Genomic DNA, 56017 nt, shown 5'->3' on the forward strand with positions numbered 1-56017 from the left:
ACAACACCGTCGGCTTCAACGACGACACCCGCGCCTTCTGCTCGATCCCGGCCCGCCACGACGTGGCGCGGCGCATCGACTGTGCCTTCCTGGCCCGTCTGGTCGCCGAGCACCGCCTGGACGAGGACGAGGCCGCGGAGCTCGCGGTCGACCTCGCCTACACCCTGGCCAAGAAGGCGTACAAGCTGTGACCCGCCTGCATCCCGAGGGACTGTCCACCCTGCCCGCCGACGTCGCCCGCCCCGGCTACGACCGCGCGGCTCTGACCACCGGCATCGTCCACCTGGGCATCGGCGCCTTCCACCGCGCGCACCAGGCGGTCTACACCGAGAACGCGCTGACCCGAAGTTTCGGCCCCTGGGGCATCTGCGGCGTCAGCCTGCGCAGCCCCGACACCCGCGACGCGCTGGCGCCGCAGGGCGGGCTCTACACCGTCGCGGTGCGCGACGCCGGGGGCGCCCACCTGCGCGTCGTCGGCGCGATCACCGAGGCGCTGGTGGCGCCCGAGGATCCCGAGGCGGTGCTGGAGCGGCTGACCCGCCCCGCCGTCCGCGTCGTCACGCTGACCGTCACCGAGAAGGGCTACTGCCACGACCCGGCGACCGGCGCCCTCAACGAGGACCACCCGGGCATCCGCCACGACCTGGAGACTCCACAGCGGCCGGAGACCGCGGCGGGCTTCCTGGTGGAGGCGCTGGACCGCCGCCGCAAGGCCGGCGTGCCTCCCTTCACCGTGCTGTCCTGCGACAACCTGCCGAGCAACGGCGACACCCTGGCCGGCATCCTGCGCCGCTTCGCCGCGCTGCGCGACCCGGAGTTCGGGCGGTGGGTGGCCGATAATGTCGCCTGCCCGAACAGCATGGTCGACCGCATCGTCCCGGCCACCACCGAGGACGACCGTGCCGCCGTCACCCGCGCCCTCGGCTGCGAGGACGCGTGGCCGGTGATGACCGAGCCCTTCTCGCAATGGGTCATCGAGGACCGTTTCCCCGCCGGCCGGCCGGCGTGGGAGCTGGAGGGCGCCGAGCTGGTCGCCGACGTCCACCCCTACGAGACGATGAAGCTGCGCCTGCTGAACGGCAGCCACTCGACGCTGGCCTACCTCGGCTACCTCGCCGGCTACCAGACGGTGTCCGACGCCATCGCCGACCCGGCCTACGCCCGCCTGATCCGCGGCCTGATGGACGAGGAGGTGACGCCGACCCTCAAGGTCCCGCCCGGCGCCGACCTCGGGCGCTACAAGGCGGCGCTGCTGGAGCGCTTCGCCAACCCGGCGCTGAAGCACCGCACCTGGCAGATCGCCATGGACGGCTCGCAGAAGCTGCCGCCGCGCCTGCTCGCCCCGATCCGCGAGCGTCTGGCCATCGGCGCCCCCATCGACCGCATGGCGCTGAGCGTCGCCGCCTGGATGCGCTACGTCGCCGGCCGCGACGAGCAGGACCAGCCCATCGACGTCCGCGACCCGCTGGCCGGGCGCCTCGCCGCCGTCACCGCGCCGGCGGGGATGGACGCGGAATCGCTCGCCCCCGCCCTGCTGTCGGTGCGCGAGGTGTTCGGCGACGACCTGCCGCAGAACGAAATCTTCCGCGCCGCCGTCACCGCCGCCCTGGGCCGCCTGTTGAAGGACGGTGCCCGCCGCACCGTGGAGGCCCTATCGGGAGCAAAATCATGAGCACCGTCGCCGCCCTCTCCCCGGTCATCCGCCTCAACCCCGCCGACAACGTGGTGATCGCCCGCGCCGAGCTGCCGGCCGGCACCGCCCTGCCCGGCGAGGGCATCACCACCCGCGACGCCATCCCGGCCGGCCACAAGGTGTCCACCGCGGCAATCCGCGCCAGCGAGCCGGTGCGCCGCTACAACCAGATCATCGGCTTCGCCACCGAGGACATCGGCCCGGGCGAGCACGTGCACGTCCAGAACCTCGGCCTGCACGCGTTCGAGCGCGACTACGCCTTCGGCGCCGACGCCCACCCGACCCCCTTTGTGCCGGAGGAGGGGCGCGCCACCTTCCGGGGTTTCGTCCGCCCCGACGGGCGGGTCGGCACGCGCAACTTCATCGGCGTGCTGACCAGCGTGAACTGCTCGGCCACCGTCGCCCGCATGATCGCCCAGACGGCGGAGCGCGAGCTGTTGCCGCACTTCCCCAACGTCGACGGCGTGGTGGCGCTGACGCACGGCACCGGCTGCGGCATGGCCGGCAGCGGCGAAGGCTACGACATCCTGCAGCGCACGCTGTGGGGCTATGCCCGCAACCCGAACTTCGCCGGCGTGCTGATGGTCGGCCTCGGCTGCGAGGTCAACCAGATCGACTTCCTGCTCGACGCCTACGGCATCACGCCGGGGCCGCTGTTCCAGGTGATGAAGATCCAGGACAGCGGCGGCACCCGCACCACCGCCCAGGCCGGCGTCGCGATGGTCCGCGAGATGCTGCCGCACGCCGACAAGGCGCGCCGCACCACGGTGCCGGCCAGCGGCTTGGTGGTCGGGCTGCAGTGCGGCGGCTCCGACGGCTATTCCGGCGTCACCGCCAACCCGGCGCTGGGCGCCGCGGCCGACCTACTGGTGTGCAACGGCGGCACCGCCATCCTGTCCGAGACGCCGGAGGTCTACGGCGCCGAGCACCTGCTGACCCGCCGCGCCGTCAGCCGCGCCGTCGGCGAGAAGCTGGTCGACCGCATCCGCTGGTGGGAGGAGTACACCGAGCGCCAGGGCGGCGAGATGAACAACAACCCCTCGCCCGGCAACAAGAAGGGCGGCCTGACCACCATCCTGGAGAAGTCGCTGGGCGCCGTCGCCAAGGGCGGCACGACGAACCTCGTCGATGTCTACAAGTATGCCGAACCGGTGACCGCCAAGGGCTTCGTGTTCATGGACACGCCGGGCTACGACCCGGTGTCGGCGACCGGGCAGATCGCCGGCGGGGCGAACCTGGTGTGCTTCACCACCGGCCGCGGCTCGGTCTCCGGCTTCAAGCCGGCGCCGTGCCTGAAGCTGTCCACCAACACCGAGATGTACCGCCGCCTCAGCGAGGACATGGACATCGACTGCGGCCCGATCATCACCGGCGAGGCGGACATCGAGACGATGGGCCGGCGCATCTTCCAGCTGATGCTCGACACCGCGTCGGGCAAGCAGACCAAGAGCGAGGCGCTGGGCTTCGGCGACAACGAGTTCGTGCCCTGGCAGCTCGGCGCGGTGATGTAGGGCTTATGCCCCCACCCGCACCCGCCTCTGCTCCCGGTACACGATGTACACCCCGCTGGCGACGATCATCAGCGCGCCGGCGATGGTCGTCGCGGCGGGCACCTCGCCGAACAGGACGACGGCGCACAGCGCCGCCCACACCAGCGTCGTGTAGTTGAACGGCGCCACCGTCGCCGCGGGTGCTGCGGTGAAGGCGCGGATCATGCAGAAGTGGCTGAACGCCCCGAGGCTGCCCAGCAGCGCCATCAGCGCCGCCGACACGAGGTCCGGCGTCACCCACACGAACGGCAGCGCGGCCGAGCACACCAGCGTGCCGACCGAGCTGGTGTAGAAGAAGGTCGTCATCGTCGGGTCGCTGGCCTGCAGCTGGCGCGTGACGATCTGATAGAAGGCGTAGGCCGTCGCCGAGGCCAGCGGCAGCAGCACCGCCCATTGGAACATGCCGCTCGCCGGCCCGACGATCAGCATGGCGCCGGCGAACCCCGCCGCCACCGCCATGCCGCGCCGCCAGCCCACCTTCTCGCCCAGCATGGGGATGGAGAGCAGCGTCACCAGAACCGGCGTGACGTTGACGATGGCCGCCAGATCGACGAAGGGCAGGATGCCCAGCGCCGTCGTCGACAGCAGCGTGACCGACAGCAGCAGGCCCGACCGCACGAGCTGCAAGCCCGGCCGTGCCGACACCATCAGCCGCGGCGAGCGCAGGCCGAGCAGCACCGCCGCGATGGCGAAGTGCACGGCGAAGCGCGCCCACGCCACCTCGGCCACCGGGAAGCTCTTCACCAGGACGCGGGCCACCGCGTCCTGGGTGACGAACAGCAGGGTGGCGAACACCATCCAGGCGATGCCGGCCCGCGCCGACCGCCGCGCCTCCGCGGCCGCGACGGCCGAAGGCATCACTCGTTCCAGGGAGTCCATTGTACCGATGTTCCGCGGCGTGCGCCGTCCGATATATCAGTTGGACAGCGTACCGGGTGATTCGCCCACCCAACAACCCCCGGCATCGGGACGCTGCATCGCGGAACGGTCATGGCCCCGTCCGGAGTCAGGGATCTCGGAGTCAGGGCTCGTCGATGCGCCACTCCACCAGGGCGGCGATGGCGGCCAGCCGCCGCTCGGCCAGCCAGACCGCCGACAGCAGGTCGGCGGCCACCACGCAGAACGCCAGGATGGTGACCGACCCGGTCAGCAGCGGCACCGTCACCCCGGCGATGGCGATCACCAGCGCGACGACGATGGCGTCCGCCGCGGCGCCGTGCGCGAAGGTGGCGACGGCCACCGCCGACGGCCGCCAGGAGCGCGGGCGCAGCGTGAAGGGAAAGCCCTGCGCGGCGCGCATCAGCTCGCCCAGGAACTCCACCGCCTCGGCGGCGCGCACCGAGACGCGGCCCTGCCGCTGCGTGCGCCGGCGCAAATCGTTGTTGATGGCGTCGGCGACAGGCTGGAGCCGCCCGCCGATCTCCCGCCGTGCGGCGGCCAGCGCGCGGTCCGGCGCGTTGGCGCGGCTGCGCGGCCACAGCCGGTAGGCGATGTGCCAGAACAGCTTGAGCCCCAGCGACAGCCCGATCGGGAACCACAGCCAGTCCACCGGCACCACCGCCTCGAACGCGACGGCGAGGCCGATCATCAGGAAGACCAGCCACGTCGCCGCCATGCCGAGATACGCGGTGCGGCGCTGCTGGCGCGCCAGCCGCTCGCGCAGCTGGCGCTGGCCGCTGGTCGCCGCCGCGTGGCGGACGTCGTCCCATGGACCCGCATGGGTGCCGGCCGGACCCTGCATCGCACCGCCTCGGCGCCGTTGGTGACCCGCCCATGAAACGCCCGCCGCGGGCGCGAGGTCCATGGCAACTCGGGGCCACCCCGTTCGGCGGGGTAGGCGTCACTCCATCAATTCACGCGTCAGCAGCGCGTGCAGTTCGCCCTTCGCCTCGAAGCCGATGCCCGGCACGTCCGGCAGGCGGACCCAGCTGTCCTCCACCGCGATGCCGTCGGCGAAGCCGCCGAACGGCTTGAAGACGTCGGGGTAGGACTCGTTGCCGCCCAGGTGCAGGCCGGCGGCGATGTTCAGCGACATCTGGTGGCCGCCGTGCGGCACCACGCGCCGGCTCGACCAGCCGTTCTCCTCCAGCACCTTGAGCGTGCGCATGTACTCGACCAGCCCATAGCTCAGCGCGCAGTCGAACTGCATGAAGTCCTGGTCCTGCCGCATGCCGCCGTAGCGCACGAGGTTGCGCGCGTCCTGGTGCGAGAACAGGTTCTCGCCGGTGGCCAACGGGTTGCCGTAGGCCTCGGCCAGCTCGTTCTGGATGACGTAGTCCAGGGGATCGCCCGCCTCCTCGTACCAGAACAGGTCGTAGCGCTCCATCGCCTCGGCGTAGTCCAGCGCGGTGTTCAGGTCGAAACGGCCGTTGGCGTCGACGCACAGGTTGCGCCCCTCGCCGACCACGTCGATGACCGCCTCGATACGCTCCAGGTCCTCGGCCAGCGAGGCGCCGCCGATCTTGATCTTGACCACCTTGTAGCCGCGGTCGCGGTAGCTCTTCATCTCGTCCTTGAGCTTGTCCACGCCCTTGCCCGGGTAGTAGTAGCCGCCCGCCGCGTAGACCCACACCTTGTCGTCGGCCTGCCCGCCGCGGTAGCGGTCGGCGAGCAGGCGGTAGAGCGGCTTGCCCTCGATCTTCGCCACCGCGTCCCACACCGCCATGTCGATGGTGCCGACGGCGACCGAGCGCTCGCCGTGTCCGCCCGGCTTCTCGTTGATCATCATGCGGTCCCAGATCCTGAAGGGATCCAGGGTGCCGTTGGCCTCGTCGATCAGGCTGTCGGGCCTGGCCTCCATCAGGCGCGGGATGAAGCGCTCGCGCATCAGGCTGCCCTGGCCGTAGCGGCCGTTGGAGTTGAAGCCGTAGCCGACCACCGGCCTGCCGTCGCGGATCACGTCGGTGACCACGGCCACCACCGAGCAGGTCATCTTGGAGAAGTCGATGTAGGCGTTGGCGATGTCCGAGGCGATGGACACGGTCTTCTCACGGATCTCGACGATGCGCATGGGGGCTTCCTCCCGTTGGTGCGCGCAATGGGGAGATGGAGTGTGGCGGTGGACGGACAACCGCGCGAATGCCAAGTTGGCATCGCTCAATGCGGGAACGGCATCACTTCCGTGGACATCACCTGGCTCGACGATTTCCTGGCGCTGGCCGAGTGCGGCAGCTTCTCGCGCGCCGCCGAGGCGCGGCACCTGACGCAGCCGGCCTTCAGCCGCCGCATCCGCGCGCTGGAGGACTGGGTCGGCGCGCCGCTGTTCGACCGCGCCGTCCAGCCGGTGGCGCTCACGCAAGCCGGCGTCCGCTTCCGCCCCGCCGCCGACGAGACGCTGCGCCGCCTGCACCAGGGCCGCGACGAAGCCCGCCACGCCATGGACGCCGCGGCGACGACGCTGCGCTTCGCCGCCACGCACTCGCTGTCGCTGACCTTCTTCCCGGAATGGCTGCGCGCGCTGGAGGCGCAGGCGCGGGTCGGCGCGGTCCGGCTGGATTCCGACACCACGGCGGCGTGCGAGCAGCTCCTGCTGTCCGGGCAGAGCCAGTTCATGCTCTGCCACCAGCACCCGGCGGCGCCCGGCCGGCTGGACGCCCGGCAGTTCCGCTCGGTCCGCGTCGGCGAGGATGTGCTGGTGCCGGTGACGGCGCCGGACGCCGGCTTCCGCCTGCCCGGCCGGCCCGGGGCGCCGCTGCCCTACCTCGCCTACGCCGAGGGCTCGGCGCTTGGCCGCGCCGTGGACGTGGCGCTGGCGGCGCGCGCGGCGTGGCTGACCCCGGTGTTCATGGCCCGCCAGGCGGTCCTGCTGCGCGGCATGGCGCAGGAGGGCCGCGGCGTGGCGTGGCTGCCGCGCACGCTGGTCCGCGACGACCTGGAGCGCGGAACCCTGGCCGCGGCCGGCGGCGAGGAGTGGACCGTCGCCATCGAGGTCCACCTGTTCCGCCCCCGCAGCCGCATGAGCCCGGCCGCCGAGGCGTTCTGGAAACTCGTGGCATGATGGGCTTCGGGTGGCCGCTGATCGCCTGGGCGCTGGCGGTGTTCACGCTGGCCGGCGTGGTCAAGGGGGCGGCCGGCTTCGGCTTCCCGATGGTGTCGGTGCCGCTGCTGGCGCAGGTGATGCCGGTGCCGCAGGCCATCGCCTGGGCGCTGGTGCCGACCTTCGCCGCCAATCTCGTGCAGATGGTCGAGACGCGGGCGCACGCCGCGGTCGTCCGCTCCATCTGGCCGCTGCTGGCGGCGCTCTACCCGGTGATGCTGGCCACCGTGCGGCTGATGCCGTCCATGGACCCGAAGGCGCTCTACCTGATGGTCGGCGTGATGATCGAGGTGGTGGCGCTGATGCAGCTGACGGGCCGCATCCCGCGGGTCGAGGGCCGCATGCGGCTGCCGCTGCTGCTGGCCGCCGGGGCGATAACCGGCGTGCTGGGCGGCATGACCTCGTTCTACGGCTTCCCGGCGCTGCAGGCCTTCCTGGCCATCGGGCTGGGCGCGCACGCCTTCGTCTTCGCCGCCAGCGTGATGTTCCTCGTCGGCACGCTGGTGCTGGGGGCGGGGCTGTCGACGCTGGGCATCCTCGGGCTCGACGACCTGCTGGTCTCGGCGCTCGGCCTGCCGGCCGTGGCGCTGGGCCTCGCCATCGGACAGCGCATCCGCCACCGCGCCTCGCCCGCGCTGTTCCGCAACCTCGTGCTGGCGACGCTGTTCGTCATGGGGATCAGCATGATCGCCAAGGGGCTTGCCTGAGCGAACGCCGGTAAAATTGGTCAGGCCACTTGGCCCCTTGACAGGATTATGTTTGGCACACTAACATTCCCGCAACGAAATCATGGGGAGGACGGCCATGCTCACGGGCAAGGGACGGCGTATGGTGTTGGCGGGTCTGATGTCGGCGGGCGTGCTGGCGGCGATGCCGGCGGGTGCGCAGGTTCCCGCCTTTCCCAAGGACCCGGTGACGATCAACGTCATCGACGTCGCCGGCAATCTGGCGCTGACGCAGAAGGCCATCGAGAACTACCGCAAGGCCAACCCGAACCGGGTCGCCCGCTTCACCTTCACCAAGGCACCGGCGCCCGAGCTGGCCGGCAAGGTCAAGGCGCAGCAGAACGCCGGCCGGGTCGACATCGACCTCGTGCTGACCGGCACCGACGGGCTGGCGGCGGGCATCGAGCAGGGGCTGTGGCAGCCGCTGCTGCCGGCCTACGCCGGGAAGTTCCCGAACCTGGAGGCCGGCTACCTGCCGGCGGCGGCGAAGATGCAGACGCTGGCGTCCAACCAGGGCATCGTCGTCACCTACTACCCCTCCGGCCCGCTGCTGGAGTACGCGCCGGAGCGCGTCAAGAATCCGCCCAAGTCCGCCGACGAGCTGCTGGCGTACTGCAAGGCCAACCCCGGCAAGTTCATGTACGCCCGCCCGGCCAATTCCGGCCCCGGCCGCACCTTCCTGATGGGCCTGCCCTACCTGCTGGGCGACAAGGACCCGAAGGACCCGGTGCAGGGGTGGGAGAAGACCTGGGCCTACCTGAAGGAGCTGAACTCCTGCATCGAGTACTACCCGTCCGGCACCACCGCGACCATGAAGGAGCTGGGCGAGGGCTCGCGCGACATCGTCGCTTCGACCACCGGCTGGGACATCAACCCGCGCGTGCTCGGCACCGTGCCGAAGTCGGCGCAGGTGACGACGCTGAAGGGGTTCCATTGGGTGGCCGACGCCCACTACATGGTGGTGCCGAAGGGGCTGGCGCCGGAGCGGCTGGCGGTCGTGCTCGACCTCATGGCGTTCCTGCTGAAGCCCGAGCAGCAGGCCTACGCCTACGACGAGGGCTACTTCTACCCCGGCCCGGCGGTGAAGGACGTGACGCTCGCCATGGCCCCGGCCGAGAGTCAGGCCGCCATCAAGGAGTACGGCCGGCCCGAGTACGAGCAGCTGATCGCCGACAACCCGATCGAGCTGCCGCTCGACGCCAAGGGGCTGGTCGACGCCTTCCGCCTCTGGGACGAGCGCGTCGGCGCGGCGAAGACGAAGTAGGCGGCCAATAAGCCCCTCTCCCTTGACGGGAGAGGGGTTGGGGAGAGGGTGGCGCCGCGCAGCGGCCAAGTCACCCCCTCTCCCCAAACCCCTCCCCCGCGAGGGGGGAGGGGCTTAGACGGGAGACCCACATGGCAAAGGCCGACCACACGTTCGGCGAGATCCGGCTGGACCGCGTCAGCCGCGGGTTCGACGGCGTCATGGCGCTGCAGGACCTCACCCTGACGATCCGGCGCGGCGAGTTCATCGCGCTGCTCGGCCCGTCGGGCTGCGGCAAGTCGACGGCGCTCAACTGCCTCGCCGGGCTGCTGCCGCTGACCGGCGGCAGCATCTGGCTGGACGACCGCCGCATCGACGAGCTGCCGCCGGAGCGGCGCGGCTTCGGCATGGTGTTCCAGAACTACGCGCTGTTCCCGCACATGACCGTGCGCCGGAACATCGGCTTCGGCCTCGCCATGCGCGGCGTGCCCAGGCACGAGGCCGACCCGCGCATCGACGACGCGGTCCGCATGGTGCAGCTGGAGGCGCACGTCGGCAAGCTGCCCGGCCAGCTCTCCGGCGGCCAGCAGCAGCGCGTCGCCATCGCCCGCGCCATCGTCGTGCAGCCGCCGCTGGTGCTGATGGACGAGCCGCTGTCCAACCTGGACGCCCGGCTGCGCCTCGACATGCGGCACGAGATCCGCCGCATCCACAACGAGCTGGGCCGCTCCACCGTCTACGTCACCCACGACCAGGACGAGGCGCTGTCGCTGGCCGACCGCATCGTCGTGCTGCGCGACGGCCGGGTGCGCCAGATCGGCACGCCGGAGGAGCTGTACGCCCGCCCCGCCGTGCTCGACGTCGCCCGCTTCATGGGCTACCGCAACGTCTTCGAGGGGCGCGTCGAGGACGGCGGCGCCGAGCGCGCCATCGTCGTGCGCGACGGCATCCGGCTGGCCGGCACGCCGCGCGGCGCGCTCGGCTCCGGCCGGGCGTCCGTCGCCATCCGGCCGGAGGAGCTGATCCCCGGCGAGGACGGCCCCGGTGCCATCCCCGGCGTGGTCGAGAGCGTCGAGTTCGTCGGCCGCGAATACGCCGCCACCGCGCTGACCGCCGACGGGCTGCTGCTGCACTTCCGCTCGCACCAGCGCCTCTCCCTCGACGAGCCGGTGCACCTGCGGGCATCTCCCGAGCGCGTGCTGCTGTTCGCCGCCGAGGAGGGCGCATGACCAGCCAGACCGCCCTCTCGGGCTCCGCCGCCGACCGGCCCAACCTGCGCCGCCGCCTCGCCGCGGCGGGGTGGGACCGCATCACCCTGCTGGTGCTGCCGGCCGCGGCCTTCGTCGTGCTGCTGTTCATCTACCCGTTCGCCTACGGGCTGGTGCTGTCGTTCCAGCCGGCGGCGGGCGGACTGTTCGCCAACTACGCCAAGTTCTTCAGCGACCCGTACCTGTACGACACCATCGGCACCACCATGTGGCTGGGCCTGCCGGCGACGCTGATCAACATGGCGCTGGCGCTGCCCATCGCCTTCCAGGTCCGGCACTTCCGCTGGCAGCGGATCCTCACCACCATCCTGGTGATCCCGATCACGCTGGGCACCGTGCTGGTCGCCGAGGGGCTGCTGACCTACCTGGGGCCGCAGGGCTGGCTGAACCGCACGCTGATCGAGCTGGGCGTCATCGGCTCGCCGGTGCGCCTCATCCACAACTACTGGGGCGTCTTCCTGTCGCTGGTGATCACCGGCTTCCCGTTCGTCTTCCTGCTGACGCTGTCCTACGTCACCGGCATCGACCCGGCGCTGCCGCAGGCGGCGGCGACGCTGGGCGCCGGGCCGGCCTCGCGCTTCCGCCACATCTTCCTGCCGCTGCTGGTCCCCGGGTTGGCCGTCGCGTTCTGCCTCGCCTTCGTGCAGGCGTTCTCGGTGTTCCCGTCGGCGGTGCTGCTGGGCGCGCCCGCCGGCCCGACCCGCGTCATCTCCATCGCCGCCTACCAGGCCGCGTTCGAGCAGTACGACCACTCCATGGCCTCGGCCATCGCCATGATCATGGGCGCGGTGCAGCTGGTCGTCGTCGTGGCGGTGCTCGGCGCCCGCACCCTCTTCTACCGCGGCCCGATGGGCAGCGGGAAAGGCTGATCCCATGCGCAGCGTCGACAGTCTGCCCGCGAAGCTGTGGAACAGCCTGATCTGGCTGGTCATCGGCTTCTTCCTGCTGAACCTCTTCGGCCTGATCTCGGCGGTGGGGGTGAACTCCTTCGCCACGCGCTGGCTCGGCACATGGTTCCCGGCCGGCTACACCACGCGCTGGTACTTCTCGGCGTGGGACGAGTTCCAGCTCTGGGACGTGCTGCTGGTCACCATGGAGGTGGTGCTGGCGGTGGTCGTGCTCTCCCTGCTGCTCGGCGTGCCGGCCGCCTACGCGCTGGCCCGGCGCGAATTCAGCGGCAAGAAGCTGCTGACCCTGCTGTTCGTGCTGCCGCTGCTGGTGCCGCCGATCACCTACGGCATCCCGCTGGCCACCGTGCTCTACCAGGTGCACCTCGCCGGCACCATGACCGGCGTGATCCTGGCCAACCTCGTGCCCACCGTGCCCTTCGTCATCCTGGTGATGACCCCATTCATCGAGCAGATCGACCCCAGGCTGGAATCGGCGGCCCGCGTCTTCGGCGCCAACACCTTCAAGGTGTTCGCCTACGTGCTGGTGCCGCTGCTGGCGCCGGGCATGCTGGCGGCCGGCCTCCTGGTGCTGGTGCGCACGGTGGCCATGTTCGAGCTGACCTTCCTGACCGCCGGCCCCAGCAGCCAGACGCTGGTGGTGGCCTTGTACTACTCGGTGTTCGCCGCCGGCGTGCGCGCCGGGCAGTCGGTGGATGCCATGGCGATGATCTACATGGCGACGACGCTGATCTGGCTGTTCATCGCGCTGCGCTTCGTCGATCCGACGCAGCTCGTCACCCGCGTCAAGAAGACCTCCTGAGGGGAGCCGACCCATGCCCTTCCAGGCCATCGAGAGCCAACGCCTCTACCAGCAGATCGCCGGGCAGATCGGCGCCCTGATCCGCCGGGGCGAGTTCGCCCCCGGCGACCGCCTGCCGCCGGAACGCGACCTCGCCCGCAGCCTGGGCGTCAGCCGCCCGGTGCTGCGCGAGGCGATGGTGGCGCTGGAGATCGCCGGACTGGTCGAGGTGCGCACCGGCTCCGGCATCTACGTCCAGCCGCCGCAGGACTCCGAGGCGCCGCCCGACCCGACGCAGAACCCCCTCGACCTGATCCGCGCCCGCCGGATGATCGAGGGCGAGATCGCCGCCGCCGCCGCCGGGAACGCCACGGCGGAGGATCTGGCCGGCATCGCCGGGGCCATGGCGATGATCGAGGCGGCGGTGGCCGACGGGCGGGACACCCTGCAGTCCGACCGGTTGTTCCACGTGCGCATCGCCGCGGCGACCGGCAACCCGGTGCTGGTGTCGGTGATCGAGGAGCTGTGGGCGCGCATGATGGCCGCCCCGGTGTTCGTCACGCTGCGCCGCCGCACCGGCCTGACCGACTACGAACCCTCGATGGTCACCGACCACTCCCGCATCCTCGACGCCCTGCGCCGCCGCGACCCCGCCGCCGCCCGCGACGCCATGCACGCCCACCTCGCCCAGGTGGAGGAGGTGATGCTGTGCGGCGACAGCAGCGGCTGACCCTTCAAGGAGACTTGCCATCATGGAACAGACCTGGCGCTGGTTCGGCCCGAACGACGTGATCCAGCTCAACCACATCCGGCAGGCGGGCGCCACCGGCGTCGTCAACGCGCTGCACGAGATCCCCTACGGCGTCGTCTGGCCGGTGGCGGAGATCGAGAAGCGCAAGGCGATGATCGAGGGCGACAAGAGCCTCGACCTGCGCTGGAGCGTGGTGGAGAGCCTGCCGATCCACGAGGACATCAAGATCGGCGAAGGCGACCTGACGCCGCTGTTCGACAACTACCGCCAGTCGATGCGCAACCTCGCGCAGTGCGGCGTCACGATGATCTGCTACAACTTCATGCCGGTGCTGGACTGGACGCGCACCGACCTGCGCGCGCCCTTGCCCGGCGGCGGCACGGCGCTGCGCTTCAACGCCTTCGAGCACGCCGCCTTCGACGTCCACATGCTGGAGCGCCCGGGCGCCGAGGCCGACCACAAGCCCGAGGTGCTGGCCCGCGCCAGGGCGTGGTTCGACAAGGCCTCGGAAAGCGACAAGAAACAACTGCTGTCCAACATCATGTCCGGCCTGCCCGGCGCCTTCGACCGCTACGACATCCCCGGCCTGCGCCGGATGATCGCGCGCTTCAAGGGCATGGACGCCGCCGGCCTGCGCGAGCGCCTCGCCCGCTTCCTGCGCGAGGTGATCCCGACCGCCGAGGAGGTCGGCATCCGCATGGGCATCCACCCCGACGACCCGCCGCGCCCGCTGTTCGGCCTGCCGCGCGTGGTCAGCACCGAGGACGACCTTGCCCACCTGCTGGACGCCGTGAAATCGGAGGCCAACGGCCTGACCTTCTGCACCGGCTCGCTGGGCGCCGGGGTGAACAACGACGTGCCGGCGATGGCCAAGCGCTTCGCCGACCGCGTCCACTTCGTCCACCTGCGCAACGTGACGAAGGAGCCGGACGGCTCCTTCCAGGAGGCCGAGCACCTGGGCGGCGACGTCGACATGGTGTCGGTGGTCACGACGATGCTGGAGGAGCAGAAGCGCCGCAAGGACGCCGGCGACCCGCGCTGGCGCCTGCCCTTCCGCCCCGACCACGGCCACGAGCTGCTGGACGACGTCGGCAAGAAGACCCACCCCGGCTACCCTGCCATCGGCCGCCTGAAGGGCTTGGCGGAGATCCGCGGCGTGATGACCGCCGTGGCCAGCATAAAGGGGCTGCCGGTGTAAGGAAGGTTGCCGTGAGTCCCCTCCCCCTGCTCCGCAGGGGGCGTGGAGCCGGTGCCGAAGGCAACGAGCGCCGAAGGCGATCGTAGGCGGAGCGCGGTCGCCCGACTTGCGGACGACCTGTGGTTGGGTGGGGGCAACGGCCTCCCCGGCCAGCGGAAATCCTTGCTGGATTCGGCCAGCCATGCTAGGAATTAAGTCTGATACACCTTAAGGCCACCCCCCCACGAACTGAACACGCCCCGCACACTGTTCCATAGTGTTCCACGGTGTTCCATCCGCCACCGGGCGAAGCCGCTGCCCCCACCCTTCCCTCCCCCCGCGGAGCGGGGGGAGGGACCCCAGGTCCGCCCCCTTGATTTGTAGGGCTACGGACACCAGATAAGGGTCCTTCCCGACATCCCTTTTCCTTGACGACGGCTGGCCCCGAGCCACCCTCCGGTCCCGTGCTTCGCCCCTCTGGCCTGCAGCTGGCCATGGCGACCCGGACGGATTTTTGACGGGGCGTTTCGCAGATGTCGGATCAGGAGACGTGCATTGGCCGAAACGCTGGTATCCGCCGACCCTCTGAACCTCTATCTCAAGGACGCCCGCAAGTACGAGTACCTGACCCCGGCCCGCGAGCAGGAGCTTGCCATCCGCTGGCGGGACCATCAGGACGCGCGGGCGCTGGACGCCCTGGTGGGCAGCCACCTTCGCCTGGTGTTCAAGATGGCGAAGGGTTTCCAGGGCTACGGGCTGCCGCTGTCCGACCTCGTTGCCGAGGGCAATGTGGGGCTGATGACGGCCGCCCGCAAGTTCGACCCCGACAAGGGCTTCCGCTTCGCCACCTACGCCTCGTGGTGGGTGCGCGCGGCGATCCAGGAATACGTGCTGCACAACTGGTCGCTGGTGAAGATCGGCACCACCGCGGCGCAGAAGAAGCTGTTCTTCAGCCTGCGGCGCCTGCGCGCCCGCATGCAGGAGCTGGAGAGCGGCGACCTCTCGCCCGAGGCGGTGGCCGCCATCGCCACCGAGCTGGACGTCCCGGAGGCCGAGGTGGTCGAGATGAACCGCCGCCTGGGCAGCGACCGCTCGCTCAACGCCGCCCTGACCGAGGACGGCGACGGCGAGTGGCAGGACATGCTGGTCGATGAGCGCTCCAGCCAGGAGACGCTGCTGGCCGAGTCCGAGGAGCGCCAGCAGCGCGTGCGCTTCCTCAAGCTCGGCCTCGACGCGCTGAACGACCGCGAGCGGCAGATCCTCGTCGCCCGCCGCCTCAGCGACGAGCCGGTGACCCTGGAGGAGCTGAGCCAGCGCTTCCACGTGTCGCGCGAACGCGTCCGCCAGCTCGAGGTCCGCGCGTTCGAGAAGGTGCAGAAGGCGGTGATGGCGCAGCACCGCGCGCTGGTCACCGCCACGACGCAGCGGACGATGTAGAGCCGGGCCCTCGATCTGACCGGGGAGCGAATGCCGTGGTGCGGCGTTCTTCCGCTGAAGCAGCTGGAGACCGCCCGTGCCCAAGGCCGACACCATCGACATCGCCGGAGTCACCCTCAGCCACCCCGACAAGGTGCTGTGGCCGGAGCAGGGCGTCAGCAAGCGCGACCTCGCCGCGTACTACGTCTCGATGGCCGGGCGCATCCTGCCGCACGTGGCGAACCGGCCGCTGACGCTGGTGCGCTGCCCGTCCGGCCGCCAGGGCGCCTGCTTCGTGCAGAAGCACCCCTGGCCCGGCCTGCCCAAGGCGGTGCGCCGGCTGCGCTGCGGCGACGAGGAGTGGGTGGGGGTGGACGACCTCGCCGGCATCGTCGCGCTGGTGCAGGCCGGCGTGCTGGAGCTGCACCCCTGGGGCGCCACCGCCGACGACCTGGAGCGGCCGGACCGCGTCGTCCTCGACCTCGACCCGGCCGAGGGCGTGCCGTGGGCGCGCGTGGTGGAGGGCGCGCGGACGCTGCGCACGGGTCTGGAGGGCATGGGCCTGCGCGGCTTCGTCAAGACGACCGGCGGCAAGGGCCTGCACGTGGTGCTGCCCATCGAGCCCGCCGCGGACTGGGAAGCGGCGAAGGCCTTCGCGCACGACGTGGCGGCGCGGCTGGCCGGGCGGGAGCCGGACCGCTACACCACCAACCCGCTGAAGGAGGCCCGCAAGGGACTGATCTTCCTCGACCACCTGCGCAACAGCCGCGGCGCGACGGCGGTGGCGGCCTATTCGACGCGGGCACGGCCGGGCGCGCCGGTGGCCACGCCCCTGACGTGGGAGGAGCTGAGCGAGGATCCCCAGGTGAACCGGCGCACGCTGGCGGACCCGCCGCGGGGGGACGCGTGGGAGGGGTTCTTTTCGATGAAACAGCGGTTGCCGGGGTGACTCGTGCCCCCACCCCTGACCCCTCCCCCGCTTCGCAGGGGAGGGAGTCTGTCGCCGCGTTTCCCCTCCCCTGCGAAGCGGGGGAGGGGTCAGGGGTGGGGGCAAGCAGCCTCCGCTACGCCCGCGCCCGCCTCCGCCCGTGCTCCTCGACCCGTTCCATCAGGTCCGCCACGCCCAGCGCGTCGTCGAACTCCCCCTGCTGCAGCAGGGTCCGGCCGAAGACGGCGAGCGTGCCGAGCACCGCCTCCTCGTCGGTCACGCCGTGCGCCGGGCGCTCGTCGCGGTCCACTAACAGCACACCGAGCACCGCCAGCTCCTCGGCCACCGCGTTGATCGCCCGGTCGAGCGCCGCCTCGTCGCCCGGCGGCACGGTCAAAATCGGGTGCAGCAGCGCGTCGTAGCAGAGTTCGCCCCAAGGCTCGGCCGCGTTGGGGAAGAGGGAGCAGCCGGCCACCAGCATCATGGCCCGCTCCTGCGCGCCCGACAGCTCCGGGCAGCGCGCCATGCGGCGGCCGTTCACCAGCACGTCCCAGCCCTCGTCCGTGTCGCTGGCGACGAAGCGCAGCTCGACGCGGCGCCCGCGGCCTTCCAGGAACACCCGGCGCGGCGTCTCGAACCGCCACGTCATCGATGGTCGCATGTCGCCCTCCTCGGCGCGGCAGCGCGCCCGGTTCAAAACGCCGGTGACAGGAGTGGAAGCGGTCTCGGGCGGATGGAATCCGCAGCTCTGTCAAAGCCATATGGGCGCGGTTCGCGGCGCATCAAGCGAGGCCCGCCGTCTCATTCGGCTGGGGCGACGCTGCACAAGGGGGTGGCGACGCTCTCCAGCGGCCGGCGCTCGGCCCGCACGCCGATCCACAGCTCGATGCCCGCGGCGATCACCATCAGCGCCGCGGCGATGCCGTAGCCCATCATGATCTGCGCGCGGTCGCCGGTCTCGATCAGCCGCCCGAAGAACCACGGCGCCGCCACGCCGCCCAGCAGCGTGCCCAGCGCGTAGAACAGCGAGATCGCCGTCGCCCGCGCCTCCAGCGGGAAGCTCTCGCTGACCGTGAGGTAGGCGGAGCTGGCGGCGGCCGAGGCGACGAAGAAGATGACGCTCCAGGCGACGGTCTGCGTGGTGGCGGTCAGCAGCCCGTGCAGGAACAGCCAGCCGGTGCCGAACAGCAGCACGCCCGACAGCGCGTAGGTCGCCGCGATCATCGGCTTGCGTCCCCACGTGTCGAACAGCGGCCCGAGCAGCAGCGGCCCGGTGAAGTTGCCCAGCGCGAAGGGCAGCACGTACCAGCCGACGTCGCTGTTCGGCACGCCGTAGAACCTGGTCAGGATCAGCACGTTGGTGAAGAAGATGGCGTTGTAGAAGAACGCCTGCGCGATCATCAGCGACAGCCCCAGGAAGGACCGCCGCTTGTACCGGGTGAACAGCACCCGCGCGACGGCGGCCATCGAGGTGTCGCGCCGCAGGTCCAGCGTGATGCCCGGCCCCGCCACCGGCGCCAGCGCGCGCCCGTGGGCGGCGCGCACCCGGCCCTCGATGCCCTCGACGATGGCCTCCGCCTCGCCGATGCGGCCCTTGACCATCAGCCAGCGCGGGCTCTCCGGCAGGAAGCGGCGCAGGAAGATGATGAACAGCGCCAGCACCCCGCCGATGCCGAACGCCATCCGCCAGCCGACGTCCGGCCCGAGGAATCCCGGCGCCAGCAGCACCACGGCGCCCAAGGCACCCAGCGCCGCCCCCACCCAGAAGCTGCCGTTGATGGCGAGGTCGGTGCGGCCGCGGTAGCGGCACGGGATCAGTTCCTGGATGGCGGAGTTGATGGCCGCGTACTCGCCGCCGATGCCGGCGCCGGTGAGGAAGCGGAACGCCGCGAAGCTCCAGTAGTCCCAGGCGAAGGCGCTGGCCAGCGTGGAGACCGCGTAGACGGCCAGCGTGATGTAGAAGAGCTTCTTGCGCCCCCAGCGGTCGGTCAGCCAGCCGAACAGCAGGGCGCCGATCACCGCGCCGAGGATGTAGGCGCTGCCCATGTCGCCGATGTCGGCGTCGGTGAAGCGCAGGGTCGGGCTGTCCTTCAGCGCCCCGGCCAGCGAACCGGCCAGCGTGACCTCCAGCCCGTCGAGGATCCAGGTGATGCCCAGCGCCACCACCACCAGCCAGTGGAACCGGCTCCAGGGGAGCCGGTCCAGCCGGTGGGGGATGTCGGTGCTGTGGATCACCCGCTCCCCCGTCCTCCGTTTACGAGGCCGCCAGCGACTTGCCGGTGGCGCCCAGGTCGGCGAAGGCCTCGTCCAGGCGGGTGGCGATGCCCTTCTCGCCCTCGCGCAGCCAGACGCGCGGGTCGTAGAGCTTCTTGTAGGGCTTGCCGGTGTCCGGATCGATCTGGTGCTTGAACGCCTTCTCGTTGGTGAAGACGAAATTGCCGATGGTCGAGGCGAAGGCGAACTGCGTGTCGGTGTCGATGTTCATCTTGAACACGCCGTAACGCACCGCCTCCTCGATCTTCTCCTTCTCGGAGCCGGAACCGCCGTGGAACACCAGGGCGAGCGGCTTCTCGCCGCCGCCGTGCGTCTTCGCCACGAGGTCCTGCGAGTTCTTCAGGATCTCCGGGCGCAGCTTGACGTTGCCCGGCGCGTAGACGCCGTGCACGTTGCCGAACGACGCCGCCACCGAGAAGTGGCCGATGGAGGAGAGCACCTCATAGGCGCGCAGCACGTCCTCCGGCTGGGTGTAGAGGTGGGCGTTGTCGGCGCTCAGGTCCTCCGAGCCGACACCGTCCTCCTCGCCGCCGGTGACGCCCAGCTCGATCTCCAGGCTCATGCCCATGGGGGCGAGGCGCTTGAGGATGCGGGCGCACTCCGCCAGGTTCTCCTCCAGCGGCTCCTCCGACAGGTCCAGCATGTGCGAGCTGAACAGCGGCTTGCCGGTGCGGCGGAACTCCTCCTCCGAGTGGGCGATCATGCCCTCGACCCAGGGGACCAGCTTCTTGGCGGCGTGGTCGGTGTGCATGACGACGCACACGCCGTACTCCTTGGCCAGCAGGTCCACGTGGCGGGCGGCCGAGACGGCGCCCAGGACGCGCGCCTGCGCCGAATCCTTCATGCCCTGGCCGGCGTAGAACTGCGCGCCGCCGCTGGACAGCTGGATGATGACGTCGGACTTGTTGCGGGCCGCGGACTCCAGCACGGCGTTGATGGTGCTGGTGCCGATCACGTTGACCGCCGGCAGGGCGTAGCCGCCGTCGCGGCAGGCCGCCAGGAGGGTGCGGTAGTCCTCGCCGGTGACGACGCCGGGTTTCAGCGTGCTCCGGGTGGGGGCCGTGGTCGTGCTCATGCGTTTCCGCCTTTCACTTTTGTCGGTTGGGGTTCGGCCAAGGGCCAGCCGACGGCAAGCCCAACAGCGTTTGGGGCGGGACGTTGCCCCACCGCGCGCATTTCCGCAACCGAACCGATCGGGTGAGACGTTTCGTCCACCCGGATTGGGCCTCTCTCCCGTCCCGGAGCGCCTCGGAACGATGTCCCAATTCTGCCCCCGCCCGGCCACAGCCATCTCACACCTACCCCTTTCGATAGGGGTGCACCATGGGCGAAAGCACGTGAGGACCACGACCATGTGGCGAGACCTTCTCCGGCGCGCCGTCGCTCCCTTCCCGCTGCCGGCCGCGGCGCCGGCGGGCACCGCCGGGTCGGCCTGGGCGCTGGCCTGCGCCGCCGCCGGGAACGGCGGGGACGACGAGTCCGAGACCGCCGCGCTGCGCGCCCGCGTCGCCGCGCTGGAGGCCGAGCTGGGCCGCGCCGAGCTGCTGCTGCGCGAGACCAACCATCGCGCCAAGAACGCCTTCGCCACCATCGCCTCGCTGGTCGCCATCGAGCTGGCCGACATCCGCGACCCGAAGGCGCGCGAGGTCCTGCAGCTGACGCAGGAGCGGCTGTCGGCGGTGGCCCTGGTGCATCAGGCCCTGCAGGGGAGCAGCGAGGACGCGGTGCTCGACCTCGGCGCGCTGCTGAAGCGCCTGGGCGGCGCCGTCGCCTTCTCCATGGGCGCGGAGGAGCGCGGCATCGAGGTGCGCATCGCCACACAGCCGGTGCCGGTGGAGGCCGGGGCGGCGCTCACCCTCGCCCTCGTCGCCAACGAGTTGCTGACCAACGCCCTGAAGTACGCCTTCACCGGGCGCAGCGGGGGCTGCGTCGAGCTGACCCTGCGCCGCCGCGCCGGCCGGCTGCTGCTGCGGGTGAAGGACGACGGCATAGGCTCCGCGCCCGCACCCGGCCGCCGGGGCGCGGCCGGCACCGGGCTGACGCTGGTCCGCCGTCTGGCCGAGCAGCTCGGCGCGCGGGTGCGCTTCGGCGGGCGCGACGGCACCTCGGTCACCGTCTCCATCCCCTGCGGCGCGCTCTGAGGCGCCTCCTTCCTCGGTTTGTCCCTGCGCAATTCCGTTTGCATCGCGTAAAAGAGATCGGGATGCTGATGCCGCTGGATTGTCGGAAGGGATAGACATGCCCCGCACGGGAACGCCGCGCCTGCGGCTTGGTGTCGCCGCCCGGCTGACCGCCGGTCTGGTCGGGCTGACGGTCCTCACCATCCTGGCGGCCTCGGTGGCGCTGTACGGCACGCAGGCGTTCCGCGACGGCTTCGACCGCATCGCGCTGAGCCGCTTCGGCCAGCTGGTCGCCATGGCCCACCTGACGCAACAGAGCCACAGCGTCACCTCCGCCGGCCCGCGCATGGTCGGCGCCACCGACCGCCGCGACCTGGAACAGCAGGTCGCCAACACCCGCGACCTGTTCCGCCGGTTCGACGCGGCGGCCGGCAACCTGGTGGCGTCCGGTGCCGATCCCACGGTGGTGGCCGGTCTCACGGCCATGCGCACGCATCTGCAGGACAGCCTGAACCGGCTGGCGGCGCTGGTCGCCGACCGGCAGGACGCCGACGCCGCGCTCGCCCGCGCCATGGACGACCTCGACCGGCAGGCGCAGGATTCGCGCCGCGTGCAGAGCCGGCTCGCCGAAGTGATCACGGCGCTGACCGAGATCAACGCCAGCCAGGGCGACATCGTCGCCATCGAGGCGCAGGTGCGCAACGGCGACGTCATCCGCCGCATCACCGACGACATGGCGCGCGCCGTCAACGTCATGCTGCGCGTCCCCAGCGTCCGCTACCCCGGCCAGCTGGCGCCGATGCTGGACGAGGTGCGCCGCCTGATCGCCCGCGTCCGGCGGGATTCGCAGGAGCTGCCGGGCGCCTTCGCCGACGGCTACGTGGCGCTGGGCAACCAGCTGAACGCCCAGGCCGAGGGCCCCGCCAGCGTCTTCGCGCTGCGCCTGCGCCAGATCGAGGTGACCGAGCAGGTCATGGCCGTGCTGAACGCCAGCAAGGAGGACCTGGACCGCTTCATCGCCAGCGTCACCCGTCAGTACGAGGCGCTGGAAGCCGACATCGCCGAGGAGCGCGGCGACTTCACCGCCTTCATCGCCAACATCTTCAACGGCCTGTTCGCCATCGCCGCGGCGGCGGTGACCGGGGCCGCGGTGATCTTCCTGTTCCTGCGCCGCCGGGTGATCGGCCGCCTGACCGGGCTGCAGCACTGCATGGTGGCGAACGCCGAGGGGCAGGCGGTGCCGATCCCCGCCGACGGCCACGACGAGATCGCCGACATGGGCCGCGCCTTCGGCTATTTCGTCGGCGAGGTCGGCCGGCGCGAGACCGCGTTGCGCGCCGCCAAGGACGAGGCCGAGCGCGCCTACGCCCAGCTGGCCTCCGCCAACGCCTCGATCCGCGAGGGCATGCGCTACGCCCAGCGCATCCAGCAGTCGCTGCTGCCCGACGTGGACGCGCACGGTGGCCTGCTGGAGGATCTGGCGGTGGCGTGGCAGCCGCTCGACGCGGTGGGCGGCGACTATTACTGGATCGGCGCGCAGGACGGGCGCTGCATCATCGCGGTGATGGACTGCACCGGGCACGGCGTACCCGGCGCCTTCATGACCGCCATCGTCGCCTCGGCGCTGGCGCGCATCCTACAAGACCATGCCCAGGATCACGCGCACGACGACCCGGCCGGCATCCTGGCAACGCTCAACACGCTGGTGCGCGGCGCGCTGCGCCAGGATCGACCCGAGGCCACCTCGAACGACGGGCTGGACGCCGCCATCGTCGTCCTCGACCCCGCCGCCCGCCGCCTGTCCTTCGCCGGCGCCAACATGCCGCTGCTCCACGACGACGGGCAGGCGCTGCACCTGATCAAGGGCGACCGGCACAGCCTGGGCTATCGCGAGTCGCGCCCGGATTTCGAATTCCAGCGCCACGACCTCGATCTGACACAGGGCATGCGCTTTTATCTGATGACCGACGGCGTCACCGACCAGATCGGCGGCCCGACGCGCCGGCTGTTCGGCCGGCGCCGCGTGCAGGAGCTGCTGCGCGCCGGCGCGCACCTGCCGATGCAGGCGCAAGTGCGGCAATTGCTGGATGCGCTGGCCGAATACCGCGGCGAAGAGCCGCGGCGCGACGACCAGACCTTCATCGGCTTCGTGCCGTGCCTGGTCCCGGCCGACGGTTCGGCGGAAGCCCGGCCGGCCGACGCGGTGCCCGCCTGAGTTGCTGTATCACACAATCCAATGGCGCACACGGGAGGATGCTTCTAGTATCGTGTCACAGACGGTGACGTATCGGCGGGAGCACGGAAAGCATGGTGTCGGCGGTGATAGCCGTGGTGGAGGACGAGGCCTCGCTGCGCCGCGACATGGTGGAGTACCTGCGCGGCTGCGGCTTCGACGCCATGGGCGCCAAAACGGGCCGCGAGCTGAACGACATCCTGGCCGCCAAGCCGGTCTCCGTCGCCATCCTCGACGTCAACCTGCCGGGTGAGGACGGCTTCACCATCGCGGCACGGCTGCGCGAGACCCCGGGAATCGGCGTCATCATGGTGACGGCGCGCGGCACGACGGTGGACCGCGTGGTCGGGCTGGAGATCGGCGCCGACGCCTACATGGTGAAGCCGGTCGAGATGCGCGAGCTGGAGGCCCAGGTGAAGTCGCTGCTGCGCCGCCTGGAATCGGCGCCGGCGCACGCCCCGGCCGCCACCGCCCCGCCCGCCGCCGACGAGGAGCACTGGACGCTGCATTCCACCGACTGGTCGCTGACCAGCCCCGGCGGCGTGCGCGTGTCGCTGACCAGCACCGAGATGAAGCTGGCCTCCTTGCTCGCCGCCCAGGCCCGCCAGCCGGTGTCGCGCGACCAGATCTCGCTGGCGCTCTACAACCGCCGCTGGGACCCGCAGGACCGCACCATCGATACGGTGGTCCGCCGCCTGCGCAACAAGCTGGAAAAGGCCATCGGCGAGACCCCGCCGCTCAAGTCGGAGCACGGCGTGGGCTACGTGTTCTCGGCGCCGGTGCGGACCGTCTAGGGATTACCCCGGCGCGACCCTCGGGAACGTCAGCGCGAACGCCGCCCCCTGCCCCGGCGGGCTCTCCACCGTGATGGAGCCCTTCAGCGGCCCGACCGCCAGGTTGTGCACGATGTGCAGGCCCAGCCCGCTGCCGCCCTCGCCGCGCCGCGTGGTGAAGAACGGCTCGAAGACGTGCGGCAGGTTCCCGGGCGGGATGCCGGCGCCGTCGTCGGCGTAGGTCAGGCACACCGTCTCCGGGTCGGGCTGCGTCACCGCGATGCGCAGCCGCCCCGCCCGCCCGTCGCCGTAGCCGTGCGTCAGCGAGTTCATCACCAGGTTGGTGAGGATCTGCGACAGGGCGCCCGGATAGCCCTCGACCATCAGGCCCGGCGGACAGTCCACCGTCACCGTGTGGTTGCCGCGCTTCAGGTTGGGCTGCAGGCTGAGCAGCGTCTCCTGCACGTAGGCGCGCAGGTCGAAGCCGCGGCGCTCGGCGCTCGCCCGGTCGACCGCCACCTGCTTGAAGCTGTTGATGAGCTGCGCCGCGCGCTCGCAGTTGGCGAGGATCAACGCCGTGGTGTCGGTGGCGGTGGCGAGGTAGCGGTTGAAGTCGCCGCGCCCCAGCTCCCCCTTCTCCACCATCGCGGTGAGCCGCGCCGTGGCGTCGGACAGGTGCGAGGCGCAGGAGACGGCGATGCCGACCGGCGTGTTGATCTCGTGCGCCACCCCGGCCACCAGGGCACCCAGCGAGGCGAGCTTCTCCTGCTGCACCAGCACGTCCTGGGCCTCGCGCAGGCGCTCGAGCGCGTCCTCGGCCTCACGGCGGCGGCGTTCGGCCTCCTGGTTGGCGGTGGCGAGCTGCCCTTGCAGGCGGTCGCTCACCCGCACCAGCCGGCGCTGCTCGCGGTAGCTGCGCTTGAAGCCGTCCACCAGTTCGGCCAACTCCGCGCCGACCTCCGGCGCCAGCGCCGTCAGCCGGGCTTCCAGCGCCTGGGCCCGCTCGATGACCTGCTCCTCGGCATCGAACAGATTGAAGTTCATGAGTCGCGGTCCGCCGCCTCGCGCAGGCTGAAGGCCACGTGCTCGAGGTCCTCCGAGAAGTCCTCGCCGAACTCGCGCATGGTCTCGTCGTCGGGATCGCAGTACCAGTCGACGGTGACCGGACGGCCCTGGCGCGCCGCCGCCTCCAGCAGCTGGAAGATGGTCATCAGCACCTTGGCGCTGGAGCTGTTGAAGTAGACCAGCTCGATGGCGACGTGCAGCGGCGCGTCCGACGGCTCGGCCAGATGCTCGCGCAGCGCCGCGACCACCGGGCCGAACAGCGTCGCCACGTCGTCGGGATAGGATTCGCCGCGCAGCGCCAGCCGGCCGGAGGCAAAGTCGAAGTCGATCTCGGGCGTCCGCGGGGTCGCCGGGATGGTCAGCCGTTCCGTGGCCATGTCAGATGCGAACCTTGAGGCAGAAGAAGGTCTTGTCGGTGTCGGTGGCGGCGAAGTCGTACTCGATCGGCTCGCTGGCGCGCCGGGCGATCTCGATCAGGCCGATGGTGGCGCCGCGGCTGCCCTCGTCCGGCGCCTCGCGCAGCTGCTCGCGGTAGTGCGCCTTGATGCCGTCCTTGTCGAGGCCCTTCAGGAAGTCCAGCCGCTCGCGCAGGCGCGGCACGTCGCCGTTGCGCACGGTGTTGCCGCAGACGATGAAGAACTTCCCGCCCTCCATGCCGATGGTGACCATGCCGGCGCTCAGCTCGATGGTGCGGCCGTCGTTGGCGACGATCTTCTCTGCCGAGTAGCGGATGATGTTCTGCATCTGCTCGACGAACACCGAGAAGACGCGGCGCACCGTCGGGCCGTCCGCATCCTCCAGCGTCATCTTCTCACGTAAAGCCTCGCCGAGGGAGAACAGGATCCCCTCCGACAGATAGCCGCTGAACGAGAAGATGATGCCCTTGGAATCCAGCTCGCGCTTGAACGCGGCGTATTCCTGACCGAGCGTCGCTGCCATTTCCGACAACCTCTTGCCCCGACAACCCTTTGCGATGTGCGCCGACTATCTCACCATCACCGGCGGCCGTCCACCGGCGGCTCCAGCGGCAAAAGGATGCGGAAGGTGGAGCCCTCGCCCACCGCGCTCTCCACCGTGATGGCGCCGCCGTGCAGCTGCACGATCTGCTGCACCGTGTGCAGGCCGATGCCGGTGCCCGGATGCCCGCCGGCGTTGCTGCCGCGGAAGAAGCGGTCGAAGACGCGCCCGACCTCGTTGGCCGGGATGCCGCAGCCGCGGTCGCCCACCTCCAGCACCGCCAGCGGGCCGTCGCGCCGGCCGCGGATGGTCACCTGCGCCGTCCCGTCCGAATACTTGACCGCGTTGCCGATCAGGTTGGCCAGCACGAGGCCGAGCAGGTCCGCGTCCCCCGACACCGATCCCGGCAGGTCCGCCACGTCCAGCGCGATGGTGCTTTCCGGATGCGCGGCGCGGTGCATCTCCGCCGTGGTGCGCACCAGGGCGGCGAAATCCACCGGCCGGCGGTCCAGCGTCAGGTTGCCGGCCTGCAGCCGCTCGTCGGTCAGGTAGGAGTCGATCAGGCCGGTCAGCCGCTGCACGGCGGTGCGGATGACGCCCAGCCGCTCCAGCCGCGCCGCCTCCCCGCTCTCGACCCGCAACGCCAGCAGCTGCGCGGCGCTGTCGATCACCGCCAGCGGCGTGCGGAACTCGTGCGACACCATGGTGAGGAACTGGCGCTGCTGCGCCTTGGCCTCCAGCTCGCGTTCCAGCGCGCGCTCCACCCGCTCCTTGGCGGCGAGCAGCGCCTTCTGGTTGGCGGCCAGTTCGGCCGTCCGCTCGGTCACGCGCTGCTCCAGCGAGCGGTTCAGCGCCAGCAGGTCCTCGTAGAGGCAGACGTTGTCGAAGCCGATGGCGACGCGGGCACAGAACAGCTCCAGCAGCCGGTGGTCGTCCTTGCCGTAGGGCTCCGGCCGCTCCAGGACGAAGGCGGTGGCGCCGTGCTCCAGTGTACGGAACATCAGCACGCAACGCTCGGCCCCAAGGACGCTGCGCTCCGTCGCGAAGGCCTCGGCCACCGCGGCGGCGAGGTCCGGTGGCAGGGCGGCCTCGGCCGGCTGGCCGATTGCGGCGCCGTAACGGCCGCTGCCGGCGACCACGGTCAGTACCCGCGCTCCGTCGCCGCGCTCGGCCGGCCGGCAGGCGACCACCGAACCACCGGCGTTGTCGACCACCCGGCCCAGCTGCTCGACCAGCCGCTCGACCAGCGTGCGCATGGAGCGCGTCTCGAACAGCGGCGGCGTGGCGTTGACGATCCGCTCCAGGCCCTGGCGGTGCCGCTCGATGGTGACGATGTCGCGCCACGAGCGCAGCGCGCCGACCAGCGCGGTGAACAGCTTCTGCGCCGTCAACTCGCTCTTGGCCTTGTAGTCGTTGACGTCGTAGGCGATCACCACCTCGCGCTCCGGCGCCTGCCCGGGCTGGCCGGTGCGCAGGATGATGCGCATGCGGGCGTTGCCCAGCTCCTCACGGATGTGGCGCACCAGCTGCAACCCTGCATCGTCGGTCTCCATCACCACGTCGAGCAGCGCCACCGGGATGTCCGGCCGCCCGGCCAGCACGGCGCGGGCGTCGGCCGCCGACAGCGCCTTCACCATCTCGAACGGCCGCCCGTCGAACTCGAAGTCGCGCAGCAGGACCGAGGTCATCTGGTGCACCTGCGGGTCGTCGTCGACGACCAGCACCGGCCACGGCACCGCCGCCGGGCGCCCGGCCACCGTGAGGTCGGCCGCCTCGTCGTCGAAAAACAGGGGATCCTCGATCGCCATCCGCCGCCGCTCCGCGCACCACGTCCGTGACAGCAGGGAACCACTGCACACCGGCCCGGTCAAAGGCGATTTTTCGGAAATGCTTAGGTTTCGACACATGGTGACGCATACCGTCGCATTTGATCGGTGGAGCCTTGTGCGCCGCACTCCTACCCTGACTGTAGAAAAAAGGCGGGGGCCGGGCGCCATGGAGAACATCGAAAGCCTGATGGCCATGCGGGTCGAAACGGTGCGGGAATTGCTGCGCCACCTCGACCGCCCCACCGTCCTGCGCATCTTCGACCGCATGTCCAGGACGCCGCCGCGCAATGGCCAGCTGGCCTCCCGTCTGATGTCCGTGGTGCTGGAGCTGCTGAACGGCGGCCGGCGCGAGCACGCCCGCCGGCTGTGGACCTCGTGGCTGGAGCCGGTGCTGGTGCGCGACCACCTCGGCCCGGCCAGCGGCCGCCCGCTGCCCGGCACGGTGAACGCCGCCGACGCCGCGGCGTGGTGGGCGGTGCTGGCCCCGCACATGGCGGAATTGGTGGCCGACGTGCAGGAGCGCGTGGCCGAGCGCGCCCGCCACGTCCCGCTCGACCGCATCCTGGAGTCGGAGGAGGCGGAGCGCTGGGCGGAGACGCTGCGCCGCCGCTCGGTGATCGCGTTGCGCACGGCGCGCGACAACCCGCAGGTCCTGGACGCGATGCTGAACGCCGCCAACGCCGAGCGCTCGCGCCTCGCCGGCGTGCCGCTGGAGCGGCTGCGACCGCTTGACGTGCGCGACCTCGACACGCTGCTGGCGGTGCTGGAGGCGATGCCGGCGTGGTACGCCGCCGACTGGCGCGAGCGCGAGCACGACCACCTGCTCGTCTCGGTGCGCGGCGCCCTGCATGCGGAGCGTCAGGCGGGGACCGCATGAGCACCGAAGCCGGCTTCGCCGTCCTCCTGGTGCTGCTGGGAATCGGCGCGCTGGGCGGCATGGTGGTGATGGAGGTGTCGCGCCTGGGCCTGCTGTCGGCGCGCCGGGCGCTGGTGCAGAAGCGCATCGAGGCCCTGCGCTCGGAAACCGAGCGGGCGCGCGAACGGGCCGCCCAGCTCGACGCCGCCATCGAGCGCGGGCAGGCGCAGCTGGCGCATCTCGCCGCCGAGGTGCAGCGCCTGGCCTCCCTGCTGCGCACCGTCGAGGCCGACCGGGTGGAGCTGGTGCACGACCTCGGCGCGCCGGACGGACGGACGGCGCCGTTCCGCTGCGTGCTGCGCACGGTGCCGGATTTCGCCCGCCTCGATCAACGCCATGTCGTCTTTTCCCGCGACATCTGGCAGCGCAAGAACGTCGCCCACGTCTGGGCCGACGCGCCGGAGCTGGCGCACGCCCTGCTGCTGCGCGCCTTCCCCGCCCGCTCCGGCGTGCTGGCCGGCGCCATCGAACGGGTGGCCGAGCGGGTGGCCGAGCGCGCCGCGCCGCCCAGACCCGCGCCCGTCCCGGAGGCGCCGGACGACACCATCCCCGACGCCGCACTGGTGGCCGCATGAGCGTCTTTCTCGCCTACGCCGCCGTCGGGCTTCTGGTGATCAGCGTCATCCTGGGCCGAATGGCGCGCCGGCAGTTCGAGACGGCGCGCAAGGCGCTGGCCGCCGACGAGGCGGTGCTGGCCACCGCCGGCCAGGCGCTCCAGGAGGCGCTGCGCGTCCGCAACGACGCCGAGCAGCGCCACGCCGGCCTCGACGGCCGGCTGGAGCAGGCACAGGCCGAGGGGCGCGCCGCGCAACAGGCGCTGGAGACCGCGCGCGAGGCGCCGGTCGAGCGCTTCCACGTCTTCGACCGGCTGGAGCCGCGCCCCGGTTCGCTGTGGTCGGTGACGGTGGTGCGCCGCCCCGATGCCCCCGGCGGCCCGGCGCCCTGGACCGGCGAGCGCACGCTGATCGTTGCCGCCAGCGGCCAGAGCGAGGCGCTGGAGCGCGTCATGACGCGCTATCCCCGCAGTTCCGGCTTCGAGGTGCGCGACGCGACGCCGTGTCCGCTGTTCGATCAGAACGCCCTCCCCCGACCGGGTCGGGGACCCGCTCAGCGGGAGGGTGGGGGCAGCGGCCCAACCCGGAAGCCGTAGCCCCCACCCCGCCCACCGGTCGCCCGCAAGTCGGGCGACCGCGCTTCGCCTACGACCGCCTTTGGCGCTCGTTGCCTTCGGCACCGGCTCCACGCCCCCATCGGGGATGGGGGAGGGAGAAATACCCCTCACGCATGCCGGTAGTTCAGCCGCACCGCGCCCCAATGCCGGCCGCGGACGCGGATCGGCACGGCGACCTCCTTGATGGTGACGAACTGCCCGCCGCCCATGTCACGGCGGTAGGTCTGCAGCAGGAAGGGCTTCGTCGTGCGTGCCGAGGCCAGCCCGGTGCGGTCGTTGAACAGGCGCCGGTTGCGGCAGTTCGCGGTGTTCCAGGCCACATCGCCGGAACGCTGCGCCGCCGCGTACCTGGCGTTGTGCGTCGGCAGGTAGCCGTTGCGGTCCACCGGCACGCAGGACACGGTGCGCGGGTCGGCGGCGAAGGCCGGCTCGACGATCGGCGGCACCATGCGGTCGGTGAAGTCGGTGAAGCGGGTGCGGTGCTGCACCGGATCGGTGCCGGGGACCGGCCGGTAGTCCTCGTCGAACAGGTCGGCCTCGCTCAGCTCGCCGCGCTCCAGCGCCGCCTCGAAGGCGGAGGACAGGCGGACGGCGACGTCCTGCGCGCGGTGGACGAAGGGGGTGTCCGCCGTCTCGATGCCCATGGCGGCGGTCGCCTCGATCAGCCCCTCGCCGAGCGTCAGCAGCGACGCCGCCTGCCCCTTGGCGCGCGCGATGTCCTCGCTGGAGGAGGCGACGTCGGCGGCGATCTGCGCCAGCCGGCCCTCCATGTCACGGCAGTGGTCGTGGATGCCGGCGGCGTCCGCGTCGATGCGCCCGGCCTCGGCGTCGATCCGGGCCATGGCGCCGCCGACCGTGGCGAACACCCCGGCGATGCGGTCGGTGCCGTCGCGCACGCCGGCGGCGCGCCGGGCACCGACCGCGCCGTGGTCGAGCAGCGTGTTCACCCGGCTGTCGAGGACGCGCAACGTGCCCTCGATCTCGGTGGTCGCCTCAGCGGTCTTGCGCGACAGCGCCTTCACCTCGCCGGCCACCACGGCGAAGCCGCGCCCGGCCTCGCCCGCCCGCGCCGCCTCGATGGTGGCGTTGAGCGCCAGCAGGTTGGTCTGCTTGGCGATGGCGGCGATCTCCTTGGCCACCTTGCCGACCGCCTGCAGCGCCTCGCGCAGGTCGCCCAGGCCGTTCTCGATGTCGCCGACGGTGCCGACCAGCGCCTGGATCTCGCCGAGCGCCTGCGCCAGCGTGCCCTGCGAGCGGTCGACCTCGGCGCGGCCGTGGCGCACCTCCTGCACGGTCACGCGGGCCGAGCCGGCGATCCGCCCGCCGGCCGCCGCCATGGCGATGGAAGCCTCGTGCAGGTCGCCCAGCGTCGCGGCGCTGCGGTCCATGCGCGCGGAGATGTCCTCGATGCGGCCGGTGATCTCGGCGATCTCCACCGACACGCCGCCCGCGGCGTCGGCGATGCGGCCGACATGGTCGAAGGCGAGGCTCGACGATCCGTCCATGGGTGACTTCCTCCCTTTGCGTTCTTCGTTGCTTAGTTGAGAGAGCAAACCATGTGCCACGCTCGGGTATTCGTCTCAAACCCACGGAATCCCTGCGAGGCCGCCCGGCCGGCGCGGCACAGGGTGTCTGCGCCCGAGGACAGGTGTCGGGAAATCCGGCGCAGTCGAGGATGAGGGGAGTCCCCGAAAGCGCGGCCGGACGGGGGAAGGCCCGGCCGCGAAGTTCGGGAAGAAACGAAAGCCGATGCTCTCTGCCCGTTCATCAGCAATCGCTGTGCCAACACCGCCGGGCCGCAGAAAACCTGGAGTTTCACCGCACGCCGCCGCGCCGGTGTCGGATCCGCCGACAGCAACGTGTCAAGAAACGTTGACACCGCCACCTCCCACGCCAAGCTCTGGGACATGGCCGGCACACCCACCATCTGGACCATCGGGTACGAGAAGGCGTCGCAGGACTCGGTGATCGCCGCCCTGCGCGCGGCGGGAATCCGGACGCTGCTCGACGTGCGCGAGCTGCCGCTGTCGCGCCGCGCCGGCTTCTCCAAGAGCCCGCTGCGCGCCGGGCTGGCCGAGGCGGGGATCGGCTACGTGCACCTCAAGGGCCTGGGTACGCCGGCCGAGGGCCGCATGGCCGGGCGGATGCACGACCACGAGCGCTTCTGGGCCATCGTCGAGCGCCGCATGGAGACCCCGGAGGCCGAGGCCGACCTGCAGCGCGCCGCCGCGATCGCCCGCGAGGAGCCCGCCTGCCTGCTGTGCGTCGAGGCCGACCCGTGCGTCTGCCACCGCCTGCGCGTGGCGCAGCTGCTGGCCGAGCGCTTCGGCTTCGCGGTCGAGCACCTCCATCCGGTGCTCTCCGACGGAGCCCGCCGCTAACCCCGATCCCCCCGTGCCGGCCGCCGGCCGCCGGGGGATAGTGCGCGTCATGAAGATCGCGATCCTGTCGGACATCCACGCCAACGGCCCGGCGCTGCGCGCCGCGCTGGACGCGATCCGCGCGCGTGGCGCCGACCGCGTCGTCTGCCTGGGCGACATCGTCGGCTACAACACCGACGTGGCGGAGTGCATCACTCTGCTGCACGAGGCGGGCGCGCTGTGCGTCGCAGGCAACCACGACCGCGCGGTGACCGGGCAGATCCCGGTGGAGGGGTTCTGCAACACCGCCATCCGCGCCATCGCCTGGACCCGGCGGCGGATCGAGCCCGAGTCGCTGGCCTTCCTGCGCGCCCTGCCGCTCAAGGCGGCCGTCGGCGGCCACCTGGTGGCGGTGCACGGCGCCCTGCATGTGGACGAGGGCTGCGAACTGCTGCGCCTCAACACGCCGGAGCGGCGGCGGCTGAGCGCCGACGCGCTGGCGGCGCACCCCTCCGGCGCGCGGGTCTGCGCCTTCGGGCACACGCACCGGTTGGGCGTCTACGAGATCGGCGCGGACGGCGCGGAGCGCGAACTGACCCGCGAGGCCGACGAGGTCCCGCTGCGCGACGGCTGCCGCTACCTCGTCAACCCCGGCACCATCGGCGAGCCGCGCACCGAGGAGACCCGCGCCACCTTCCTGCTGCTCGACACCGGGCGGCGCGTCATCGAGGTGGGCCGCGCTGCCTACGACGGGGCGGCGGTCGCGGCGCGGACGCGCGGCGCCGGGTTGGGGCGGCGCCTCGATTTCCTGCCGAGGACAGTGCGCACCACGCTGTGGCGCGGGGTCCAGCGGATGCGGCTGGCGGGGCTGGTGCGCCGTCTCAACGGCGTAGGCCCCGGGTCCGGGTGGTAGGAGACACCCGTTCTTTCGGATATCCCCAGAAAGTGTGGATAAGCTTGTGGGCGAATCTGAGGGCAACGCCACGCCACCCCGGAGATGACAGGCTCGTAACACCATTGCCCACGAATTAGGCATCCCCATCCGACCCCGGAGACCTTGATTTCCCTATGGCTGCCCATTCCAGGGGCAGTCCGGTCGCGGTTGCCGGGGCCGGCGGGAAGAGTCAAGCGAACGTCCTGGCAACCTGTGCACATCCCCTGCGGCGCCCCGCCGCAGAAACTAGGCCAAGGTCATAGAACGCCCGCTTGAGATCCTCACTTGGCGGCGATCACCTGGATCTCAACGAGGTATTCCGGGGCCGCCAGCTTGGCCTCGACGGTGGCGCGGGCCGGGGTGTTGCCGAGCTCGACCCAGGCTTCCCAGGCCTTGTTCATAGCGCCGAAGGTGGCGATATCGACCAGGTAGATGGTGGCCGAGAGGATCTTGCTCTTGGAGGTGCCGGCCTCGGCCAGCAGGGCGTCGATCTGGCCCAGGATCTCGCGGGTCTGCGCCTCGACATCGGGGCTCGGGGTGTTGGCGACCTGGCCGGCGAGATAGACGGTGTCGTTGTGGACGACCATCTGGCTCATGCGCGGGCCGCCGTGAAAGCGCTGGATCGACATGGGAATCTCCTGAAAAGGCTGGTGTGAAGGACCGGGGCTTGGTAGTCGGCGGGCACGAGTCCGCGCAAGGGTTTCTTCTTGCGCCGCTTCGCGCCACACTGCGGCCCGCTCCATCCCGAGAAGACACCATGAACGACGACACCAAACGCCGGCCCCTGGAAACCCCGTTCAAGCGCGGCGACCGCGTCACCATCCACACCGGCGAGAAGGGCCCGCAGAGCCTCACCCGCGTCGAGGGCTTCAAGAGCGAGGGCCGCTGCATGGAGCTGTCCGACGGCTCGCTGTGGCGCGCCGACGGCAAGCGGCAGTGGCACTTCAAGGGCGGCTTCTACAAGGGCCCCTGGGTCGAGCGGGAAGCCCCCGGCGACGCCGACCACATCGCCAAGCGCCGCACCATCGGGCACCTGCGCAAGTGGGCGCACGACCTGAGCATGGACAGCCCGCTCGGCGGCCCGGCGCTGCGGCGGATCCTGGATCTGGTGGAGAAGGAGACCGCGGCGGCGCAGCGCGAGGAGGAGGCGGAGGAAAAGTAAAAGTCCCTCCCCCGCCGGGGGCGAGGAAGGGTGATCTACTCCGCCGGCAGCAGGTCCTGGTTGAACAGGGTCTCCAGGTCGGCGGGCGACACGGCGCGGCTGACCAGGTGGCCCTGGATCTCGTCGCAGTTGGCCTGCTGCAGCACCTTCACCTGCTCCACCGTCTCCACGCCCTCGGCCACCGCGCGCATGCCGAGCGCGTGGCACAGGCCGATGATGGCGCGCACCAGCTCGCCGTCCTGGGTGGCGCCGCGCAGGCCGGCGATGAAGCTGCGGTCGATCTTCAGCGCGTGGATCGGCAGCTTGCGCAGCGCGCTGATGCAGGAATGGCAGGTGCCGAAATCGTCGATCGACACCGCCACGCCCAGCCGGTGCAGCCGCTCGATGGCGTCCGCCACCTCGGCCGGGTGGTCGAGCAGCGCCGCCTCGGTCAGCTCGATCTCCAGGTGCTGCGGCGCCAGGCGCGTGTCGGACAGCACGCGGCCGACCACGTCCACCAGCTCGGCGGTGGCGAACTGCCAGGGGGAGACGTTGACCGACATGCGGATCGGCGGCAGCCCGCGGTCCTGCCAGCTGCGGTTCTGCCGGCACGCCTCGGTCAGCACCCACTCGCCGATGGCCGGCATCAGGCCCATGCGCTCGGCCGTCGGCAGGAAGGACGCCGGCAGCAGCACGCCCATCTCCGGATGGTTCCAGCGGATCAGCGCCTCGGCGCCGATCATCCGGCCCGAGGTCATGTCCACCTTGACCTGGTAGGCCAGCGTGAACTCCCGGTTCTCCAGCGCGGCGCGCAGCCGGCTCTCGGCGACCAGCAGCTCGTGGCTGCGCGCGTTGAGCTGCGGCGAGTACACCTGGAAGCCGTTCCGCCCGCCCTGCTTGGCCTGGTACATGGCGAGGTCGGCGCACTTCAGCAGCGCCTCGGGGCTGTCGCCGTCCTCCGGATAGACGGCGATGCCGACGCTGGTGGTGACGTTGACCCGCCGCCCGCCGATCTCCACCGGGCGCTGGACGGCGCCGATCGCGCGCTCCGCCACCTTGGCGGCCTCGGCCGGGTCGGCCAGTTCGGAGAGCACCAGCACGAACTCGTCGCCGGCGATGCGGGCCACCGTGTCGCCCTCGCCGACGCAGCCGGACAGGCGGCGCGCCATCTCCGCCAACACACGGTCGCCCGCGTCGTGGCCCAGCGTGTCGTTGATGCGCTTGAACAGGTCGAGGTCGAGGAACATCACCGCCAGCGGCTTGCCGTGCCGGTGCGCGTTGGCGATCGCCTGCCCCAGCCGGTCCATCAGCAACCGGCGGTTCGGCAGCCCGGTCAGGCTGTCGAAGTAGGCGAGGTTCTTCACCTCCTCCTCGTAGCGCTTGCGCTTGGTGATGTCGGAGAAGATGGCAGCGTACTTGGTGATGCGCCCCGCGGCGTCGCGGATGGTGTTGATGCTCAGCCACTCGGCGTACAGCTCGCCGTTCTTGCGGCGGTTCCAGATCTCGCCCTGCCAGTGGCCGCGGTCGGTCAGCTCCTGCCACATGCGGCCGTAGAACGCCTCGTCGTGCAGGCCGGACTTCAGGATGCGCGGGCTCTTGCCCAGCGCCTCCTCCGCCGTCCAGCCGGTCAGGCGGGTGAAGGCGGGGTTGACGTATTCGATGACGCCGCCGGCCTCGACGATGATGACGCCCTCCAGCGACGCCTCGATCACCTGCCGGGCCAGGAACAGATCCTGGTGCGAGCGCATCAGCGCCTCGTCGCGCTCGCGCAGCGTGGCGTTGAGCTGGGCGATGTACTCGTACTGCAGCGTCGTCAGGATGTCGGCGAAGGACAGCAGACCGACGAAGCCGCCGCCCTCGTCGCGCACCGCCAGATGGCGGATGCCGTGCTTGGCGAACAGGTTGCGCGCGGTCAGCAGCGGCGCGTTGGCCTTCACCGAGACCAGCGGCCGGCTCGCCACGGCGCCGACGGTGCCGGCGTGCCGGCGCTTCGCGGCGAGGCGGACAAGGTCACGCTCGGTCAGCATGCCGGCGCCGTGGTCGGCGTCCTCCAGCACGATGGCGGCGTCGGCGCCGGCCGCGCGCATCCGCCGCGTCGCCTCGGCCAGCGGGATTCCCGGCGGCAGCAGCGTCGCCTCGCGCGTCATCACCGAGCGCACGTCGCGCAGCGTCAGGTACTGCTCGACCCCGTGGTTCAGCACGATGTCGGTCTGGCTGAGCATGCCCGTCGGCAGCCCCGCGTCGTCCACCACCAGCAGGTGGCGCACCCGCTCGTTCTTGAAGGCCAGGCCGGCTTCGCCGACGCTGGCCGACGCGGCGATGGTGCGCACCGGGCTGGCCATCGCCTCGCGGATCGGCCGCTCGAAGCCGGCGGGGCTGGAGAAGTCTATGGCCAGCGCGTCGCGCTCGGTCCAGATGCCGACGGCGTGCCCGTCCTCGACGACGATGATCGAGCTGAGATGCGCCTCGGCCATGCGCTGCGCGGCGTCGCCGACCGGGGTGTCCGACGCGCACGACAGCAGCTCGCGCGACGCGATGTCGCCGACGCTGCGGCCGGGCACCCCGCCCACCGCGTCGTCCACCGAATCCGCCGCCGCATCCACCATGTCCGACACGCCCGATCATTCCTCGCCGCGAACAGCCCGGCATTGGCAAAGTATAGCCTGGGCTGGGTTAACAGTGTGCTAGCGGCATTTCCTATGGCCGGTCAAGATGACGCAGGCAGTCGGCCGGATTCCGCGCGCCCGGGGCTTTGCGAAAATTTGCCGGTTTGCCGCCGAAGGCGACGCGATGGACGTGCAAATCCATTGAACGCCCCAACCATCGGTGTTAACCCCTCTCGACGGGCAGGTGTTGGCGAGCACGTCGCATTGACGAAGCTCGATTGCTTTCCTTAGCTGGCGGTTCAAGTCGAGGAAACCACGGCATGCGGCGGACTCTCGGGCGGATCGGCCTGGGATCACTTGATCGGCGCCTGTGGGCCGCGCTGCTCGCCGTCGTGCTGACGGCGGCGCCGGCCCGGGCCGGCCCGACGATCCGCGTGGCGGTGATGGAGGGGGCGCCGCCCTTCAGCCACCGCGCGCCGGACGGCACCCTGACCGGCTTCAACGTCGACATCATGCGTGCGCTGTGCCGGGCCATGGCCGCCACCTGCCGTTTCGAGGAGCTGCCGTTTCCGGACGTGCTGGAGGCGGTGGCCGCCGGCCGGTACGAGGTCGGGCTCGCCAACTTCCTGCGCACGCCGGAGCGTGAAGCGCGGGTGGCGTTCTCCGCGCCCTACTGGCGCTCCAGTTCCAGCGTCGTCGGCCCGGCGGCGGAGACCGACCGGGCGGTGCCGCAGGCGCTGGCCGGGCGCCGCCTCGCGGTGATCCGCGACTCGCGCCAGCACGCCTACGCCGCGCGCATCGCCGGCACGCTGGCGGCGCTGGTCGAGGCGCCGCACCTGGGCGGCGTCTGGGAGGCGCTGCGCGACGGCCGCGCCGAACTGGCGCTGGTATCGACGCTGGCCGCCTTCGGCTTCCTGATGTCGGAGGAGGGCAAGGCGTTCTCCACCGTCGGCACGCCGCTGACGGACGACGGCCTGGGCGGCACGGCGCACATCATCCTGGCCAAGGGCCGGCCCAACCTGAAGACCGCGGTGGACAGCGCCATCGCCGCCATCCGCGCCGACGGCTCCTACCAGGAGATCAACCGGCGCTACTTCCCCTTCGACGTCTACTGAGGCTCCCGACCCTTGGCCGCCGCCGCGCCCACCGACACCCTTCCCGCCGCCCGCGCCCCGACGCGACGCCCGATTCGCCGCCCGATTCGCCTGGGCCCGCTGATCCTGGCGGTCAGCGTGCTGATGCTGACCGTGGTGGGGGTGCTGTTCCTGGTCATCGCCCACCAGCAGCGCGCCATGCAGACGGCGGCGCAGGACGCGCACGACCGCGTCGCCCCGATGATCCTGGAACGCCAGCGCGCCGCGGTGAACCTGGAGCGCTTCAAACGCTACGGCGCCGTCACCGTCAACGCCGACCAGCCGCGCCAGCGGCGCGAGGCGCTGCTGGCGGCGCAGGCACTGGCCTACCACCCGTCCTTCCTGGTCGATCCGGCGCTCAGCCGGCAGATGACCGAGGCCTACGGCGTGCTGCGGCGGGCCAACGCGCTGCAGGACGAGGCCGACCGCCTGCGCGCTGGCGCCGCCCCGGCGCACGCCGACCTCGGCCCCGAGGCCGCCGCGGCGCTGCGCCGCGAAGCGGAAGCGCTCGACGAGCGGGCGGAGGCGATGTGGCAGGAGACCATCGCGGCGCTGGACGTCACCGCCGACCGGCTGTCGGTGGACGTCTCGCTGCTCACCGCCGGCCGCTTCGCCGAGATCCGCGACACCGCGCAGGGCGTGTCGGCGGTGCTGTCGGCCGGCTTCGTGACGGTGTTCGCGCTGCTGGCGCTGGCGGTGTGGCTGGCGCGCCGGCACATCGTGCGCCCGGTGCAGCGCGCGGCGCGGGCGCTGACGGCCATCAGCGACGGCGAGCGCGGCGTGCGCCTGCCGCCCGGCGGCACCGTGGAGACGGACACCATCTTCCGCGCCGTCGAGAGTCTGGACCGCACCATCACCGACCTGCGCACGGCGCAGAGCCATCTGGTGCAGACCGAGAAGATGGTGGCGCTGGGCTCGCTGGTGGCCGGGGTGGCGCACGAGATCAACTCGCCGCTCGGGGTGGCGGTCACCGCGTCGTCGCTGCTCGCCGACCGCACGCAGGCGATGGCGGAGCGCGTCGCCGCCGGCCCGATCCGCCGCGCCGACTTCGACGACTACCTGCACACCGCTACCGAGGTGACCGCCAGCGTGCAGGCCAACCTGGACCGCGCCGCCCGGCTGATCAGCAGCTTCAAGCAGGTCGCCGTCGACCAGACCAGCGAGGACCACCGCGCCTTCCCTCTCGCCGCCTACATCGGCGAGGTGATGCAGAGCCTGTCGGTCAGCCTGCGCAAGGCCAAGCTGGAGGTCGCCGTCGATTGCCCGGACGACATCGTGGTCGAGGGCTACCCCGGCGCCTTCGGGCAGCTGCTCACCAACCTCGCCATGAACTCGATCCTGCACGCCTTTGAACCGGGCCGGGGCGGCCGGCTGTCGGTGGCGGTGCGGGCGGAAGGCGATCAGGTGGAGCTGCGCTTCGCCGACGACGGAAAGGGCATTCCGCCCGAGTTGCGCGACCGCGTCTTCGAGCCGTTCTTCACCACCGCCCGCGGCCAGGGCAGCACCGGCCTCGGCCTGCACATCGTGTTCAATCTGGTGACCCAGCGCCTGAAGGGCCGCATTGCCCTGGAGAGCGAGCCGGGCCGCGGCACCACCTTCGTCATCCGCTTTCCGCGCAGCGTGCCGCCGGAGTGAGGGCCGGCGCGGCGTCCGGGCGCCGGGCAACCGCGATGCCCACCGCCATCGCCGCCAGCGGCAGCAGCCAGACCACCCGGTTCTGGTAGCGGTCGTGCACCGCCGACAGCCCCCCAGCGAAGCCCGCGTTCAGCACCAGCCCCAGCAGCATCACGCCGAGCAGCCCCCGCACCCGCCCGCCGAGCCGCCTTCCGAAACGCCGCCCGCGCGCCAGCCCCAGCCCGACCAGCGCCGCCCCCGCGACGCCCAGCACCGCCGCCTGCACCGCGTTCAGCGCGTCCAGCGGCAGCGCCTGCCGGAACTGCCGGGAGCCCAGGAACGCCTCGTACACCGGAGCGCCGAAGCGGCTGACGAACTGCCGCGTCCATGGCTTCACCGGCGCGTTCAGCGTCGGGTCGAGACCGGCGCGGACGAACTGCCGCGCCCCGTTCGCGACGACGTGGCCGAGGACGTCCAGCGGCCGGGTCCGCACCGTCTCGCGGACGATCTCCGACGCTTCAGCCAGGAAGCGCGGCGTGTCGCCGAAGGCATGCCGGGCGCCCTGCCGGTGCCAGAGGAAGTAGTCGGACACCGGGTAGCCCGGCGCCGCGCGCCCCAGGTCGTCGAGCCTGCCGCACAGCAGGTAGCCGCGCTCCGGGCAGGCTTCGGCGAGGTAAGCGCGCGCCGGCCCGTCGCCGATCAGCCGCGCCAGCAGGAACACCGGCGAGCTTTCCGACAGCACCGCCCGCCCGGCCAGCGCCAGATTGGCCGCCATCAGCACCACGGAAGCCAGCGCCAGCGGCGCGCCGAGCCCGAGCGCCACCGCCGCAACATCCCGCCGCCGCACCAGCGCCACCCCGCCCAGCACCACGATCAGCCCGGCGAGGATGGCGACGTGGCTGAGATGCACTGCCGTCAGGAAGGCCAGCAGCGCGCCGTCCCACAGCCGCCCAGGCCACCCCCGTTCCGCCCAGCCCAGCACGGTGGCCCCGGCGGCGAGAATCAGCAGGCCGGTGAACACATCCGGCATGACGTGGCCGGCGTGCACGGCCAAGCTGGTCAGCAGCGCCAGCGCCAGGATCACCCCGGCAAAGGCGGGCGGCCGCAGCGCCAGCCCGGCGGCGTCGAGTGCCCGGCGGATCACCAGCGCCGCCAGCACGCCCTGCGCCGCCGGAATCAGCCAGATCCCCCAGTCGCCGGCGAACGGCAGCAGGAAGACCGCGTATGGAAACGGCCGCAGAAAGAAGACGTTGTCGGAGAACGGCACGCCCGCGGCGGGCTCCGGAGGGCGCAGCCACGCGGGCGGGGCGTGCGGATGCAACAGGTTGAAGGCCGGCTCGAAATAGCCCGGACTGTCGTCGAACAGCAGCGGAAAGCCGTTGAGCAGCAGCACCGGCAGGCCGATCAGCAGCCCGCACGCCGCGATCAGCGCGATCTCCGTCCACAGCCGTTCCCGACCATGCGCCATGCGGCCGGCTCCCCGTCGTTGCGACGCAGCAACATGCGCCCTTCCCGCGGGGTGCCCATCCCCCGACGGGGGTACGAACCGTTTCCCCAGGCATCCCCGAATGCACCCCGGCGCACGCCGAACGTGGATTTTGGCCCTCCTGAGGGACAGCGAAGGAAGACTTGCCGCTCCCGGACGCTGTTGTGCAGCGCGTTCAGGGATCCCCGGGCGAGGAGAGAGGCATTGGCGTCGCAGAACGAAGCCTCGTTGCCATCGGAGACCGGGCTGGCGCTCGGCCCCGCCATCGCACGCTCGCGTGAGCGGATGCTGTTCAACGGCGCCGTGCTGGTTCTGGTGCTGGCGCTGTGGAGCATCCCGCGCCTCAGCTTCGCCGACGGCGGCGTGCACATCGCCATGGCGCACCTGCTGACCGCGCTGCTGGACGGCTCGGCGCACACGGTGCTGGCCCGTTATTTCGAGCTGAACCTGCAGACCGAGCCGAACTGGTTCATCTACCCGGTCCTGGCGCTGCTGCTTCAGGTGTTCGAGCCACACACGGCAGAGAAGGCGCTGCTGACCGGCTACGTCCTCGGCCTGCCCTTCGCCTTCCGCTACGCGGTCACCGCGCTGCGGCCGGAGAACGCGCCGCTGTCGTGGTTCGCCCTGCCCTTCGTGTTCTCCTGGCCGCTCAACCTCGGGCTCTACAACTTCATCTTCAGCCTGCCCTGGCTGTTCGTGGCGCTGGGCTACGCGCTGCGCCACCGCGACGACCTGACGCCGAAGCGCGCCGCCGTCCTGGCGCTGCTGGCGGTGGGCACCTATTTCGCCCACGTCACCTCGGTGATCGTGCTGGTGCTGGTGCTGGGCGCGCTGGGCGGCTGGCGGCTGTGGCGCGAGGGGGCGCGGGCGTGGCCGCCGGTGCTGGCGAGCGCCGCGGCGCTGCTGCCGGTGCTGGCGCTGACCGCGGCGTTCGCGCTGCGCAACGCCGGGCAGGAGATCGGCTACGGCCCCGACCCGTGGTACCGCACCAAGATGCTGCTGTACGGCAACCCGCTGCTGTCGCACACCCGGTGGGAGGGGCTGTTCACCACGCCGCTGGCGCTGCTGCCCTTCGCCGCGGCCGGGCTGCTGCTGTGGCGGCGGCGCGGCGGCGGCTGGACGGCGGCGGACGGGCTGCTGCTGGGCGCCGCGGGCGTGACGCTGTTCAGCTACGTCATCCCGAACAACACGTCCGGCGGCGGGCTGGCGGTGCAGCGCCTCCAGATCTACCCGTACCTGCTGGTCATGCTGTGGCTGGCCGCGACCACCGACTGGCCGGCGCTGCGCCGGGCGACGGTCGCCGTGGCCGGCGTGGCCGCGGCGGGGCTGCTGGCGGTCAACCTGGTCTACAACCACCTGCACAGCCGCTACGTGGCGGAGTTCGAGACGGCGGCGAGCTACCTGGAGCCGGGCAGCACCATGCTGCTGCTCGACTTCACCGGCTGGAACCACAGCCCGGACGGGCGGTACGACAGCTTCCGCATGAACTTCATCGGCCATCCGCAGTCGCGCTTCGTCGCCGGCCGGCCGGTGGTGGACCTGAACCTCTACCAGGCATCGACACCCAACTTCCCGGTCAGGTACCGGTATTGGAACGACCCGTACCTGCACGTGCGCGGCAACGGCGCGCATCCCGAGGCGCCGCCGTCCGACGAATTCCTGATGGCCGGCACGCGCAGCGACGTCCAGGTGGACTACGCGCTGGTCTGGGGCCTGACGCCCGAGCGCGCCGCCGCCGACCGCGCCAGCCTGACGCTCGACCAGCTGGCCGAGGGCTACGAGCTGCTGCACGTGTCGGAGAACGGGTGGATGCGGATCTACCGGCGCAAGGGGCGGTGAGCGTCACCCCCGGTAATGCACCGCCAGCCACACGGTCGGCCGGTCCGGGTCGGTCCAGGCGACCCGGTGCCGGGCGTGCGCCGGGATGACCAGCCAGTCGCCGGGGGCGAGGGTGCGCACCGCCGCGCCCTCCATCTCCAGCCCGGCCGATCCGGCGACCAGCAGGACGAACTCCGCCCACTCCTGATCGTACCAGAAGCCCGCGGGCGAGGCCTGCCCGGTGGAGACGATGCGCTCCACCCGCGCGCCGTCGGCCTCGGCCAGCACGGTGAACAGCTCGTCCGGCAGGTTGGCCGGCAGCGCGGCGAGCAGGTTGCCGCTCATCCCCACAGCTCCGGCTGCGGCGGGTGGACCAGGGCGCCGTCGTAGCGCAGGCCGGGCGTGCGGTCCTCGGCGAGCAGCAGCGGGCCGTCCAGGTCGACGAACGCCGCCCCCTGCCCGGCCAGCACCGCCGGCGCCATCGCCAGCGAGGTCGCCACCATGCAGCCGACCATCACCTTGAAGCCCGCCGCCTCGGCCGCCGCCTTCATCAGCAGCGCCTCGGTCAGGCCGCCGGTCTTGTCCAGCTTGATGTTGACGACCTGGTACAGCCCCCGCAGCCGCTCCAGCGACGCCAGCCCGTGGCAGGACTCGTCGGCGCCCAGCGGCACCGGACAGCGGTAGCCGCGCAGCGCCTCGTCGTCGCCGGCGGGCAGCGGTTGCTCGATCAGTTCAACGCCCAGCGCCGCGAAGGCCGGGGCGTAGCGGGCGAGGTGGTCGAGCGTCCAGCCCTCGTTGGCATCGACGATCAGCCTCGCCCCAGGAGCGGCCTCACGCACCGCGTGCACGCGCTCCAGGTCGCCGTCGCCGGTCAGCTTCATCTTCAGCAGCTCGTGCCGCGCGGCGGCCTGGCGGGCGGCGGCGGCCATGATCTCCGGCTCCTCCAGGCTCAGCGTGAAGCAGGTGGCGAGCGCCCTGGGCTCGACCGGCAGTTCGGCGAGGATCCAGGCGGGGACGCGGGTGCGCTTGGCCTCCAGGTCCCACAGCGCGCAGTCCAGCGCGTTGCGCGCCGCCCCCGGCTTCATGGCGGTGCGCAGCGACAGCCGGCCGAGCCCGTCGGCGACGCGGTCGGCCATGGCCTCCAGCTCGCCGACCACCGCGTCCACGCTCTCGCCGTAGCGGGCGTAGGGCACGCATTCGCCGCGGCCGGCGAAGCCGTCGTCGTCCCGGACCTCGGCGACCACCACCTCGGCGGCGGTCTTCGAGCCCCGGGAGATCCGGAAGGCGCCGCGGATCGGGAAGCTCTCGCGGCGGACGAGCAGGCGGCGGGTCGGGGGCATGGCGGGCCTTCGGCGGCTGCGGTTCAGCGAAAGATACCCGCCCCCTCCCCCGGATCAAGGCCCCCGGATCAAGGTCGGTGTGTCAGGAAAGGCCGGCGCCCTTGCCCTGCACGATCACCCCGTACCAGCCCAGCCCGCGGTAGGTTTCGTAGCCGGGGGTGAGCGCGAAGGCGACGTGGCGGCCGTCGGGCTCCAGGTAGTGGCCCATGGTGCGCCCCTCGGTGCGCAGCGGCACCACCTCCGACAGCAGGCCGCGGCCGTCGGACGAGGCGATCACCCGGTGCCGGGCGTCCACCAGCAGGCAGCGGCTGTGCTCGCGCTCGCCCTCCTCCAGCCGCACGCCCTCGACGACGGCGCGGGCCTGCGGCTCCCAGTCGAAGAAGATGCCCAGCACGCCGACCGGCTCGCCGCCCGCCTCGCCGTCGCGGCGGATGGCGGTGGCGTAGGTGGCGACCACGCGGTCGTCGAGCCGGCGGTTGCGGCCAACGTCGCCCACCGTGAACTCGCCGCCGTCGCGGGTCGCCAGCGCCTGGCGGAACCACGGCTCGTCGGTCACCAGCGCGCCGATGGCGCCGGGGTACATGTTCGGCCGGCCGGTGGCGATCACCTCGCCCGCCCTGTTGCAGATCCACAGGTCAAGATAAACGGTGTAGGATTCCAGGATGACGCCGAGGCGGTGCGCGGCGTGCTTGCGCGCCGCCGCGGTCGGGTCGGCGGCGCAGTTGACCACCGCGCTGTCCGTCGCCCACCATCGCACGTCGCACGAGCGTTCGTACAGGTTGCGGTCGATGATCTCGATCATGTTGAGCGACAGGTCGGCCAGCCGCTTGCCCTTCATCTCGCGCACCATGTCGGTGCCGGCGTTCATCAGGTGATCGACGCGCGCCACGATCTCCGAGCGCAGGTCGCGGGTGACGACGTTGACCTGCTTGGAGATCTCCGACACCTCGTTGGCGACGACGGCGAAGCCGCGGCCCGCCTCGCCGGCGCGCGCGGCCTCGATCAGCGCGTTCATGGCCAGCATCTTGGTGCGCCGGGTGATATCCTCGATCAACGTGACCTTGCGCGAGGCGACGTCGAGCACGTCGCGGGACAGGTCGAACAGCGGGTTGCCTGCAACGCTCATGAATTTCCCTCTCCCGGAATCGTTTGTGCGGTGCACATCAAATCCCGTGCCAGAAAGAGCGCGCGGCGGACGTTGTCACACAAATACTTGATAATGATCAATTTGAAACAATCAGCGCAAAGATAACCATAATAAAATTAAGTGTTTCGCCAGAGGACTTTGCCGCAAACATCGGCAGGTCGCGCACCGCGGGGGCACCGTGCGGCCCGAACGATGTCCTGGCTGTAACAATACCGCCGGGTTGCGCAATCGCATTGCGCACAAGTTGCGGTTTCGTGTCTGAACTTGCGAACGCGAGCCTTCGTCTGCCCAAAACACGGGCATCCATCGCGCGGCCATGCAGCGGACGCTGGGCGTCCCGTCCCGGCTATACCATCAGCGCAGTGTCACGCGGCGCCGGGATGTGCCACCCTTTGGACCATCGGTTCAACAAACGGAAAGGAGGTGATCCAATGTCTCATGGAGCCAAGCCGGTCATCGCTGCGGCGTTCGGCGTTGCGGTTCTGCTGACGGCGGGGATCGCCGTTGCCGACTGCGGGCCGTCCCACAAGACCGTCAGCCTTCCGCAGGCGCCGTCGACTGACACGGTCGCCAAGCCGCCCGTTTCCACTCCGGGCAGCACCCGCGGCTGAAGACCGCTCGCACCATGCACGACGGGCCGCCCCGCAGGGGGCGGCCCGTTTTCTTTTGGCCCGTTTTCTTTTGAATGGCAGGGACGAAGCGACGTCACGCCACCTTGTGGATCTCGTCCAGGAAGACCTGAACCTCGCGGGTCAGGCGGTCGGCCTGGGCGGCCATCTGCTCCGAGGCGGAGAACACCTCATGCGCGGTGCCGCTGGTCCGCGTTGCGGCGTCGGTGACCTCGCGGATGTCGTCGGACACCGCGCGGGTGCCGGCGGCCGCGTGCTCCATGTTGTGGACGATCTCGCGGATGGCGCCGCCCTGGTGCTCGATGGCGTCGGCGATGCCGCCGGCGATGCTGTTGATCGACTGGATGGTGCGGCCGATGCCCATGATGGCGCCCACCGCCTGCTCGGTGGAGGACTGGATGCCGGAGATCTGCTGGGCGATCTCGCCCGTCGCCTTGCCGGTCTGGTCGGCCAGCCGCTTGACCTCCTGCGCCACCACGGCGAAGCCCTTGCCGGCCTCGCCCGCCCGCGCCGCCTCGATGGTGGCGTTCAGCGCCAGCAGGTTGGTCTGCGACGCGATGTCGTTGATCAGCGTCACCACGTCGCCCACGGTGCGCGCCGCGCCCGACAGGTTGCCGACCAGGCCGTTGGTGCGCTCCGCCTCGTCGGCCGCCTCGGCGGCGACGCTGGCGACCTGCCCGACCTGACGGGCGATCTCGCCGATGGAGGTCGACAACTCCTCGGTGGCCGCCGCCACGCCGCCGACGCTGGAGCCGGTCTGCGCCGCCGCCGCGGCGACCGAGGACGCCTTGCCGGTGGCGGTCTGCGCGTCGGTCTCCATGGTGCGGGCCGACATTTCCAGCTGGTGCGCGGTGCTGGCCACCTCGGCGCAGACCTGCCGGATGTGCCCCTCGAAGCGCTCGGTCACCCCGGCGAAGCCCTTGACCTTCTGCGCCATGGCGTCGGTGGCGGCGTTGATGGTGCCGCTGGCGCGCAGGAAGCTGCCCTGCATGCCCCTCGCCACGATGCGGCGGAAGTACTTGTTGGCGGAGACGTGGCTCATCGACGCCGCCGCCTCGCGCACGAAGGCGTCGGTTCGGTCGATCAGGTCGTTCAGCTCGTGGAACAGCTCGCCCAGGTCGCCGCCCTCGCGGATGTGGACGACGCGCACCTCGAAGTCGCCGCGGGCGACGGACCGGCACACCGCGCCGGCCTCGCGCACCGCGCGCGCGGCGCGGCCCAGGCTCAACACCACGCCGGCCAGCGCCGCCAGCGCCAGCCCACCCAGCGCCAGCCGCAGCCACGCCCCGCCAAGGTTGGCGAGATCCACCGCCACGCCCGCCACCAGCAGCGCACCGGCCAGCAGCGCCAGCCCCGACGCCCTAGAGAGAGAAGACGAATTCGTCATACCCGATCCCCTTCTCCGTCAGGAGCGCGACGACGGCGGCGAACGCCGCCTCCATGCCCTGTTTGCGGTCGGCGTGCCTGTCCTCGATCTCCAGCAGCGTGCGGTAGAGCGGTACCACCTTCTCGATGGCCGAACGCTCCGGAACCCGGCGGCTGGAATGGTAGCCGATGACCCGCCCGGAGTCGTCGTAGCTGGGGGTGACGTGCGCGAAGACCCAGTAATGGTCGCCGTTGCGCGCCCGGTTGATGACGTAGGCGAAGATCTCCTGGCCAGCGCCCAGGGTGTCCCACAGCAGCTTGAAGACGCAGCGCGGCATGTCCGGATGGCGCACGATGGAGTGCGGCTGGCCGAGGAGGTCCTCCTCGCCGTAGCCCGCCACGCGCTGGAACACGCGGTTGGCGTAGGTGATGCGCCCCTTGAGGTCCGTCTTGCTGACGATCACCTCGTCAGGCTCGAAGAACCGCTCCACCCCGGTAAGGGGAACGTCGCGACGTGCCATGCGATGCCTCGATGGTCCCGTGGTCGGCGCCCGGGACTCATTGTTTCAAAATTGTCATCTCTCCAGGCTGGCTTTCCCAAAGGAAATGCACGGCCTGCGGCACAATAGGTGGGGCCCACGGTCGAAAAAAGATTAATATTTATAACCGAACTGAAATATCACAGTCACTCGGGCGGGTGCGGCACGGTGAGGACGCGGCCGACCGGCGGGTTCTCGATGATGGCGGCCATGCCGCTGGGCCAGCGCACCTCGACCCGCTCCACCGCATCGGCGCTGCCCAGCCCGAAATGCGCCACCGGCTCCATCTGGCAGAGATAGCCGGACCCGGCGCAGACCACCCGCGTCTGCCGCCGCCCGCGCGCGGTGCAGATGACCAGTGCGCCGCGCGCCGGCGCACCGTAGGGGGTGAGCGGCTGCACGCGCAGCCAGTGGTTGGCGTTGGGCAGCGTGCGGTAAAAGGACAGCGGCTGCGCCTCCGACTCGCCGTGCGCGATGATGAGTTCCAGACGGCCGTCGCCGTCCAGGTCGGCCACCGCGGCGCCGGTGCCGGTCCCCCGGGGCTCCGCCGCGTCGCCCAGATCCACCTCGGTCCAGGCGTCGTCGCGCCAGGCGAACAGCCGGTTGGGCTCGCCGAAATTGTTGAAGAACAGCTCCTGGTGGCCGTCGTTGTCGAAGTCGGCGGCGATCACCGTGCGCACCCGCGAGGGCAGCGACAGGTCGCCGTTCGCCGCATCGACGAAGCCGCCGCCGGCCCGCTGCTGGTAGAGGCGGTGCGGCCCCTCCCAGTTGCCGACCAGCAGGTCGAGCAGCCCGTCGCCGCCGGCGTCCAGCACCGCGACGCCGCGCGCCGCGTTGCGCGAGTCGGCGATGCCGCGCTCGCCGGCAATCTCCTCGAAGGTGCCGTCGCCGAGGTTGCGGAACAGGAAGTTGGGGCCGGCCTCGTTGACCGCGACGATGTCCATGCGGTCGCCGAGCAACGGGGCGGCGAGCAGCCCGCGGCCGATCCCGATGAGGTCGATGCCCGCCTCCTCCGCCGTGTCGATCAGCCGGCCGCGGCGGCTCAGCTCATAGAGGCGCAGCGGTGCCTCCTCGGTGGCGATGACGAAGCCGTAACGCCCGCGCCCCTCGCGGTCGATGGCGGCGACCGAGCGGCCGGGCAGCCGGTTGGCGGCGGACGCGTTCTCCGACTGGCTCAGCAGGTCGAGCCAGCGCTTGCCGAAGCCGGCGAACAGCCGGTCGCAGGTCTCGTCCGGCTGGCCGCCGCAATCGGCGTTGAGGACGTAGATCTCCTCGCGCCCGTCGCCGTCCATGTCGGCGGCGGCGACGCCCACCGCCTTGCGCGACGGATCGGCGAGCACCGGGTCGGCGATGTCGGAGAGGGTCTTCCCGTCCCACTTGAGCACGAGGTTGGCGGTGCCGTAGCCGGCGACGAACACCTCGAACGCGCCATCACCGTCCACGTCGGCCACCGCGACGCCGTTCGACAGGCGCGGCTCGTTGCCGGCGATCTGGTCCGAGCAGTCCAGGAACATCGGCGCCATCCCTTCCCCATGTTTATCTGAGGAATACCCCCGGACGGGCCGGGCGTAAACCCGGACGGAAGCGTAGGCGGCGGTGGAAAGCGGCGAAGCGTGACACCCTTTATACCGTCATGGCCGGGCCTGTCCCGGCCATCCACGTGCCCGAACGCCCACAAACGTCCGGGTGCGTGGATGACCGGGACAAGCCCGGCCATGACGGTACATGGGGAAAAGGTGCAAAAGCGCGGCTCACCGCCGCTTCGACACGCCGCCGTTGGTGAGCACGCTGGCCGCCGACTTGATCGGCACGGCCTTGTCGTCGTCCTCGTCCTTGGCGACGCCGTTGGCCGGCTTGGACGGGACGGCGTCCTTGACCGCCGACGGCGCCTTGATCTGGTCGCGGCCCGGCAGCTCGATGTTGACCTCCAGCGTCGAGCAGTCGCCGCCGCGGTCGAGCTTCACCTCGACCTTGTTGGCGTCGATGTCCACGTACTTGGCGATCACCGCCAGCAGCTCCTGCTGGAGCATCGGCAGATAATCCGGCCCGGACCGCCCGACCCGCTCGTGCGCCATGACGATCTGCAGGCGCTCCTTGGCCTGGACGGCCGAGGTCTTCGGAGCGGAGCGGAAGAAGCTGAAGATGCTCATGCGCTCCTCCGCAGGAGGCGGCTGAACAGCCCCTTCTTCTGCACGGTGGTGAAACGGTGCTCGACGTCCTCGCCCAGGAAGCGGCCGACCGCGTCCAGATAGGCCTGCCCGGCGTTGGAGTTCTCGTCGAGGATCACCGGCATGCCGATGTTGGAGGCGCGCAGCACCGCCTGGCTCTCCGGGATCACGCCCAGGAGCGGGATCGCCAGGATCTCCAGCACGTCGTCGACCTTCAGCATCTCGCCCTTCTCGACGCGCTCCGGATCGTAGCGGGTGAGCAGGAGCTGCTGGGTGACCGGCTCCATGCCCTGCTCGGCCCGGCGCGACTTGGCGCTCAGCACGCCCAGGATGCGGTCGCTGTCGCGCACCGAGGAGACCTCGGGGTTGGTCACGATGATCGCGTGGTCGGCGAAGTACAGCGACATCAGCGCGCCGCGCTCGATGCCCGCCGGGCTGTCGCAGACGATGTAGTCGAACTCCTTGCACAGCTCGTTCAGGATGCGCTCGACCCCCTCCTTGGTCAGCGCGTCCTTGTCGCGCGTCTGCGAGGTGGGGAGGATGTACAGGTTGTCGACCCGCTTGTCCTTGATGAGCGCCTGGTTGAGCTTCGCCTCGCCGTTGATGACGTTGATGAAGTCGAACACCACGCGGCGTTCGCAGCCCATCACCAGGTCGAGGTTGCGCAGGCCGACGTCGAAGTCGATGACGACCGTCTTGAAGCCGCGCAAGGCGAGTCCGGTCGCGAAAGCGGCTGACGACGTCGTCTTGCCGACGCCGCCCTTGCCGGAAGTCATGACGATGATCTTGCCCAACGAGCCTCTCCTACGAAGCTAGAGTTTCAAATCACAGCAGTGCGATGTGCAGAAAGCCGTCGTCCAGTCGGATCTGCACGGCCTTCTTGAGAAGCGACGGGTCCAGGTCCTCGCTGACGCGGTAGAGGCCGGCGATCGACACCACCTCGGCCTCCAGGCTCTGGCAGAAGATGCGGGCGCCGCTGTCGCCCGAGATGCCGGCCAGCGCACGCCCGCGCAGCGCGCCGTAGACGTGGATGTTGCCGTCCGCCAGCACCTCGGCGCCGTGGCTGACCGACGCGGTGACGATCAGGTCGGTGCCCTGCGCGTAGAGCTGCGTGCCGGAGCGCACCGGCTCGGTGACCACCAGGGCGGGGCGGAACACCGGCTCCGGCGGCGGCGCCACCGGCTGACCCGAGCTGTCCACCGGCCGCGCCAGTTCCAGCTTCGCGGCGCGCCCGGTCGGCATCGGCACCAGTCCGCAGGCCAGCGACTGCTCCTGCACCGCGGCCGGGCCGCCGTGGAAGCCGATGGGCAGCAGGTACTGCTCGCGCACCCTGCCGACGAAGGCGGCGACGTCGAACGCCACCGCGTCCGGCAGCTCGTCGAAGTCCAGCACGATCGGCGCGTGGCGGAAGAAGTTGGGCGCCTGGCGCACCTTGCCGGCCAGCGCCGGGAAGAAGTTCGCCGATGCCGGGTCGAGCACCTTCAGCACCATCATGGTGAAGGAGTTGCCCCGCAACTGGAACGGCGCGTCCCGTTCGCTCACCTGACCGGCGCTGCTCACCGCCACCATCCTGACCGCCCTGCCGTATCCAAGTCGCCCGCGAAAACCATCCACGCCGTGCGGGCGGCCGGCGAGCCAGCCCCCTTCTAGCCATGCGTGCCAGCCCGGTTCAAGTGCCACCGCGCCGGAAAGGAGTGACAACGATCAGCCCTGCACACACGGCATAGGCCCCATCGGGCGGGCCGCCCGCCTTCCCAGGCCGGGCAATCCGTCGGAGGCGCCAATGTGTTGGGCTGAGGATGCTCCTCACCACAAAGTATAGTAACTTAACCCGATATTGTGGGTAAAGCGTTTCCTGCGGCAAGATCCGCCGCGATTTCGCGTGGAAAGGCGGGGACTTCCCCAACCGGGGCACGCCGCCCGCGCCGCCGGCGCACCCCCAGCGGCAACACGCCGCACCTGGGTCCTATCCACAACATCTTGTATGAAATTTTTACGTAGGCCGCAACTTCGGCTGACAGCGGCCGTTCCCCTCGGGTATGGTTCGTCATGCGAGGCACACTTCCGGACGAGGAAACTGGCTTGCAGCGATCTCTGCCCTCGACGCCCCCACCGATCATCGCGGCCTTTCACGGCTTCGGCGGTACGGGCGTCGGCCTCGCAGCGGCAAGCCGACGTCGGGCACGCATCATCACGAACACGCACGTTGCCGTGACCTCCCCCTGCGGGAGGTTTTTTTGTGCCCGGCGCAAACCGCCCATCCCCCTGACGTGAGGAGAGCGACATGGCCAAGCGACAGACCAAAGGCAGCCCGGCCGCGCAGGTGTCCGACGCGAAGATCCACCCGCTGTTCCCCAACGGCGCCTGGGATCCGCTGACCGGCTCGACGGCCGGGGACGACCGCCGCGACCAGAGCTACCTGCGCAAGGTCAAGCCGCAGAGCCCCAACCAGAAGGCGCTGCTGGACGCCATCCAGGAACACAACCTCGTGGTGGCGCTCGGCCCGGCCGGCACCGGCAAGACCTATCTGGCCATCTCCTCCGCCGTCGAAGCCCTGGACGGCGGCAAGGTCGACCGCATCGTGCTGTCCCGTCCGGCCATCGAGGCAGGCGAGAGCATCGGCTACCTGCCCGGCGACATGCACGAGAAGATGGCGCCCTTCCTGCGCCCGCTCTACGACGCGCTGTCCGACCGCCTGGGCGGCAAGCGGCTGCGCCAGCTGATGCAGGACGGCACCATCGAGATCGCCCCCGTCGGCTTCATGCGCGGCCGCACGCTGAACAACGCCTTCGTGGTGATCGACGAGGCGCAGAACTGCACCTACGCGCAGATCAAGATGCTGCTGACGCGGCTGGGCTGGCACTCGACCATGGTGCTGACCGGCGACCCGGACCAGACCGACCTGCTCGACAACCTCTCCGGCCTCGCCGACATCGCGCGGCGGCTGGAGGCAGTGGACGGCATCGCCGTGGTCCGCCTCAGCGAGACCGACATCGTCCGCCACCCGCTGGTGGCCAGCATGCTGACCGTGCTGTAGATGGAGCCTTAGCCCCTCTCCCTCAACGGGAGAGGGGTTGGGGAGAGGGTGGCGAACGTTGCGTCCTGCGCGCTACCGCGCGCTGCCCCCTCTCCCTACCCTCTCCCGCGAGGGGAGAGGGAGCAAAGACACTTTCGAACCATACGCCACCGTAACGTGGTCACACCACCTGCATCGCTCCACCACTGCGACAGGTTGCCTCTTCCCCAATCGTTCGAGCTCTGCCATAAAGATTGCAAAAATTTTAATGGAATTGCCGTCTATCGGCGGCGTCCGCAATCTCGGGGGGAGCGCGGCGATGTTCGAGCGCATCAGCATCAAGGCGAAGATTTCCGTCATCCTGGCCGTGTCGGCGGTCGGGCTGGTGCTCGTGCTGGCGCTGAGCCTGTTCAGCCTCAAGGCCGAGATGATGAAGGACCGCCAGGACAAGACGCGCAGCGTCGTCGAGACGGCCCACACCATGATCGCGCACCACGAGGCGCAGGCGCGCAAGGGCGCCGTCACGGTCGAACAGGCGCAGGCCGCCGCCAAGGACGCGCTGCGCGCCATGCGCTACGCCGGCGACGAGTACTTCTTCGTCAGCGACCTCAACGCGCGCATGGTCATGCACCCGATCAAGCCGGAGCTGGACGGCCAGGACCAGTCGCAGAACGCCGACCCCAACGGCAAGAAGCTGTTCATCGCCTTCGCCGACACCGTGCGCCGCGACGGCGCGGGCTTCGTCGACTACCTGTGGCCGAAGCCGGGCTCGTCGGCGCCGGTGCCGAAGCTGACCTACGTCAAGGGCTTCCAGTCCTGGGGCTGGGTGGTCGGCTCGGGCATTTACATCGACGACGTCGAGGCGGCGTTCTGGTCGGCGGCGCTGCGCCTGGGCGGGCTGGGGCTGCTGGTGACGGCGCTGGGCGTGTCGGTCGGGCTGCTGATCAGCCGGGGCATCGTGCAGCCGGTGCGCGCCACCACCGCCATCATGCAGCGCCTCGTCGGCGGCGACACCGACTTCGAGGTGCCGGGCCAGGGCCGCGGTGATGAACTGGGGGTCATGGCCCGCGCGGTGGAGGTGTTCCGCGGTCACCAGGTGGCGCTGAAGGAGCACTGGGAGCGCCAGCAGGTGGAGCACCGCGTGACCGAGCAGCGCGCCCGCGCGCTGGAGCGGCTGACCGACCACTTCGACGCCACCGTCACCAGCATGATCGCCGCCGTCACCCAGGCGGTGGGGGGGCTGGAGCGCACCGCCGAGAGCCTGTCGAACACCGCCGACCGCAACATGCAGCAGGCCGCGTCGGTGGCCGGCGCCTCGCAGCAGGCGACCGCCAACGTGCAGACCGTGGCCGCGGCGGCCGAGGAGCTGTCCGGCTCGATCGCGGAGATCAGCGGCCAGGTCGCCGTCAACGCGCGGATCTCCGCCCAGGCGGTGCAGGCGTCGGAGCGCGCCAACGCGCAGATCGCCAACCTGGGCGAGGCTGCCCGCCGCATCGGCGAGGTGGCCGACCTCATCACCTCGATCGCCAGCCAGACCAACCTGCTGGCGCTCAACGCCACCATCGAGGCGGCGCGGGCGGGCGAGGCCGGCAAGGGCTTCGCCGTGGTCGCCGGCGAGGTGAAGAACCTCGCCAACCAGACGGCGCACGCCACCGAGGAGATCGCCCAGCAGATCACCGGCGTGCAGCAGGCCACCGACCACGCGGTGACCGCCATCCGCGAGATCACCGCGATCATCGGCCAGAGCGACCAGATCGGCACCTCCATCGCCACGGCGGTGCAGCAGCAGGGCGCCGCCACCGGCGAGATCGCCCGCTCCGCCAGCGAGGCGGCGATGGGCACCGAGCAGGTCTCGGCCAACATCAGCCACGTCTCGGACTCCGCGCTGGAGACCGAGAACGCCGCCAAGACCGTGTTGACCGCGGCACAGAGCCTGACCACGCAGGCGGACTCGCTGAAGTCGGTGGTGGACAGCTTCCTGATCAGCGTCGAGGCGGTGAACGCCGCCGGCATCGGCGACCTGTTCGCCGCGTCGGGGCACGAGCTGTACATGCCCTGGTCGAAGGAGCTGATCATGGGCAACGACGACATCGACAACGACCACATGATCCTGGTCGGCCTCATCAACCGCGTGAACGACAACGTCCGCAAGGGCCGCTCGGCCGCCGTGGTCGGCGAGGTGGTGGAGCAGCTGATCGCCTACACCGCCCTGCACTTCGGCCACGAGGAGCAGATGATGCGGGACTCCGCCTACTCCGGCCTCGCCGAGCACCACGCCCAGCACGAGGCGCTGAAGACCCGCGCCGCGGAACTTGGCCAACGCATCAAGTCCGGCGCCACCACCGCCGGCGACGAGTTGCTGCGGCTGGTGCGCGACTGGCTGGTGGAGCACATCCGGGAGCACGACAAGCGTTTCGCCGACCACTTGGCGCGCACCGCGGCGAAGGCGGCATAGGCTGGCTTGAGCGCCGCGACGCCCGGCATCTCCTGTCTCGCCGGCAGGCCGGGCTTCGGTGTCGCCTCGACCTGACCGACAAGACTGACGGCCATGCCGCCGCACCCCCTTGACCTTGGCCGTGCGACACCCTTCATTGGGCGGTATGAAGGCCCGCATCCTGCGCATCGCGCTCGCTTCCCTCGTCGGACTCGCCATCGCCGCCGGCATCGCCTGGTGGCAGGTGCGGCACGCCACCCAGCAGGTGGCGACCTCGGCCGCCGCCGTCGGCGGGCCGTTCCGCCTGACCGACCACACCGGCAAGGCAGTCACGGACGCCGACTACCGCGGCAAGTACCTGCTGATCTACTTCGGCTACACGTTCTGCCCCGACGTCTGCCCGACCGAGCTGAGCACCATGGCCGCCGCACTGGACAAGCTCGGCCCGACCGCCGACACGGTGCAGCCGCTGT

The 56017-nt window shown here is 71.0% G+C and carries 51 protein-coding genes and 1 pseudogene (1 of these 52 cut by a window edge); 29 read left to right on the plus strand and 23 right to left on the minus strand.

The genetic code is table 11. The features are described 5' to 3' along the window. From TSO221_RS20035 to TSO221_RS20045, 3 genes are all read left to right on the plus strand, one after another. On the plus strand, window positions 1–191 hold a 191-nt coding region (locus TSO221_RS20035), incomplete at its 5' end, for a glucuronate isomerase (protein ID WP_247878146.1). Continuing rightward, window positions 188–1672: a mannitol dehydrogenase family protein gene (locus TSO221_RS20040; protein WP_109120292.1), complete on the plus strand. Its 1485-nt coding sequence runs from the start codon at window positions 188–190 to the stop codon at window positions 1670–1672. The genes TSO221_RS20035 and TSO221_RS20040, both read left to right, overlap by 4 nt. Further along, complete coding sequence (locus TSO221_RS20045; protein WP_109120293.1) at window positions 1669–3204, plus strand: altronate dehydratase family protein; 1536 nt, start codon at window positions 1669–1671, stop codon at window positions 3202–3204. The genes TSO221_RS20040 and TSO221_RS20045 overlap by 4 nt, the downstream gene beginning before the upstream one ends. Before the next feature lie 3 nt (window positions 3205–3207). Here TSO221_RS20045 and TSO221_RS20050 read toward each other — a convergent pair whose 3' ends face one another. The 3 genes from TSO221_RS20050 to TSO221_RS20060 all read right to left on the minus strand — a co-directional run bounded on the left by TSO221_RS20050 (window position 3208) and on the right by TSO221_RS20060 (window position 6253). After that, window positions 3208–4101 carry a DMT family transporter gene (locus TSO221_RS20050; protein ID WP_109120294.1) on the minus strand — a complete coding sequence of 298 codons (894 nt, stop codon included), beginning with the start codon at window positions 4099–4101 and terminating at the stop codon, window positions 3208–3210. Window positions 4102–4264: 163 nt separating this feature from the next. Beyond that, window positions 4265–4984: a hypothetical protein gene (locus TSO221_RS20055; protein ID WP_109120295.1), complete on the minus strand. Its 720-nt coding sequence runs from the start codon at window positions 4982–4984 to the stop codon at window positions 4265–4267. A 99-nt stretch (window positions 4985–5083) separates the two neighbouring features. After that, window positions 5084–6253, minus strand: coding sequence for a mandelate racemase/muconate lactonizing enzyme family protein (locus TSO221_RS20060; RefSeq protein ID WP_109120296.1), 1170 nt, complete (start codon window positions 6251–6253; stop codon window positions 5084–5086). Between the two features lie 111 nt (window positions 6254–6364). On the opposite strand from TSO221_RS20060, the gene TSO221_RS20065 reads away from it, so the two are divergent. From TSO221_RS20065 to ligD, 10 genes are all read left to right on the plus strand, one after another. After that, window positions 6365–7240 carry a LysR substrate-binding domain-containing protein gene (locus TSO221_RS20065; RefSeq protein ID WP_109120297.1) on the plus strand — a complete coding sequence of 292 codons (876 nt, stop codon included), beginning with the start codon at window positions 6365–6367 and terminating at the stop codon, window positions 7238–7240. Then, window positions 7237–7986, plus strand: a complete 750-nt coding sequence (locus TSO221_RS20070) for a sulfite exporter TauE/SafE family protein (RefSeq protein ID WP_109120298.1) — start codon at window positions 7237–7239, stop codon at window positions 7984–7986. Before TSO221_RS20065 ends, TSO221_RS20070 begins: the two co-directional genes overlap by 4 nt. A 97-nt stretch (window positions 7987–8083) precedes the next feature. Then, complete coding sequence (locus TSO221_RS20075) at window positions 8084–9268, plus strand: extracellular solute-binding protein (RefSeq protein ID WP_247878147.1); 1185 nt, start codon at window positions 8084–8086, stop codon at window positions 9266–9268. Window positions 9269–9399: 131 nt separating this feature from the next. Further along, entirely contained in the window at window positions 9400–10476 is a 1077-nt protein-coding gene (locus TSO221_RS20080) for an ABC transporter ATP-binding protein (RefSeq protein ID WP_109120300.1), read from the plus strand. Further along, window positions 10473–11384, plus strand: a complete 912-nt coding sequence (locus tag TSO221_RS20085; protein WP_109120301.1) for a sugar ABC transporter permease — start codon at window positions 10473–10475, stop codon at window positions 11382–11384. Before TSO221_RS20080 ends, TSO221_RS20085 begins: the two co-directional genes overlap by 4 nt. A gap of 4 nt (window positions 11385–11388) precedes the next feature. Continuing rightward, window positions 11389–12225, plus strand: a complete 837-nt coding sequence (locus tag TSO221_RS20090) for an ABC transporter permease subunit (protein WP_109120302.1) — start codon at window positions 11389–11391, stop codon at window positions 12223–12225. Between the two features lie 13 nt (window positions 12226–12238). Then, window positions 12239–12934: a FadR/GntR family transcriptional regulator gene (locus TSO221_RS20095; protein WP_109120303.1), complete on the plus strand. Its 696-nt coding sequence runs from the start codon at window positions 12239–12241 to the stop codon at window positions 12932–12934. A gap of 22 nt (window positions 12935–12956) precedes the next feature. Next, the gene (gene uxuA / locus TSO221_RS20100; RefSeq protein ID WP_109120304.1) at window positions 12957–14153 is read left to right on the plus strand and encodes a mannonate dehydratase; all 1197 of its coding nucleotides are present in this window, start codon (window positions 12957–12959) and stop codon (window positions 14151–14153) included. Between the two features lie 534 nt (window positions 14154–14687). Beyond that, a complete protein-coding gene (gene rpoH, locus TSO221_RS20105) occupies window positions 14688–15569 on the plus strand; it encodes an RNA polymerase sigma factor RpoH (protein ID WP_109120305.1) in 882 nt (293 codons plus the stop codon). A 76-nt stretch (window positions 15570–15645) separates the two neighbouring features. After that, entirely contained in the window at window positions 15646–16497 is an 852-nt protein-coding gene (ligD, locus tag TSO221_RS20110) for a non-homologous end-joining DNA ligase (protein WP_109120306.1), read from the plus strand. A 115-nt stretch (window positions 16498–16612) separates the two neighbouring features. On the opposite strand, the gene TSO221_RS36475 is transcribed toward ligD, so the two are convergent. From TSO221_RS36475 to fbaA, 3 genes are all read right to left on the minus strand, one after another. Further along, the gene (locus TSO221_RS36475) at window positions 16613–17137 is read right to left on the minus strand and encodes a hypothetical protein (RefSeq protein ID WP_247878148.1); all 525 of its coding nucleotides are present in this window, start codon (window positions 17135–17137) and stop codon (window positions 16613–16615) included. A gap of 140 nt (window positions 17138–17277) precedes the next feature. Beyond that, the gene (locus TSO221_RS20120) at window positions 17278–18711 is read right to left on the minus strand and encodes an MFS transporter (protein WP_109120307.1); all 1434 of its coding nucleotides are present in this window, start codon (window positions 18709–18711) and stop codon (window positions 17278–17280) included. Window positions 18712–18730: 19 nt separating this feature from the next. Next, window positions 18731–19825 carry a class II fructose-bisphosphate aldolase gene (gene fbaA / locus TSO221_RS20125; protein ID WP_109120308.1) on the minus strand — a complete coding sequence of 365 codons (1095 nt, stop codon included), beginning with the start codon at window positions 19823–19825 and terminating at the stop codon, window positions 18731–18733. Window positions 19826–20102: 277 nt separating this feature from the next. Between fbaA and TSO221_RS20130 the strand changes: the two genes are divergently transcribed. The 3 genes from TSO221_RS20130 (at window position 20103) to TSO221_RS20140 (ending at window position 23897) form a co-directional block, all read left to right on the plus strand. Beyond that, a complete protein-coding gene (locus TSO221_RS20130; RefSeq protein WP_109120309.1) occupies window positions 20103–20891 on the plus strand; it encodes a sensor histidine kinase in 789 nt (262 codons plus the stop codon). A gap of 97 nt (window positions 20892–20988) precedes the next feature. After that, the gene (locus tag TSO221_RS20135) at window positions 20989–23085 is read left to right on the plus strand and encodes a SpoIIE family protein phosphatase (RefSeq protein WP_109120310.1); all 2097 of its coding nucleotides are present in this window, start codon (window positions 20989–20991) and stop codon (window positions 23083–23085) included. A 92-nt stretch (window positions 23086–23177) separates the two neighbouring features. After that, complete coding sequence (locus TSO221_RS20140; RefSeq protein ID WP_109120311.1) at window positions 23178–23897, plus strand: response regulator transcription factor; 720 nt, start codon at window positions 23178–23180, stop codon at window positions 23895–23897. Between the two features lie 3 nt (window positions 23898–23900). Here the strand turns inward: TSO221_RS20140 and TSO221_RS20145 are convergent, their stop codons facing one another. Genes TSO221_RS20145 through TSO221_RS20160 form a run of 4 tightly spaced genes read right to left on the minus strand, consistent with a single transcriptional unit; the run spans window position 23901 to window position 27706 of the window. Continuing rightward, a complete protein-coding gene (locus TSO221_RS20145; protein WP_109120312.1) occupies window positions 23901–24920 on the minus strand; it encodes an ATP-binding protein in 1020 nt (339 codons plus the stop codon). Next, complete coding sequence (locus TSO221_RS20150; protein ID WP_109120313.1) at window positions 24917–25318, minus strand: DUF1987 domain-containing protein; 402 nt, start codon at window positions 25316–25318, stop codon at window positions 24917–24919. The genes TSO221_RS20145 and TSO221_RS20150 overlap by 4 nt, the downstream gene beginning before the upstream one ends. A gap of 1 nt (window position 25319) precedes the next feature. Next, on the minus strand, window positions 25320–25880 hold the full coding sequence (locus TSO221_RS20155; protein ID WP_109120314.1) for a SiaB family protein kinase: 561 nt from the start codon (window positions 25878–25880) through the stop codon (window positions 25320–25322). Between the two features lie 56 nt (window positions 25881–25936). Beyond that, a complete protein-coding gene (locus TSO221_RS20160; protein ID WP_109120315.1) occupies window positions 25937–27706 on the minus strand; it encodes a DUF3369 domain-containing protein in 1770 nt (589 codons plus the stop codon). A 187-nt stretch (window positions 27707–27893) separates the two neighbouring features. On the opposite strand from TSO221_RS20160, the gene TSO221_RS20165 reads away from it, so the two are divergent. The 3 genes from TSO221_RS20165 to TSO221_RS20175 are packed head-to-tail and all read left to right on the plus strand — an operon-like array spanning window position 27894 to window position 29793. Then, a complete protein-coding gene (locus TSO221_RS20165) occupies window positions 27894–28604 on the plus strand; it encodes a hypothetical protein (protein WP_109120316.1) in 711 nt (236 codons plus the stop codon). Continuing rightward, window positions 28601–29218 (plus strand): hypothetical protein, encoded by a 618-nt coding sequence (locus tag TSO221_RS20170; protein WP_109120317.1) that lies wholly within the window; start codon window positions 28601–28603, stop codon window positions 29216–29218. The genes TSO221_RS20165 and TSO221_RS20170 overlap by 4 nt, the downstream gene beginning before the upstream one ends. Then, window positions 29215–29793, plus strand: coding sequence for a hypothetical protein (locus tag TSO221_RS20175; RefSeq protein ID WP_109120318.1), 579 nt, complete (start codon window positions 29215–29217; stop codon window positions 29791–29793). The genes TSO221_RS20170 and TSO221_RS20175 overlap by 4 nt, the downstream gene beginning before the upstream one ends. Window positions 29794–29921: 128 nt before the next feature. On the opposite strand, the gene TSO221_RS20180 is transcribed toward TSO221_RS20175, so the two are convergent. After that, entirely contained in the window at window positions 29922–31319 is a 1398-nt protein-coding gene (locus TSO221_RS20180) for a methyl-accepting chemotaxis protein (protein WP_109120319.1), read from the minus strand. A gap of 354 nt (window positions 31320–31673) precedes the next feature. On the opposite strand from TSO221_RS20180, the gene TSO221_RS20185 reads away from it, so the two are divergent. Together TSO221_RS20185 and TSO221_RS20190 are read left to right on the plus strand one after the other, a co-directional pair. After that, window positions 31674–32195 carry a DUF488 domain-containing protein gene (locus TSO221_RS20185; RefSeq protein ID WP_247878149.1) on the plus strand — a complete coding sequence of 174 codons (522 nt, stop codon included), beginning with the start codon at window positions 31674–31676 and terminating at the stop codon, window positions 32193–32195. 49 nt (window positions 32196–32244) lie between these two features. After that, complete coding sequence (locus TSO221_RS20190) at window positions 32245–33087, plus strand: metallophosphoesterase family protein (RefSeq protein ID WP_109120321.1); 843 nt, start codon at window positions 32245–32247, stop codon at window positions 33085–33087. 302 nt (window positions 33088–33389) lie between these two features. Here the strand turns inward: TSO221_RS20190 and TSO221_RS20195 are convergent, their stop codons facing one another. After that, a complete protein-coding gene (locus TSO221_RS20195) occupies window positions 33390–33737 on the minus strand; it encodes a RidA family protein (RefSeq protein ID WP_109120322.1) in 348 nt (115 codons plus the stop codon). Between the two features lie 128 nt (window positions 33738–33865). Between TSO221_RS20195 and TSO221_RS20200 the strand changes: the two genes are divergently transcribed. Then, window positions 33866–34270, plus strand: coding sequence for a hypothetical protein (locus tag TSO221_RS20200; protein WP_109120323.1), 405 nt, complete (start codon window positions 33866–33868; stop codon window positions 34268–34270). Between the two features lie 35 nt (window positions 34271–34305). Here TSO221_RS20200 and TSO221_RS20205 read toward each other — a convergent pair whose 3' ends face one another. Next, window positions 34306–36855 carry an EAL domain-containing protein gene (locus tag TSO221_RS20205; protein ID WP_109120351.1) on the minus strand — a complete coding sequence of 850 codons (2550 nt, stop codon included), beginning with the start codon at window positions 36853–36855 and terminating at the stop codon, window positions 34306–34308. Window positions 36856–37175: 320 nt separating this feature from the next. On the opposite strand from TSO221_RS20205, the gene TSO221_RS20210 reads away from it, so the two are divergent. Together TSO221_RS20210 and TSO221_RS20215 are read left to right on the plus strand one after the other, a co-directional pair. Next, complete coding sequence (locus TSO221_RS20210) at window positions 37176–37970, plus strand: transporter substrate-binding domain-containing protein (protein WP_109120324.1); 795 nt, start codon at window positions 37176–37178, stop codon at window positions 37968–37970. A 12-nt stretch (window positions 37971–37982) separates the two neighbouring features. Next, the gene (locus TSO221_RS20215) at window positions 37983–39623 is read left to right on the plus strand and encodes a HAMP domain-containing sensor histidine kinase (RefSeq protein WP_109120325.1); all 1641 of its coding nucleotides are present in this window, start codon (window positions 37983–37985) and stop codon (window positions 39621–39623) included. Here the strand turns inward: TSO221_RS20215 and TSO221_RS20220 are convergent. Next, entirely contained in the window at window positions 39589–41070 is a 1482-nt protein-coding gene (locus TSO221_RS20220; protein ID WP_109120326.1) for a hypothetical protein, read from the minus strand. The two genes, TSO221_RS20215 and TSO221_RS20220, sit on opposite strands and share 35 nt — an antisense overlap. A 222-nt stretch (window positions 41071–41292) precedes the next feature. On the opposite strand from TSO221_RS20220, the gene TSO221_RS20225 reads away from it, so the two are divergent. Then, window positions 41293–42927, plus strand: a complete 1635-nt coding sequence (locus tag TSO221_RS20225; protein ID WP_109120327.1) for a hypothetical protein — start codon at window positions 41293–41295, stop codon at window positions 42925–42927. 3 nt (window positions 42928–42930) lie between these two features. On the opposite strand, the gene TSO221_RS20230 is transcribed toward TSO221_RS20225, so the two are convergent. The 3 genes from TSO221_RS20230 to TSO221_RS20240 all read right to left on the minus strand — a co-directional run bounded on the left by TSO221_RS20230 (window position 42931) and on the right by TSO221_RS20240 (window position 45372). Then, window positions 42931–43251, minus strand: coding sequence for a cupin domain-containing protein (locus tag TSO221_RS20230; RefSeq protein WP_109120328.1), 321 nt, complete (start codon window positions 43249–43251; stop codon window positions 42931–42933). Then, entirely contained in the window at window positions 43248–44246 is a 999-nt protein-coding gene (dgcA, locus tag TSO221_RS20235; protein ID WP_109120329.1) for an N-acetyl-D-Glu racemase DgcA, read from the minus strand. The genes TSO221_RS20230 and dgcA overlap by 4 nt, the downstream gene beginning before the upstream one ends. An 82-nt stretch (window positions 44247–44328) precedes the next feature. Then, on the minus strand, window positions 44329–45372 hold the full coding sequence (locus TSO221_RS20240) for a methyl-accepting chemotaxis protein (protein ID WP_109120330.1): 1044 nt from the start codon (window positions 45370–45372) through the stop codon (window positions 44329–44331). Between the two features lie 452 nt (window positions 45373–45824). On the opposite strand from TSO221_RS20240, the gene TSO221_RS35530 reads away from it, so the two are divergent. Then, a complete protein-coding gene (locus TSO221_RS35530) occupies window positions 45825–46004 on the plus strand; it encodes a hypothetical protein (RefSeq protein WP_158284149.1) in 180 nt (59 codons plus the stop codon). 94 nt (window positions 46005–46098) lie between these two features. On the opposite strand, the gene TSO221_RS36845 is transcribed toward TSO221_RS35530, so the two are convergent. From TSO221_RS36845 to minC, 6 genes and pseudogenes are all read right to left on the minus strand, one after another. Further along, window positions 46099–47409, minus strand: a complete 1311-nt coding sequence (locus tag TSO221_RS36845) for a methyl-accepting chemotaxis protein (protein WP_109120332.1) — start codon at window positions 47407–47409, stop codon at window positions 46099–46101. Next, complete coding sequence (locus tag TSO221_RS20255; RefSeq protein WP_109120333.1) at window positions 47384–47908, minus strand: PAS domain-containing protein; 525 nt, start codon at window positions 47906–47908, stop codon at window positions 47384–47386. Before TSO221_RS20255 ends, TSO221_RS36845 begins: the two co-directional genes overlap by 26 nt. 164 nt (window positions 47909–48072) lie before the next feature. Continuing rightward, window positions 48073–49449, minus strand: a complete 1377-nt coding sequence (locus tag TSO221_RS20260; RefSeq protein ID WP_247878150.1) for a CRTAC1 family protein — start codon at window positions 49447–49449, stop codon at window positions 48073–48075. A 378-nt stretch (window positions 49450–49827) separates the two neighbouring features. Beyond that, window positions 49828–50076: pseudogene (gene minE, locus TSO221_RS36965) on the minus strand (cell division topological specificity factor MinE); the annotation flags it as partial. Next, window positions 50073–50888, minus strand: a complete 816-nt coding sequence (gene minD / locus TSO221_RS20270; RefSeq protein WP_109120335.1) for a septum site-determining protein MinD — start codon at window positions 50886–50888, stop codon at window positions 50073–50075. The gene minD and the pseudogene minE, both read right to left, overlap by 4 nt. A gap of 31 nt (window positions 50889–50919) precedes the next feature. Then, the gene (gene minC, locus TSO221_RS20275) at window positions 50920–51663 is read right to left on the minus strand and encodes a septum site-determining protein MinC (protein WP_109120336.1); all 744 of its coding nucleotides are present in this window, start codon (window positions 51661–51663) and stop codon (window positions 50920–50922) included. Between the two features lie 715 nt (window positions 51664–52378). Here minC and TSO221_RS20280 point away from each other — a divergent pair. The 3 genes from TSO221_RS20280 to TSO221_RS20290 form a co-directional block, all read left to right on the plus strand. Further along, entirely contained in the window at window positions 52379–53131 is a 753-nt protein-coding gene (locus TSO221_RS20280; RefSeq protein WP_109120337.1) for a PhoH family protein, read from the plus strand. A 298-nt stretch (window positions 53132–53429) separates the two neighbouring features. Then, window positions 53430–55565, plus strand: coding sequence for a bacteriohemerythrin (locus tag TSO221_RS20285; RefSeq protein WP_109120338.1), 2136 nt, complete (start codon window positions 53430–53432; stop codon window positions 55563–55565). 145 nt (window positions 55566–55710) lie between these two features. Continuing rightward, window positions 55711–56017, plus strand: the 5' portion of a protein-coding gene (locus TSO221_RS20290; RefSeq protein ID WP_109120339.1) for an SCO family protein. It continues 293 nt past the right edge of the window; 307 of the gene's 600 nt are visible here — the first part of the coding sequence; it begins with the start codon at window positions 55711–55713; its stop codon lies beyond the right edge, outside the window.

The organism is Azospirillum sp. TSO22-1 (assembly GCF_003116015.1).
GTDB lineage: Bacteria > Pseudomonadota > Alphaproteobacteria > Azospirillales > Azospirillaceae > Azospirillum.

Bases quoted from the DNA above. Each gene is read 5' to 3' on its own strand.
- TSO221_RS20155 (WP_109120314.1), bottom strand. From the start codon at position 25,880: ATGGCAGCGACGCTCGGTCAGGAATACGCCGCGTTCAAGCGCGAGCTG.
- TSO221_RS20255 (WP_109120333.1), bottom strand. From the start codon at position 47,908: ATGGCACGTCGCGACGTTCCCCTTACCGGGGTGGAGCGGTTCTTCGAG.
- TSO221_RS20060 (WP_109120296.1), bottom strand. From the start codon at position 6,253: ATGCGCATCGTCGAGATCCGTGAGAAGACCGTGTCCATCGCCTCGGAC.
- fbaA (WP_109120308.1), bottom strand. From the start codon at position 19,825: ATGAGCACGACCACGGCCCCCACCCGGAGCACGCTGAAACCCGGCGTC.
- TSO221_RS20180 (WP_109120319.1), bottom strand. From the start codon at position 31,319: ATGGACGGATCGTCGAGCCTCGCCTTCGACCATGTCGGCCGCATCGCC.
- TSO221_RS20200 (WP_109120323.1), top strand. From the start codon at position 33,866: ATGAACGACGACACCAAACGCCGGCCCCTGGAAACCCCGTTCAAGCGC.
- TSO221_RS20070 (WP_109120298.1), top strand. From the start codon at position 7,237: ATGATGGGCTTCGGGTGGCCGCTGATCGCCTGGGCGCTGGCGGTGTTC.
- TSO221_RS20050 (WP_109120294.1), bottom strand. From the start codon at position 4,101: ATGCCTTCGGCCGTCGCGGCCGCGGAGGCGCGGCGGTCGGCGCGGGCC.
- TSO221_RS20160 (WP_109120315.1), bottom strand. From the start codon at position 27,706: ATGGCGATCGAGGATCCCCTGTTTTTCGACGACGAGGCGGCCGACCTC.
- TSO221_RS20140 (WP_109120311.1), top strand. From the start codon at position 23,178: ATGGTGTCGGCGGTGATAGCCGTGGTGGAGGACGAGGCCTCGCTGCGC.
- TSO221_RS36845 (WP_109120332.1), bottom strand. From the start codon at position 47,409: ATGACGAATTCGTCTTCTCTCTCTAGGGCGTCGGGGCTGGCGCTGCTG.
- TSO221_RS20205 (WP_109120351.1), bottom strand. From the start codon at position 36,855: ATGGTGGATGCGGCGGCGGATTCGGTGGACGACGCGGTGGGCGGGGTG.
- TSO221_RS20145 (WP_109120312.1), bottom strand. From the start codon at position 24,920: ATGAACTTCAATCTGTTCGATGCCGAGGAGCAGGTCATCGAGCGGGCC.
- TSO221_RS20175 (WP_109120318.1), top strand. From the start codon at position 29,215: ATGAGCGTCTTTCTCGCCTACGCCGCCGTCGGGCTTCTGGTGATCAGC.
- TSO221_RS20285 (WP_109120338.1), top strand. From the start codon at position 53,430: ATGTTCGAGCGCATCAGCATCAAGGCGAAGATTTCCGTCATCCTGGCC.
- TSO221_RS36475 (WP_247878148.1), bottom strand. From the start codon at position 17,137: ATGCGACCATCGATGACGTGGCGGTTCGAGACGCCGCGCCGGGTGTTC.
- TSO221_RS20280 (WP_109120337.1), top strand. From the start codon at position 52,379: ATGGCCAAGCGACAGACCAAAGGCAGCCCGGCCGCGCAGGTGTCCGAC.
- TSO221_RS20210 (WP_109120324.1), top strand. From the start codon at position 37,176: ATGCGGCGGACTCTCGGGCGGATCGGCCTGGGATCACTTGATCGGCGC.
- minC (WP_109120336.1), bottom strand. From the start codon at position 51,663: ATGGTGGCGGTGAGCAGCGCCGGTCAGGTGAGCGAACGGGACGCGCCG.
- TSO221_RS20230 (WP_109120328.1), bottom strand. From the start codon at position 43,251: ATGAGCGGCAACCTGCTCGCCGCGCTGCCGGCCAACCTGCCGGACGAG.
- TSO221_RS20190 (WP_109120321.1), top strand. From the start codon at position 32,245: ATGAAGATCGCGATCCTGTCGGACATCCACGCCAACGGCCCGGCGCTG.
- TSO221_RS35530 (WP_158284149.1), top strand. From the start codon at position 45,825: ATGTCTCATGGAGCCAAGCCGGTCATCGCTGCGGCGTTCGGCGTTGCG.
- TSO221_RS20150 (WP_109120313.1), bottom strand. From the start codon at position 25,318: ATGGCCACGGAACGGCTGACCATCCCGGCGACCCCGCGGACGCCCGAG.
- TSO221_RS20195 (WP_109120322.1), bottom strand. From the start codon at position 33,737: ATGTCGATCCAGCGCTTTCACGGCGGCCCGCGCATGAGCCAGATGGTC.
- TSO221_RS20135 (WP_109120310.1), top strand. From the start codon at position 20,989: ATGCCCCGCACGGGAACGCCGCGCCTGCGGCTTGGTGTCGCCGCCCGG.
- TSO221_RS20075 (WP_247878147.1), top strand. From the start codon at position 8,084: ATGCTCACGGGCAAGGGACGGCGTATGGTGTTGGCGGGTCTGATGTCG.
- TSO221_RS20055 (WP_109120295.1), bottom strand. From the start codon at position 4,984: ATGCAGGGTCCGGCCGGCACCCATGCGGGTCCATGGGACGACGTCCGC.
- TSO221_RS20165 (WP_109120316.1), top strand. From the start codon at position 27,894: ATGGAGAACATCGAAAGCCTGATGGCCATGCGGGTCGAAACGGTGCGG.
- uxuA (WP_109120304.1), top strand. From the start codon at position 12,957: ATGGAACAGACCTGGCGCTGGTTCGGCCCGAACGACGTGATCCAGCTC.
- TSO221_RS20220 (WP_109120326.1), bottom strand. From the start codon at position 41,070: ATGGCGCATGGTCGGGAACGGCTGTGGACGGAGATCGCGCTGATCGCG.
- TSO221_RS20130 (WP_109120309.1), top strand. From the start codon at position 20,103: ATGTGGCGAGACCTTCTCCGGCGCGCCGTCGCTCCCTTCCCGCTGCCG.
- TSO221_RS20090 (WP_109120302.1), top strand. From the start codon at position 11,389: ATGCGCAGCGTCGACAGTCTGCCCGCGAAGCTGTGGAACAGCCTGATC.
- dgcA (WP_109120329.1), bottom strand. From the start codon at position 44,246: ATGCCCCCGACCCGCCGCCTGCTCGTCCGCCGCGAGAGCTTCCCGATC.
- TSO221_RS20240 (WP_109120330.1), bottom strand. From the start codon at position 45,372: ATGAGCGTTGCAGGCAACCCGCTGTTCGACCTGTCCCGCGACGTGCTC.
- TSO221_RS20095 (WP_109120303.1), top strand. From the start codon at position 12,239: ATGCCCTTCCAGGCCATCGAGAGCCAACGCCTCTACCAGCAGATCGCC.
- TSO221_RS20170 (WP_109120317.1), top strand. From the start codon at position 28,601: ATGAGCACCGAAGCCGGCTTCGCCGTCCTCCTGGTGCTGCTGGGAATC.
- TSO221_RS20085 (WP_109120301.1), top strand. From the start codon at position 10,473: ATGACCAGCCAGACCGCCCTCTCGGGCTCCGCCGCCGACCGGCCCAAC.
- TSO221_RS20045 (WP_109120293.1), top strand. From the start codon at position 1,669: ATGAGCACCGTCGCCGCCCTCTCCCCGGTCATCCGCCTCAACCCCGCC.
- TSO221_RS20080 (WP_109120300.1), top strand. From the start codon at position 9,400: ATGGCAAAGGCCGACCACACGTTCGGCGAGATCCGGCTGGACCGCGTC.
- TSO221_RS20260 (WP_247878150.1), bottom strand. From the start codon at position 49,449: ATGGCGCCGATGTTCCTGGACTGCTCGGACCAGATCGCCGGCAACGAG.